General features: G+C 58.4%; 55 protein-coding genes. 37 read left to right on the top strand and 18 right to left on the bottom strand.

All coding sequences use genetic code 11. The features are described 5' to 3' along the window. The first annotated feature begins 162 nt into the window (after positions 1–162). On the top strand, positions 163–1,485 hold the full coding sequence (gene glcF / locus RRU01S_RS07935) for a glycolate oxidase subunit GlcF (protein ID WP_045229744.1): 1,323 nt from the start codon (positions 163–165) through the stop codon (positions 1,483–1,485). A 166-nt stretch (positions 1,486–1,651) separates the two neighbouring features. Here glcF and RRU01S_RS07930 read toward each other — a convergent pair whose 3' ends face one another. Next, a complete protein-coding gene (locus tag RRU01S_RS07930) occupies positions 1,652–2,374 on the bottom strand; it encodes a L,D-transpeptidase (protein WP_045229743.1) in 723 nt (240 codons plus the stop codon). Between the two features lie 189 nt (positions 2,375–2,563). Between RRU01S_RS07930 and RRU01S_RS07925 the strand changes: the two genes are divergently transcribed. Both RRU01S_RS07925 and RRU01S_RS07920 read left to right on the top strand, forming a co-directional pair. Further along, positions 2,564–3,193, top strand: a complete 630-nt coding sequence (locus RRU01S_RS07925) for a DNA-3-methyladenine glycosylase I (RefSeq protein ID WP_045229742.1) — start codon at positions 2,564–2,566, stop codon at positions 3,191–3,193. Beyond that, positions 3,190–3,633: an SH3 domain-containing protein gene (locus RRU01S_RS07920; RefSeq protein WP_108722586.1), complete on the top strand. Its 444-nt coding sequence runs from the start codon at positions 3,190–3,192 to the stop codon at positions 3,631–3,633. Before RRU01S_RS07925 ends, RRU01S_RS07920 begins: the two co-directional genes overlap by 4 nt. 8 nt (positions 3,634–3,641) lie before the next feature. On the opposite strand, the gene copM is transcribed toward RRU01S_RS07920, so the two are convergent. The 4 genes from copM to relB are packed head-to-tail and all read right to left on the bottom strand — an operon-like array spanning position 3,642 to position 5,298. Next, a complete protein-coding gene (copM, locus tag RRU01S_RS07915) occupies positions 3,642–4,016 on the bottom strand; it encodes a CopM family metallochaperone (protein WP_045229741.1) in 375 nt (124 codons plus the stop codon). Positions 4,017–4,062: 46 nt separating this feature from the next. Then, complete coding sequence (locus RRU01S_RS07910) at positions 4,063–4,827, bottom strand: hypothetical protein (RefSeq protein WP_045229740.1); 765 nt, start codon at positions 4,825–4,827, stop codon at positions 4,063–4,065. Further along, positions 4,824–5,087 (bottom strand): type II toxin-antitoxin system RelE family toxin, encoded by a 264-nt coding sequence (locus RRU01S_RS07905; protein WP_045229739.1) that lies wholly within the window; start codon positions 5,085–5,087, stop codon positions 4,824–4,826. Before RRU01S_RS07905 ends, RRU01S_RS07910 begins: the two co-directional genes overlap by 4 nt. After that, positions 5,071–5,298, bottom strand: coding sequence for a type II toxin-antitoxin system RelB family antitoxin (gene relB / locus RRU01S_RS07900; protein ID WP_045229738.1), 228 nt, complete (start codon positions 5,296–5,298; stop codon positions 5,071–5,073). Before relB ends, RRU01S_RS07905 begins: the two co-directional genes overlap by 17 nt. A gap of 156 nt (positions 5,299–5,454) precedes the next feature. Between relB and hisS the strand changes: the two genes are divergently transcribed. Genes hisS through hisG form a run of 4 tightly spaced genes read left to right on the top strand, consistent with a single transcriptional unit; the run spans position 5,455 to position 9,247 of the window. Continuing rightward, positions 5,455–7,044 (top strand): histidine--tRNA ligase, encoded by a 1,590-nt coding sequence (gene hisS / locus RRU01S_RS07895; RefSeq protein WP_045229737.1) that lies wholly within the window; start codon positions 5,455–5,457, stop codon positions 7,042–7,044. A 4-nt stretch (positions 7,045–7,048) separates the two neighbouring features. Beyond that, a complete protein-coding gene (locus tag RRU01S_RS07890; protein WP_045229736.1) occupies positions 7,049–7,417 on the top strand; it encodes a VOC family protein in 369 nt (122 codons plus the stop codon). A 16-nt stretch (positions 7,418–7,433) separates the two neighbouring features. Then, on the top strand, positions 7,434–8,555 hold the full coding sequence (locus RRU01S_RS07885) for an ATP phosphoribosyltransferase regulatory subunit (protein ID WP_045229735.1): 1,122 nt from the start codon (positions 7,434–7,436) through the stop codon (positions 8,553–8,555). Further along, positions 8,552–9,247 (top strand): ATP phosphoribosyltransferase, encoded by a 696-nt coding sequence (gene hisG, locus RRU01S_RS07880; RefSeq protein ID WP_045229734.1) that lies wholly within the window; start codon positions 8,552–8,554, stop codon positions 9,245–9,247. Before RRU01S_RS07885 ends, hisG begins: the two co-directional genes overlap by 4 nt. Positions 9,248–9,321: 74 nt before the next feature. On the opposite strand, the gene RRU01S_RS07875 is transcribed toward hisG, so the two are convergent. The 4 genes from RRU01S_RS07875 to groES form a co-directional block, all read right to left on the bottom strand. Then, entirely contained in the window at positions 9,322–9,768 is a 447-nt protein-coding gene (locus RRU01S_RS07875) for a DoxX family protein (protein ID WP_045229733.1), read from the bottom strand. A gap of 133 nt (positions 9,769–9,901) precedes the next feature. Beyond that, positions 9,902–10,651 (bottom strand): hypothetical protein, encoded by a 750-nt coding sequence (locus RRU01S_RS07870; RefSeq protein WP_131367774.1) that lies wholly within the window; start codon positions 10,649–10,651, stop codon positions 9,902–9,904. A gap of 129 nt (positions 10,652–10,780) precedes the next feature. Then, a complete protein-coding gene (gene groL, locus RRU01S_RS07865; protein ID WP_045229731.1) occupies positions 10,781–12,415 on the bottom strand; it encodes a chaperonin GroEL in 1,635 nt (544 codons plus the stop codon). Between the two features lie 64 nt (positions 12,416–12,479). Further along, positions 12,480–12,776, bottom strand: coding sequence for a co-chaperone GroES (gene groES / locus RRU01S_RS07860; protein ID WP_045229730.1), 297 nt, complete (start codon positions 12,774–12,776; stop codon positions 12,480–12,482). Positions 12,777–12,947: 171 nt separating this feature from the next. Between groES and chrA the strand changes: the two genes are divergently transcribed. Beyond that, complete coding sequence (gene chrA / locus RRU01S_RS07855) at positions 12,948–14,279, top strand: chromate efflux transporter (protein WP_045229729.1); 1,332 nt, start codon at positions 12,948–12,950, stop codon at positions 14,277–14,279. Positions 14,280–14,313: 34 nt separating this feature from the next. Here the strand turns inward: chrA and RRU01S_RS07850 are convergent, their stop codons facing one another. Then, positions 14,314–15,435 (bottom strand): acyltransferase family protein, encoded by a 1,122-nt coding sequence (locus RRU01S_RS07850; RefSeq protein WP_045229728.1) that lies wholly within the window; start codon positions 15,433–15,435, stop codon positions 14,314–14,316. Between the two features lie 212 nt (positions 15,436–15,647). Between RRU01S_RS07850 and RRU01S_RS07845 the strand changes: the two genes are divergently transcribed. The 4 genes from RRU01S_RS07845 to RRU01S_RS07830 all read left to right on the top strand — a co-directional run bounded on the left by RRU01S_RS07845 (position 15,648) and on the right by RRU01S_RS07830 (position 21,552). After that, on the top strand, positions 15,648–16,496 hold the full coding sequence (locus tag RRU01S_RS07845) for a TIGR01459 family HAD-type hydrolase (RefSeq protein WP_045229747.1): 849 nt from the start codon (positions 15,648–15,650) through the stop codon (positions 16,494–16,496). Positions 16,497–16,524: 28 nt separating this feature from the next. Then, positions 16,525–17,505, top strand: coding sequence for a bifunctional riboflavin kinase/FAD synthetase (locus RRU01S_RS07840; protein ID WP_045229727.1), 981 nt, complete (start codon positions 16,525–16,527; stop codon positions 17,503–17,505). Positions 17,506–17,777: 272 nt separating this feature from the next. Next, positions 17,778–20,699 (top strand): isoleucine--tRNA ligase, encoded by a 2,922-nt coding sequence (gene ileS, locus RRU01S_RS07835; RefSeq protein WP_045229746.1) that lies wholly within the window; start codon positions 17,778–17,780, stop codon positions 20,697–20,699. Between the two features lie 226 nt (positions 20,700–20,925). Continuing rightward, positions 20,926–21,552: a hypothetical protein gene (locus tag RRU01S_RS07830; protein WP_412674297.1), complete on the top strand. Its 627-nt coding sequence runs from the start codon at positions 20,926–20,928 to the stop codon at positions 21,550–21,552. Positions 21,553–21,733: 181 nt separating this feature from the next. Here the strand turns inward: RRU01S_RS07830 and RRU01S_RS07825 are convergent, their stop codons facing one another. Further along, positions 21,734–22,189 carry a nucleoside deaminase gene (locus RRU01S_RS07825; RefSeq protein WP_045229725.1) on the bottom strand — a complete coding sequence of 152 codons (456 nt, stop codon included), beginning with the start codon at positions 22,187–22,189 and terminating at the stop codon, positions 21,734–21,736. A 72-nt stretch (positions 22,190–22,261) separates the two neighbouring features. On the opposite strand from RRU01S_RS07825, the gene RRU01S_RS07820 reads away from it, so the two are divergent. From RRU01S_RS07820 to RRU01S_RS25790, 10 genes are all read left to right on the top strand, one after another. Further along, on the top strand, positions 22,262–24,253 hold the full coding sequence (locus RRU01S_RS07820; RefSeq protein WP_045229724.1) for a pseudouridine synthase: 1,992 nt from the start codon (positions 22,262–22,264) through the stop codon (positions 24,251–24,253). Beyond that, on the top strand, positions 24,234–24,791 hold the full coding sequence (gene rsmD, locus RRU01S_RS07815; RefSeq protein ID WP_045229723.1) for a 16S rRNA (guanine(966)-N(2))-methyltransferase RsmD: 558 nt from the start codon (positions 24,234–24,236) through the stop codon (positions 24,789–24,791). Before RRU01S_RS07820 ends, rsmD begins: the two co-directional genes overlap by 20 nt. A gap of 177 nt (positions 24,792–24,968) precedes the next feature. Then, positions 24,969–25,829, top strand: coding sequence for a patatin-like phospholipase family protein (locus RRU01S_RS07810; protein WP_045229745.1), 861 nt, complete (start codon positions 24,969–24,971; stop codon positions 25,827–25,829). A 90-nt stretch (positions 25,830–25,919) separates the two neighbouring features. Then, complete coding sequence (locus RRU01S_RS07805) at positions 25,920–27,272, top strand: TldD/PmbA family protein (RefSeq protein ID WP_045229722.1); 1,353 nt, start codon at positions 25,920–25,922, stop codon at positions 27,270–27,272. Positions 27,273–27,371: 99 nt separating this feature from the next. After that, complete coding sequence (locus tag RRU01S_RS07800; RefSeq protein ID WP_045229721.1) at positions 27,372–28,175, top strand: 3'(2'),5'-bisphosphate nucleotidase CysQ; 804 nt, start codon at positions 27,372–27,374, stop codon at positions 28,173–28,175. A 68-nt stretch (positions 28,176–28,243) separates the two neighbouring features. Beyond that, the gene (locus RRU01S_RS07795) at positions 28,244–28,480 is read left to right on the top strand and encodes a DUF4170 domain-containing protein (RefSeq protein ID WP_045229720.1); all 237 of its coding nucleotides are present in this window, start codon (positions 28,244–28,246) and stop codon (positions 28,478–28,480) included. Positions 28,481–28,810: 330 nt separating this feature from the next. After that, positions 28,811–30,130: a lipid IV(A) 3-deoxy-D-manno-octulosonic acid transferase gene (gene waaA / locus RRU01S_RS07790; RefSeq protein ID WP_045229719.1), complete on the top strand. Its 1,320-nt coding sequence runs from the start codon at positions 28,811–28,813 to the stop codon at positions 30,128–30,130. 14 nt (positions 30,131–30,144) lie between these two features. After that, the gene (locus RRU01S_RS07785; protein ID WP_244446077.1) at positions 30,145–30,858 is read left to right on the top strand and encodes an HAD family hydrolase; all 714 of its coding nucleotides are present in this window, start codon (positions 30,145–30,147) and stop codon (positions 30,856–30,858) included. 109 nt (positions 30,859–30,967) lie between these two features. Further along, positions 30,968–31,999, top strand: a complete 1,032-nt coding sequence (gene lpxK, locus RRU01S_RS07780) for a tetraacyldisaccharide 4'-kinase (RefSeq protein ID WP_045229717.1) — start codon at positions 30,968–30,970, stop codon at positions 31,997–31,999. A 115-nt stretch (positions 32,000–32,114) separates the two neighbouring features. Then, entirely contained in the window at positions 32,115–32,459 is a 345-nt protein-coding gene (locus RRU01S_RS25790; protein ID WP_045229716.1) for a hypothetical protein, read from the top strand. Positions 32,460–32,548: 89 nt separating this feature from the next. On the opposite strand, the gene RRU01S_RS07770 is transcribed toward RRU01S_RS25790, so the two are convergent. From RRU01S_RS07770 to mutL, 3 genes are all read right to left on the bottom strand, one after another. Beyond that, complete coding sequence (locus RRU01S_RS07770) at positions 32,549–33,046, bottom strand: YciE/YciF ferroxidase family protein (protein ID WP_045229715.1); 498 nt, start codon at positions 33,044–33,046, stop codon at positions 32,549–32,551. 129 nt (positions 33,047–33,175) lie between these two features. Continuing rightward, positions 33,176–33,412 carry a DUF2093 domain-containing protein gene (locus RRU01S_RS07765; RefSeq protein ID WP_045229714.1) on the bottom strand — a complete coding sequence of 79 codons (237 nt, stop codon included), beginning with the start codon at positions 33,410–33,412 and terminating at the stop codon, positions 33,176–33,178. Positions 33,413–33,487: 75 nt separating this feature from the next. After that, positions 33,488–35,305, bottom strand: coding sequence for a DNA mismatch repair endonuclease MutL (gene mutL, locus RRU01S_RS07760; protein WP_045229713.1), 1,818 nt, complete (start codon positions 35,303–35,305; stop codon positions 33,488–33,490). Between the two features lie 338 nt (positions 35,306–35,643). On the opposite strand from mutL, the gene RRU01S_RS07755 reads away from it, so the two are divergent. Both RRU01S_RS07755 and RRU01S_RS07750 read left to right on the top strand, forming a co-directional pair. After that, positions 35,644–37,308: a response regulator gene (locus RRU01S_RS07755; RefSeq protein WP_045229712.1), complete on the top strand. Its 1,665-nt coding sequence runs from the start codon at positions 35,644–35,646 to the stop codon at positions 37,306–37,308. Positions 37,309–37,446: 138 nt separating this feature from the next. Continuing rightward, entirely contained in the window at positions 37,447–38,808 is a 1,362-nt protein-coding gene (locus RRU01S_RS07750; RefSeq protein ID WP_045229711.1) for a putative bifunctional diguanylate cyclase/phosphodiesterase, read from the top strand. A gap of 17 nt (positions 38,809–38,825) precedes the next feature. Here the strand turns inward: RRU01S_RS07750 and RRU01S_RS07745 are convergent, their stop codons facing one another. The 4 genes from RRU01S_RS07745 to RRU01S_RS07730 are packed head-to-tail and all read right to left on the bottom strand — an operon-like array spanning position 38,826 to position 42,050. Further along, entirely contained in the window at positions 38,826–39,713 is an 888-nt protein-coding gene (locus RRU01S_RS07745; protein ID WP_045229710.1) for an SMP-30/gluconolactonase/LRE family protein, read from the bottom strand. Between the two features lie 2 nt (positions 39,714–39,715). Further along, on the bottom strand, positions 39,716–40,345 hold the full coding sequence (locus tag RRU01S_RS07740) for a 2-dehydro-3-deoxy-6-phosphogalactonate aldolase (RefSeq protein WP_045229709.1): 630 nt from the start codon (positions 40,343–40,345) through the stop codon (positions 39,716–39,718). A 14-nt stretch (positions 40,346–40,359) separates the two neighbouring features. Next, entirely contained in the window at positions 40,360–41,277 is a 918-nt protein-coding gene (locus RRU01S_RS07735) for a 2-dehydro-3-deoxygalactonokinase (RefSeq protein WP_045229708.1), read from the bottom strand. Beyond that, positions 41,277–42,050 carry an SDR family NAD(P)-dependent oxidoreductase gene (locus RRU01S_RS07730; RefSeq protein WP_412674294.1) on the bottom strand — a complete coding sequence of 258 codons (774 nt, stop codon included), beginning with the start codon at positions 42,048–42,050 and terminating at the stop codon, positions 41,277–41,279. Before RRU01S_RS07730 ends, RRU01S_RS07735 begins: the two co-directional genes overlap by 1 nt. Before the next feature lie 113 nt (positions 42,051–42,163). Between RRU01S_RS07730 and RRU01S_RS07725 the strand changes: the two genes are divergently transcribed. The 13 genes from RRU01S_RS07725 (at position 42,164) to RRU01S_RS07665 (ending at position 56,141) form a co-directional block, all read left to right on the top strand. After that, complete coding sequence (locus tag RRU01S_RS07725; RefSeq protein WP_234936166.1) at positions 42,164–42,964, top strand: IclR family transcriptional regulator; 801 nt, start codon at positions 42,164–42,166, stop codon at positions 42,962–42,964. Between the two features lie 170 nt (positions 42,965–43,134). Next, positions 43,135–43,875, top strand: a complete 741-nt coding sequence (locus RRU01S_RS07720; RefSeq protein WP_045229705.1) for a helix-turn-helix transcriptional regulator — start codon at positions 43,135–43,137, stop codon at positions 43,873–43,875. 77 nt (positions 43,876–43,952) lie between these two features. Further along, a complete protein-coding gene (locus RRU01S_RS07715; RefSeq protein WP_045229704.1) occupies positions 43,953–45,176 on the top strand; it encodes a CmpA/NrtA family ABC transporter substrate-binding protein in 1,224 nt (407 codons plus the stop codon). A gap of 86 nt (positions 45,177–45,262) precedes the next feature. After that, positions 45,263–46,384 carry an iron-sulfur cluster carrier protein ApbC gene (gene apbC, locus RRU01S_RS07710; RefSeq protein WP_045229703.1) on the top strand — a complete coding sequence of 374 codons (1,122 nt, stop codon included), beginning with the start codon at positions 45,263–45,265 and terminating at the stop codon, positions 46,382–46,384. Between the two features lie 396 nt (positions 46,385–46,780). Next, positions 46,781–47,758: a magnesium transporter CorA family protein gene (locus RRU01S_RS07705; protein WP_045229702.1), complete on the top strand. Its 978-nt coding sequence runs from the start codon at positions 46,781–46,783 to the stop codon at positions 47,756–47,758. A 15-nt stretch (positions 47,759–47,773) separates the two neighbouring features. Next, a complete protein-coding gene (locus RRU01S_RS07700; protein ID WP_045229701.1) occupies positions 47,774–49,690 on the top strand; it encodes a potassium transporter Kup in 1,917 nt (638 codons plus the stop codon). Positions 49,691–49,867: 177 nt separating this feature from the next. Then, positions 49,868–51,037: a cell wall hydrolase gene (locus RRU01S_RS07695; protein ID WP_045229700.1), complete on the top strand. Its 1,170-nt coding sequence runs from the start codon at positions 49,868–49,870 to the stop codon at positions 51,035–51,037. A 270-nt stretch (positions 51,038–51,307) separates the two neighbouring features. Next, on the top strand, positions 51,308–51,673 hold the full coding sequence (locus RRU01S_RS07690; RefSeq protein ID WP_045229699.1) for an AtpZ/AtpI family protein: 366 nt from the start codon (positions 51,308–51,310) through the stop codon (positions 51,671–51,673). 63 nt (positions 51,674–51,736) lie between these two features. Further along, positions 51,737–52,486 carry a F0F1 ATP synthase subunit A gene (locus tag RRU01S_RS07685; protein WP_045229698.1) on the top strand — a complete coding sequence of 250 codons (750 nt, stop codon included), beginning with the start codon at positions 51,737–51,739 and terminating at the stop codon, positions 52,484–52,486. Between the two features lie 71 nt (positions 52,487–52,557). Then, positions 52,558–52,785, top strand: coding sequence for a F0F1 ATP synthase subunit C (locus RRU01S_RS07680; protein WP_027673924.1), 228 nt, complete (start codon positions 52,558–52,560; stop codon positions 52,783–52,785). 78 nt (positions 52,786–52,863) lie between these two features. Then, positions 52,864–53,502, top strand: a complete 639-nt coding sequence (locus tag RRU01S_RS07675; RefSeq protein WP_045229697.1) for a F0F1 ATP synthase subunit B — start codon at positions 52,864–52,866, stop codon at positions 53,500–53,502. Position 53,503: 1 nt separating this feature from the next. Beyond that, on the top strand, positions 53,504–53,989 hold the full coding sequence (locus RRU01S_RS07670; protein WP_045229696.1) for a F0F1 ATP synthase subunit B: 486 nt from the start codon (positions 53,504–53,506) through the stop codon (positions 53,987–53,989). 319 nt (positions 53,990–54,308) lie between these two features. Further along, the gene (locus tag RRU01S_RS07665; protein WP_045229695.1) at positions 54,309–56,141 is read left to right on the top strand and encodes a HAMP domain-containing methyl-accepting chemotaxis protein; all 1,833 of its coding nucleotides are present in this window, start codon (positions 54,309–54,311) and stop codon (positions 56,139–56,141) included. Positions 56,142–56,181 lie beyond the last annotated feature (40 nt).

Raw genomic sequence — 56,181 nt, 5'->3', positions numbered from 1 at the left:
CCCACAAGGAGGGAGATCGACTTGCGGTGACCTCCTGCCCATCTCTGACGTCGAAGGTGAAGCGACGTTCGTGCGCCCAGCCGATCTCCCCACCTGTGGGGGAGATGCCCGGCGGGACAGAGGGGGGCGCATCCGCACCCACGCCCAACGAGGTCTCACCTGATGCAAACCTCCTTCACCCCCCAGCAACTCACCGATCCCAACGTCGCGGAATCGGAAAAAATTCTGCGCAAATGCGTGCATTGCGGGTTCTGCACGGCCACCTGTCCCACCTATGTGACGCTGGGCAACGAGCTGGATAGCCCGCGCGGGCGCATCTATCTCATCAAGGATATGCTGGAAAACGACCGCCCGGCGGATAAGCAGGTGGTGACGCATATCGACCGATGCCTGTCCTGTCTGGCCTGCACGACCACCTGTCCGTCCGGTGTCGACTATATGCATCTGGTCGATCACGCCCGCGTCCATATCGAAAAGACCTATCGCCGCCCGCTTGTGGACCGGATGATGCGCAGCCTGCTGGCCTTCGTGCTGCCGCACCCGTCGCGCTTTCGCCTGGCGCTGAAGCTTGCGCGCTTCGGCAGGCCGTTCGCGGGCCTGTTTCGCAAGTCCGCGACGCTGAAACCCTTGGCTGCCATGCTGGATCTCGCGCCTCAAACAATTCCTGCCGCTTCCGCCCTGTCAAACCCCGGTAGCTATTCGCCCAAGATCGAAAAACGCGGACGGGTGGCCATTCTGGGCGGTTGCGCGCAGCCGGTGCTCGATCCCGCCATCAATGACGCGACCATCCGGCTTTCGACCCGGCTTGGCGTTGAGGTGGTGCTGCCGCAAGGTGAGGGCTGTTGCGGCGCGCTGGTGCACCACATGGGGCGGGAGGACCAGGCACTGGTCTCTGCCCGGCGCAATGTCGATGTCTGGACGCGCGAAATCGAGACCGGCGGGCTGGATGCCATCATCATCACCGCGTCCGGTTGCGGCACTACCATCAAGGATTACGGCCATATGCTGCGGCTGGATGCGGCCTATGCGGAAAAGGCAGCGCGTGTTTCGGCCCTGGCAAAAGACATCACCGAATATCTCGCCAGCCTCGATCTGGCGCCGCTGGAGCGAAACGGTCTGACGGTCGCCTATCACTCTGCCTGTTCCATGCAGCACGGCCAGAAGATAACGGCCATTCCCAAGCTGTTGCTGAAAGCCGCAGGTTTTACCGTGCGCGATCCGGCGGAAGGACATCTCTGTTGTGGCTCGGCGGGCACTTACAATATTCTTCAGCCGGAAATATCGGCGACATTGAAGGCCCGCAAGGTCAGGAATATCGAGGCGACGAAGGCCGACATCATCGCCACCGGCAACATTGGCTGCATGACGCAGATCGCCACCGGCACGGCCCTGCCCATTCTGCACACGGTGCAACTGCTGGATTGGGCCTATGGTGGAGAAAAGCCTGCCGTGATCGAAGCGATCCATAAAAAACGGGCGGTTTGAGCCGCCCGTTTTTCAATGTCCGGTCTGCTGCTGTAAAGCGCGTCCGGCCCCCTTGACGTCCCCCGCCAAAGTCGATGGCCGGACCTTAACCTATCTTTTTCAGAGAGCAACTTTCTTCACGCCCGTTTTCTACTTTTGGGCGCAAGGAATGACTTCACCGTTGCTATCAGATCACAATCACGCGGGTGCCGACATTCACGCGCTCGTAGAGATCGGTGACATCTTCATTGCGCATGCGGATGCAACCCGAGGAATTGTTGCTGCCAATCGTCCACGGCTGGTTCGTGCCATGAATGCGATACAGTGTGGAGCCGAGATACATGGCGCGCGCGCCCATCGGGTTTTGCGGACCGCCTTCCATATAGGCGGGCAGGTAGTGTCCCTTGGCGGCCTCGCGGGTGATCATCTCTTTTGGCGGCGTCCAATCCGGCCATTCGTTCTTGCGGGTAATCTTGTGCGTACCGGCCCATTCGAAGCCCGGCTTGCCGACGCCGACGCCGTAGCGACGCGCTTTGCCATCTGCCATCACCAGATAAAGGAAACGGTTGGGCGTATCGATGACGATGGTGCCGGGCGCTTCCTTGCCATCATATCGCACCATCTGCGGCAGAAACTGCGGGGCGATGCGCAGGCGCGGGTCCCCGGTTCTGGCAGCCGCCGCCTGCGGGCGCGGTTGGGTCACCGGACGCTGAAACAGCGAAGGGGAAGCCGGACGCTGCGGATAAACGACCGGGCGAACCTGCCCGCCGCCAAGCTGCATGACCCACGGCGCGGTCAGGTCTGGGCTGACGACGACCGGCGGGCGCTCCCGGTAGCGATCATTGGCAAGGGCTGGCACGGAGATGGCGGAGAGAAAGCTCAGCGCCAGAACAACGGATTTCATCGACATCGGGTGGACTCTCTACATGACACCGGAAAATAATCATCACGTTCGCACCTTGGAGACAGCGAATGGTAAATGGCACATCATGAAAAGGCGCGATTTGGATGAAACCTTTTAATAAGGTTAGCGCGCGGTTTTGAAACAGAGTGAATCAATGGTAATCACCGCGTCACCAACCACAAAGGCATCTGCTCCATGACTGAAACCGGCCTTATGACGGGCGAAGATGGCAAGGTCCGCTGCTTCTGGCAGCAGGGACTGGAAGACTATGCCAGATACCATGATGAGGAATGGGGCCGTCCCGTCGATGACGACAGACGCCTGTTCGAAAAGATTTGCCTTGAGGGCTTCCAGTCCGGCCTGTCCTGGCTGACGGTGCTGCGAAAGCGCGAGGCCTTTCGCGCCGCATTCTGTGGTTTCGATTTCGACAAGGTCGCGGAATTCGGAGACGAGGATATAGAGCGTTGCGTGGCCGACAAGGGCATCATCCGCCATCGCGGCAAGATCGTCTCCACCATCAACAATGCCCGCCGCGCCATCGAGATGCGCGATGAATTCGGGTCGCTCGCCCGCTATTTCTGGCGTTTTGAACCGCAGCCGGATGAGCGCCCGCCGGTGTTCGATTATGCCACCCTGCGCGCCAACCCCACCACGCCCGCCTCCACGCGCCTGTCGAAAGACCTGAAGAAACGCGGCTGGACCTTTGTCGGTCCGACGACCGTCTATGCTTTCATGCAGGCCATGGGTATGGTCAACGACCACATCGAAGGTTGCCACTGCCGCCCCCGCATCGATGCTCAACGGCTGGAGTTTTCACGCCCGTGACCCGATTTTTACACATTCTTCTGGCGTCTCTTCTCATCATCTCGGCGACGGCTCCCGCCCATGCGGAAGGCCGCAATGTCGATGGTATCTGGCTTGATGATGGCGAGGCGCTGAAACAGGCGGCGCTTCCCGCCTCCGGCCCGCTGGTGCTCAACGGCTGGACGCGGCAGGGCAGGGGCGATGTCTACCGCGTCAAGGTCAAGGCGGGCGAAACGCTGAAGGTAACGCTGACCAGTCGCAGCGAATTCGTCGTCATGGCGATCTTCGATTTCGCCAAGCCCGAGGACGACGCGATTTTTTTCAGCGATGCGGGTAAGAACACGGCGGTGCTGACACCCAAGGCCGACACCGACTGGCTGATCCGCCCCATCCTCGTTCTCAGCGCATCCCGCCGCGGGCTTGGGGCGAATTATACGATTACGGTGGAGAGGCAGCCTTAAGCTACCCTTTAGTGACCTCTGGCTTTCAGCCACTCTTTCATCATAGCTATCTCGGCTTCCTGCGCCTTGATGACCTCTTCCGCCAGTTTGCGGATTTCGGGGTCTTTGCCGTATTGCAATTGCACCTTCGCCATTTCAATCGCGCCCTGATGATGCGGGATCATGCCGCGCACGAAATCCACGTCGGCATCGCCGGTATAGTCCATGGCCATATCGCCATGCATTTTCTTGCTGGCTTCCATGAAGGCTTTCGTCGAAGGGCTGTCTGCGGCTGCGGGCTTCGACATGTCGTGGCCGGCATGGCTGCCGCTATCCTGCGCAAAGGCGGGCATGATGAGCGAGACGACAATTGCGGCGGCGAGGGAAATGGTCTTCATGGTGATCGTGGGTCCTTGTTCAATCCTGCGGAATATCGAGAAAATAGGACAATCATGTCAGTTCGCTGGCAACGACCGTGTGAATGATCTGATAATCGCGGCTTTCTTCACCAAACGGCACCACCGGCCAGTCCCAGCCGCGTGCAATCTTCGGAACGCTCACGCCATGCAACAGGTCTTCCTGCTGATGTCGCGTGCCGTTTTTATCGATCACTTCGAAGGCGGTATCGGTAATGATGCAGGCCTTGCAGGGAAGACCCGACAGACCATCCAGATGCGCCTGAATGAGCTGCGGCAAGGCGTCCTGCGGCATCGCGGGATCAGGCTGCTTTTCCAGACGGTTGCGAATACCGGTGCCGATTTGCGACAGAAGATTAGCCGACACGACGAAGTCGAGATAGGGCACCAGCCGCAGAAAACCTAACGGCTCCAGCGGTTTGCCTGCCGCCAGATCGTCATAGCCCGAGAGATCGCGGTGGTTCAGAACCACGGTTCTGCTGTGACGGGCATAGAGCTTGGCGCGAAGGCTGGCGAGATGCACCAGATCGACCAGAACCACGGTATCGAAACCCGCAGCCAGTTGCTGCAACGGCACATCCCGCAACAGGCCGGAGCCCAGCACGACAGCCGTGCGGCGCTGTTTCAGCTTGCCCGCAGCAGACAAAATGAAGCGCTTGCTGTTGTCCTCGTGCTCGGCCCAGGCTTTTCCACACCGGTTGGCCCGCGCCCACAGATTGACGGAATAGCGGATATAGGGCCGAAATTCCGGCGGCGTCTTGCGGTATGTCGCGGCGTAATTGATGGCTTCGAGGATCATGGTTCAGCGATAGACTTCTTGGGCAGGTGGCCGATTTCGATGACGAGTATGGACCGCTTTTGATCTTGAATGTCGCAAATGAAACGCAAACCGCTTTCCCAATATCGCCAGTAGTTGCCGAGATTTGCGCCGATTTTGCGCGGGTCGTCCAAGGCCGCCACCTGCTCATGCAAAAACGAGCGGATGCGGTGGCGAAGACTTGGATCGATGTCTGCGACTTTCGTTCGAAAATCCGAGTGGTACTCAATTTTCCACGTCACGCCACATCTCCTCCGCGCTGATGACCTTGGACTCACCACGCTGTATCTGCCGCGTGGCCTCTTCAGCCAGATACAAATCCTCCATATCCTCGATGTGCTTTTCGATGGCCTCGCGGATATAATAGGCGGATGTGCGGCCCGTGCGCTCGGACAGCGCTTTCAGGCGCTCATAGGTGTCGTCGGGCAGGCGAATGGCGGTCTGTTTGCTCATTGGGTTCTTCTCCCGGTAGTGGAGTGGGATGCGTGTATCCCACCTACCATCTTTTCCGTGGCCACGCCAGTAAAACTGCACCGCTGCGGCCTTGCCGCACAGGGCTTCGTCCTCTATGACACCGGCTTGATTTCAAGAGATAATTGGACCGGCCCCATGAGCGAAAAAGCAAAAAAGCCTCAGAAACTGAAAGCCCGCCTGCCGCGCGGCTTCGTGGACCGCTCTAGCGCCGATATCCATGCCACCAACGAGATGATTGAGAAAATCCGTGGCGTCTACGAACTCTACGGCTTTGATCCCATCGAGACGCCGCTGTTCGAATATACCGATGCGCTTGGCAAATTCCTGCCCGATAGCGACCGCCCCAATGAAGGCGTGTTTTCGCTGACCGATGACGACGACCAGTGGATGAGCCTGCGCTACGACCTCACTGCCCCACTCGCCCGCCACGTCGCTGAGAACTTCAACGAGATACAGCTCCCCTTCCGCACCTACCGCGCTGGCTACGTCTTTCGCAACGAAAAGCCCGGCCCCGGTCGCTTCCGCCAATTTATGCAATTCGATGCTGACACGGTTGGCGCGGCAGGCGTGCAGGCTGATGCTGAAATGTGCATGATGATGGCGGATACGCTGGAAGCGCTAGGCATCAAGCGCGGCGATTATGTGATCCGCGTGAACAACCGCAAGGTTCTGGATGGCGTGATGGAAGCCATCGGTTTGGGTGGTGAGGAGAATGCAGCACGGCGGTTGAATGTGCTGCGTGCCATTGATAAGCTGGACAAGTTTGGCCCTGAAGGCGTGAAATTGTTGCTTGGACCGGGCCGTAAAGACGAGTCTGGAGACTTTACCAAAGGCGCTGGGCTTGACGAAAACCAGATTGCCACTTTGATCCAGTACCTTAGTTGGAAATCGATACAATATACGCCCGTGGCAGGATCAGATAAGCTCAAATTAGAGACGAACAACATTTCAACCAACGAAGAAATTGTCGATGGGTTCGTTCAGTCATTTCCTATCGAGAAAGGTGCCTTTTCAGAAGGCATTGATGAACTTCGGATGATCGCGAAATTGACGGCGGCGGCTGGATATGACCGCAGTCGTATCCAAATCGATCCGTCGGTTATTCGTGGCCTCGAATACTACACGGGTCCCGTCTACGAAGCCGAACTCACGTTCGATGTCACCAACGAAAAGGGCGAAAAGGTCGTCTTCGGCTCGGTCGGTGGCGGTGGTCGTTATGATGGTCTGGTGTCGCGCTTCATGGGCCAGCCGGTTCCGGCAACGGGCTTTTCCATCGGTGTCTCGCGCCTGATGACGGCGTTGAAGAACCTTGGCAAGCTCGGTCAGGTCAAGCCGCTAGCGCCCGTCCTCGTCACCGTCATGGACGGTGATGTGGAGAGCATGGGCCGCTACCAACGCTTCACGCAGGCGCTGCGCAAGGAAGGCATTCGTGCCGAGATGTATCAGGGCAACTGGAAGAAATTCGGCAACCAGCTGAAATATGCCGACCGCATGGGCGCCCCTATCGCTATCATTCAGGGTGGCGATGAACGTGCCGAGAACGTCGTGCAGATCAAGGACCTGATCGAGGGCAAGCGCCTGTCCGGTGAGATAGAAGACAATGTTGCTTGGCGTGAAGCCCGTGTCGCGCAGGAAACCGTACCGGAGGCCGATCTTGTGGCCAAGGTGAAGGAAATTCTGGCTGCGCAGGCGGAAGATCGCCAGCGGGCAGCCGGAGGCAACTGAGCCGATGAGCATCCTCGCGCTCGACCACGTGCAGCTTGCCATGCCTGCGGGCGGTGAGGAGGATGCGCGCCGATTCTACGGCTCACTCCTCGGATTGTCGGAGCGCACAAAGCCCGGCAATCTTGCCGAACGTGGCGGGTGCTGGTTTGAACACGGCACGGTGCGCGTTCATCTGGGCGTCGAAGCGGATTTCAGGTCTGCCAGAAAAGCGCATCCCGCTTTCCTGGTCGATGACCTCGCCGATATACGAAAAACACTTGAACTGGCAGGCTGCCATGTGGTTGAGGATGAGCCGTTGGAAGGCTATGACCGCTTTTACGTCTATGACCCTTTCGGCAACCGCATCGAACTGATGCAGCCGTGCGCACTGTGATGAAAAGTAGCAGCCCATGCCCCTGATCGACATGCCGGATTTTGCCGGTGAGCTTCTGGATGAATTCGATGCGCGTCGCACCAATCGCGTCAACACGCCGGTCATTCAACCCGCCGAACCGTTCCTCGATATGGCCGGAGAAGACCTGCGCCGTCGGATTTTCCTGACGGAGAGCGAAACGGGCGAAAGCCTATGCCTGCGCCCGGAATTCACCATTCCCGTCTGCCTGCGCCACATCGAAACCGCAACCGGCACGCCCAAGCGCTATTCCTATCTGGGCGAAGTGTTTCGTCAGCGCCGTGAAGGTGCAAACGAGTTTTATCAGGCTGGCATCGAAGACTTGGGCGATACCGATGTCGCCAGCGCCGATGCCCGCGCCATCAGCGATGCCATCGGCATTCTGGCGCGGCTGCTGCCCGGTCGCAAGCTGACCGTGACGCTGGGTGACCAGCAGGTGTTCGAAGCGGTCGTCGCCGCCCTCGGCTTGCCGCAAGGCTGGCAGAAGCGGCTGGTGCAGGCCTTTGGCGATACGAAGCAGTTGGAAGCACTGCTGCAAAGTCTCGTCAGCCCCAAACCCATGACGGGGCTCGACGCGCGCGTCGCTGGTCTGCTGGCAACGGGCGAGGAAAAGGTGCTCGTCGAGTATATCGATAGCGTCATGCAGGACACGGGCTATTCCACTAATGCCAGCCGCGCGCCGCAGGAGATCGCCCGCCGTCTGCGTGAAAAGCTGGCGCTCGCCGCCACGCGCCTGCCGGATGAAAGCTTTGAGCTGCTGAAGCAGTTTCTATCCTTGCAAGCCCCGCTGTCGCAGGCATCGCAGACGCTGTCCGAATTTGCCGATAAGGCAAAATTGAAACTGGATGGCGCCTTGTCCGCGTTTGACGCGCGCGTTGCAGCGCTCGCCAATGGTGGCCTTGATCTTAACGCCATCACCTATGGTGCCGCCTTCGGTCGCCCGCTGGATTACTACACCGGCCTCGTTTTCGAAGTCGGCGTGGACGGCGAGAGTGCCGTTCTGGCCGGTGGTGGGCGGTTCGATCGGCTGATGACGCTGCTCGGCGCAAAGGACAAGATACCGGCGGTCGGTTTTTCGCTCTGGCTGGATCGCATTGAAGCCGTGAGTGCCAAACCATGACCATCACCATCGCATTGCCCTCCAAGGGCCGCATGAAGGAAGATTCCTCCGCTATTCTGGAGCGCGCAGGCCTCAAGGTTGTCGCCATCGGCAATGACCGCTCCTATCGCGGTCGGGTCGAGGGGCGTGACGATATCGAGATCGCTTACCTCTCGGCCTCCGAAATTGCCCGCGAAATCGGCAATGGCACGGTCGATTTCGGCGTCACCGGCGAAGACCTCGTGCGCGAGGATTTGAGCGATGTCGAAAACCGCGTCGAATTCTGCGCCCGCCTCGGCTTCGGCCACGCCGATGTTGTCGTCGCCGTGCCCGAGATTTGGCTTGACGTGGACAGCATGGCCGATCTGGGCGATGTCGCCTCCGAATTCCGCGCCCGCCATGGCCGCAGGCTGGCGATTGCCACCAAATACTGGCGGCTGACGCAGCAGTTCTTCTCGCGCCAGCACGGCATTCAGCTTTACCGCATCGTCGAAAGCCTCGGCGCCACAGAAGGCGCACCGGCGGCGGGGCAGGCGGATATCATCGTCGATATCACCTCCACCGGCTCGACGCTCAAGGCCAACCATTTGAAAATCCTGACCGACGGCATCATTCTGCGCTCGGAAGCCTGTTTCGTGCGGGCGCGCAAGCCGGAGCATGAGGGCGATGCTGTCGTCAGCGATATCCTTTCCCGCCTGAAGTCTGCCCTCTGAGAGTTGAAATTTGATCCGAACAAAAAAAGCCGCCGGATCGCTCCAGCGGCTTTTTCTATGAATGTTAGATCAGCTTATGCGCGGGCCAGGCTGAGGCCACGGCGTGCGTCGAGCGAGTAAGCGCCAGCGCCGAAGGTGGCGAGCAGGATGTAAGCGCCAGCCAGCGTGATGTTCTTCATCAGCATGATGCCGTTCAGCGTGTTGATCCAGCCCAGCGCCGCATCAGGCCAGCCAGGAACAGCAACCGTGCCGCTGTGGAAAACAAGACCGGTGAACACGCAGAATACGGCCAGCGCCCATGCGGCGATCTTCGTCTGGAAGCCGACGAGAATGGCAAGGCCTGTGACCAACTCGAATGCGCCTGCAAGATAGGCGAGAGCGGTTGCGGCAGGCAGGCCAGCACCGGTGATCATGCCAGCCGTACCAGCAGGATCCGTCAGCTTGCCGAAGCCGGAGAGAATGAAAATGAAAGAAAGAAGAATGCGTGCGATGAGCACAAGTGCGTTCTGGCTGCTGGACATGGAAGTCTCCGAGGATGGTGCCGGATGGCATGAATTTATGCCCGACATATGCGCCAAATTGTCACCCCGGAACAGATGAACAAGTGGAGACTATTTGTTCACTATTTGAAGACAGTGAGCGATTTGGCTGGCTTTAGTCAATTGGCCGGATTTCGCCACGGATAAGCCAACTTCCAGGCCCGAGTGCCGTGATCTCGTGCGGCGCGAGGTCCTTCAGCGGCACGAAAATAGATGACTGGCCGTGTTTGATGATCATGCCATCGACTTTGTCGACAAAGCTGTACACATCGCATGGCACCGCCGCACCGGAGCGAAGTGGGACGACCTTATCATCTACACACATGCTCGTGTCGGGGGTGCGGGTAATAAGTGCTGCCAGAATGAATCCAGCAGCCAGACAAAGGGCGGAAAGTAATCCATAGCCGAGGTAGCCTTTGGCCATAAGTCTGGGCGTTAAATAAAGAACGAGTCCGACCGCCAGAAGATAGGCCACGCCTGACAATCCAATTGCGATCAGGAACGGCGAACTGAACAGAAATAAACCAAGAAAAATACCGAAAAATGGCTGCTCCAAGATCCAGCCTGGAAAATCCCATTTTTCCCGCTCTGGTTTGATGGGCGGAGCGTCGAAGAGACGACCAAAATATATTAGACTGTTGAGGATAACGATCGAATGGAAGCTGAAGACGGCGGAATGCAGCAAGGCGGATAGAAAACTGACAGTGTTTGACGGTGCCGGCACAGGCAGGCTGATGATGTCATAAACGCATGATCCTGCGGCAAACATAAACACCGCAGCGACCAAAAGAAGCAATCGTTCATAAAAGAGAGACGATGGGATTCTGGCGCGTACCGTCACTGGCTCCGCTTCTGTTTCCGACACGTTACCTCCGTCACTTTGGTTGCGTATTCTGCCGTGCACTCGTTTGACGATATAGCGGCTCCAAAATCACCACAACAAAAAAGGCGGCCCGTGAAGACCGCCTTTCCGTATTCCAGAGGGTAAGACTTCTCAGAAGTCCATACCGCCCATGCCGCCGCCTGGCATTGGAGGCATCGCAGATTCCTTCTTAGGAAGTTCTGCAATCATGGCTTCTGTCGTGATCAGCAGGGAAGCAACCGAAGCTGCGTTCTGCAGGGCTGTGCGAACAACCTTGACCGGATCGACGATACCCATGGCAATCATGTCGCCATACTCAGAGGTCTGAGCGTTGTAGCCCCAGTTCTCTTCGTTCTTCTCGAGGATCTTGCCGACAACGATGGAGGCTTCGTCACCTGCGTTTTCAGCGATCTGGCGAACCAGCGACTGAAGAGCGCGGCGAACGATGTTGATGCCAGCTTCCTGGTCGTCGTTTGCACCCTTGACGGTGATCTTCGTGGAAGAGCGCAGAAGTGCAGTACCGCCGCCTGGGACGATGCCTTCCTGAACAGCAGCGCGCGTCGCGTTGAGAGCGTCGTCGATGCGGTCCTTGCGTTCCTTCACTTCGATTTCCGTGGAGCCGCCAACGCGGATAACGGCAACGCCGCCAGCGAGCTTGGCAAGACGTTCCTGCAGCTTTTCGCGGTCGTAATCGGAAGATGTTTCTTCGATCTGAGCCTTGATCTGGGCAACGCGGCCTTCGATGTCGGTCTTCTGGCCGGAGCCGTCAACGATCGTCGTGTTTTCCTTGGAGATCGAAACCTTCTTCGCCTTGCCGAGCATGTCGAGCGTGACGTTTTCGAGCTTGATGCCGATATCTTCGGAGATAACGGTACCGCCGGTCAGGATCGCGATGTCTTCGAGCATGGCCTTGCGGCGATCGCCGAAGCCAGGAGCCTTGACAGCAGCAATCTTCAGGCCGCCACGCAGCTTGTTGACGACGAGCGTTGCAAGAGCTTCGCCTTCAACGTCTTCAGCGATGATGACAAGTGGCTTGCCGGTCTGAACGACAGCTTCGAGAACAGGCAGCATGGCCTGAAGGTTCGAAAGCTTCTTCTCGTGGAGAAGAATGTAAGCGTCTTCCAGGTCAGCAACCATCTTTTCAGGGTTGGTGACGAAGTAAGGGCTGAGGTAACCGCGGTCGAACTGCATGCCTTCAACGACTTCGAGTTCGGTTTCAGCGGTCTTGGCTTCTTCGACGGTGATAACGCCTTCGTTGCCAACCTTCTGCATGGCTTCAGCAATGTCCTTGCCGACCTGCGTGTCGCCGTTAGCAGAGATCGTGCCGACCTGTGCAACTTCTTCAGACGTGGAGATCTTCTTCGCCTTGGACTGAAGGTCCTTGACGACTTCGGACACAGCGAGGTCGATACCGCGCTTGAGGTCCATCGGGTTCATGCCGGCAGCAACTGCCTTGTTGCCTTCGCGAACGATGGCCTGTGCAAGAACGGTCGCAGTCGTGGTGCCGTCACCGGCAATGTCGTTGGTCTTCGAAGCAACTTCGCGGACCATCTGTGCGCCCATGTTTTCGAACTTGTCTTCGAGTTCGATTTCCTTGGCGACAGAAACGCCGTCCTTGGTGATGCGCGGTGCGCCGAAGGACTTGTCGATGATGACGTTACGGCCCTTAGGACCAAGCGTTACCTTCACTGCGTCTGCGAGTACGTCGACGCCCTTGAGCATCTTTTCGCGCGCTGTGCGGCCGAATTTAATTTCTTTAGCTGCCATTGTAGAAAACTCCCGGGCTCATGCCCATTGGTTGTCATGTAAGGATGGAGAAAAACCGGCTAGATCAGCCGATAACGCCCATGATGTCGGATTCCTTCATGATCAGAAGGTCTTCGCCGTCGAGCTTGACTTCAGTGCCGGACCACTTGCCGAACAGAACGCGATCGCCAGCCTTCACGTCCAAAGGAACGAGCTTGCCGCTATCGTCGCGAGCGCCGGTGCCAACAGCGACGATTTCGCCTTCCTGTGGCTTTTCCTTGGCGGTGTCAGGAATGATAATGCCGCCCTTGGTCTTTGCTTCAGACTCAACGCGACGAACAACGACGCGGTCATGCAGCGGGCGGAAAGTTGTGCTTGTCATTGTCTAATCCCTCGATCAAATGACCTGTACGGACCCATATGTCAGGTCCGCGTGATGAGTGTTAGCACTCCTCATTGGAGAGTGCTAGCGAGGCAGAGATAGGGGTGCCGCTCTAACGAGTCAAGAACGGCCTGTCGGAAATATTTCACATAAAATGGTTATCAGCGGTTCATGACAGATTTTGTAACCCCGCCACCAACTGCCAAACCATCTCTTGCCGAACTCACATCGGTCTTCGCCCGCATCGGTTGCCTCAGCTTTGGCGGACCGGCAGGCCAGATCGGCATGATGCACCGCGTTCTGGTGGATGAGAAACGCTGGGTGTCGGATGCGCGCTTCATGCACGCCCTCAATTATTGCATGTTGCTGCCGGGGCCGGAGGCGCAGCAACTGGCCACCTATATCGGCTGGCTTCTGCACGGCGTCCGCGGTGGCATCATTGCTGGAACGCTTTTCATTCTGCCGGGCTTCTTCGCCATCGTGGCGCTCGCCGCTGCCTATTGTCTGTATCAGGACACCCACTGGCTACCCGGCCTTTTGTTCGGCCTCAAAGCCTGCGTGCTGGCCATCGTCATAGAGGCCTTGATCCGGGTGGCGAAACGGGCGCTGGTCAGCCGCTTTCTGGCGGCCATCGCCGCCGCTGCCTTCATCGCGCTGTTCGTCTTTGGCCTGCCGTTTCCGCTCGTCATTTTTGCTGCCGGTCTGCTCGGCTTTTTGAGGGCGCGACGGGGAGATCAGATCGAACAGGCAGAGACTGAGGACGACGCGGAGGCCACACCCGTCACGCTCCTGTCGCGGGTGAGGGGTCTCGTGCTCGGGCTGGTGATCTGGCAGATACCGCTGGCCCTGATCTTCCTCTTCTCCGCGCCAGAGACGCTTGCGACCCTGCAAAGCTTCTTTTCGCGCATGGCGGTGGTTACCTTCGGCGGGGCCTATGCGGTGCTGGCCTATGTCGCGCAGGTGGCGGTGGAAACCCATGGTTGGCTCAGCCCCGGCGAAATGCTGGATGGTCTGGCGCTGGCCGAAGCCACGCCGGGGCCGCTGGTGCTGGTGCTGCCCTATATCGGCTTTCTCGCCGGTTTCCGCCACGCGGAGTGGCTGGACCCTATGGTCGCCGGGATTCTGGGTGCGACGGTAACCGCGTGGGCGACATTCGTGCCCAGTTTCATCTTCATTTTTCTCGGCGCACCCTATGTCGAAAAACTGCGCAATAATCGCGCTCTGTCGGCAGCTTTGTCGGCCATCACGGCGGCGGTCGTCGGTGTCATTCTCAACCTGTCCATCTGGTTCGGGCTGCACGTGCTGTTTGGCGAGGTCATCCGCCTCTCCATCGTGCCGAGCTTTGGACCCGGCATATCCTGGCCGGTCTGGACTACGCTCGATCCCTTCGCGACCGGGCTTCTGGTTCTGTCTCTGCTGATGCTGATGCGCTGGAAAGTCGGCATGGTGCCGGTGCTGGCGCTTGGCATCGCGGGCGGTGTTCTTCGCCTCTGGCTGATGTGATGTCCCGCCGCGAAAGCACGGCGGCACCATCGGTTTACTTGCCCTCGACAGCAGGCCTCATCGTCGCCTTCCCACCTGCGTTGGATGACGCGCGCTGGCTCTTCGATGTGTAGAAGGGCCGCTCCACATATTTGTGGGCAAGGTAGGAGAAGGGAATGGCGGTGGCGAAGGTCAGCGCTGCCAGCATGGCGAAATAGGTGCCCTGGCTGAACCCCTGATCATTCAGCACATACATCCAGCCATAGAGCGGGATCATGTGTAGCAAGTAGAGCGAGTAGGACACAGTGCCGAGGAACATCATGACGGGATGCTCCAGAAACATCGCGACAAAACCCTTTTTGCGACCCTTGTCGCGCACCATGATGGCGCTGGTGAAGACGAAAATCCATGCGCCGATGGCCAGATCGAAATAACCCACGATGGCCGCCAGTGGCAGGACCACGGGTGGGGACATGAAGGGCTGGTCGTCCCAGCGCATTTTCCAAAGATAATAGCTGGCAATGCCGGACGCGAAATAGATCGCGTAATTGGCGAGGATCGCCCCGTTCGGCCAATGGCGGAAATACCAGACGCCCATGACGGAGGCGACCACGAAGCCTGCGCGTACAAGATTGCTGGAATGGTGAAGGCACCAGAAGGCCAGCGGCGCGATGAGATAGAACTGGAACTCGGTGGAAATATTCCACGCCTGACCCAGAAATGCGTAGGCCCCCAGCGGCAACCAGCTATCGGGAATGATGCCGTGCAGCATCGTCATGTGGGCAAGCGTGTGCATTTCCCAGCTCTCGAAACTGCGGTCGAGAATGGCGATACGGCCTGCATTGCGCACACTGTTGAAATCGGCGGTCTGCAGCGCCTCATAAGCGACCCAGGCGAAGGCGATCGACAGAAAAAACGCGAAAATATAAACGGGATAAATGCGTTTGATGCGGCGCGTGATGTAGGTGGAATAGTCCTCTGACAACGAGGACATCATGACGAAAATCACGAAACCGCTCATGATGCAGAAGATTTGCACCCGGATTTTCTCGTTGATCAGGGGTTTCAGCACACCCATGCTGTCCGGATCGATACCAGCCGCAGGCAGCAGGTGAACCAGAACAACCCATGCGGCCAAAAGACCGCGAAGACCCTCGAGTTGGTCAATTCTCTTCATCGATGGCTCCTCGGTTGAGCAGGCCAGCCCCAGCGCTTTAAAACACGTCAGGCGTGTGATCGCAATATGTTGCAGTGCAATAAGGCGAGTTTTCGTTTTTACGCCGTGGGCGCTGAGACACCTTTTTGCTTGTAATCGGCGTGCCGGTTTGCCATGTCACGCCCAAGCATTTTTTGGAAAATCTGGCATTTTTGAAAGTCTGGAAGCACCTCATGGCCCACCGCATTTCCACCCTTGGCGAAATCACAGATCGGTTCGACGTCGTTCTGTCCGATGTCTGGGGCGTGTTGCACAATGGCGTCAGCGCCTTTCCCGACGCGTCGATTGCGCTGGAAGCGGCGCGCAAGGCGGGCAAGACGGTGGTGCTCATCACCAATTCCCCACGCCCGGCACCTGGCGTCATTTCGCAGCTTCGGGCGCTCGGCATTCCCGATACGGCCTATGACCGCATCATCACCTCGGGCGATGTCACGCGTGAACTGATTTCGCAGGGTCCGAAACAGGTCTTCCTGCTGGGGCCGGAACGCGACATGCCGCTTCTGGAAGGCCTCGACATCGACGTGGTGCCTGAGACTGAGGCGACCGCCGTCGTCTGCACCGGCTTTTTCGATGACGAAACGGAAACGCCGGAAGATTATACGGATATGCTCAAGGGCTTCATCGCTCGCTCTGTGCCGATGATCTGCGCCAACCCCGATCTGGTGGTGGAACGTGGCGAGCGCATCATTCCCTGCGCCGGTGCCATGGCCGCCTATTACGAGCAGCTGGGTGGCGAAGTCCGCATCGCTGGCAAGCCGCATGCACCCATTTATGAAGCCTGCCTTGCTGCGGCCAAAGAGGTGCGCGGCGACTTTACGAAAGACCGGGTGCTGGCCATCGGCGATGGTATGCCAACGGATGTGAAGGGTGCCATCAACGCAGGCCTTCAGCTTCTCTATGTCAGCGGTGGCATTCATGCAGCCGAATACACGCTGAATGGCGAAACCGACGAGTCGCTGATGAATGCCTATCTGAAAGGCCAGAACGCAGCCCCCGGCTGGTGGATGCCGCGTCTTGCCTAACTGTGTGGCATCGGAATAGAGTCTGCCCATGACCGTGTTTCATCGCAATGAAAAGAAGGAACCGCTGCCCGAAAACCTGAAGGGCGGCGTCATCGCCATTGGCAATTTTGACGGTGTCCATCGTGGCCACCGCGCGGTGCTGGACCGTGCGCTGGAGCTTGCCGCGTCGCGCAATGTCCCGGCTCTGGTGCTGACATTCGAGCCGCATCCGCGCACCGTGTTTCGCCCCGAAACGCCCGTCTTCCGGCTGACACCCGCTTCCGTCAAGGCGCGGGTATTGGAAGCGGAAGGGTTCAACTCCGTCATCGAATATCCCTTCGACCGGGATTTTTCGCAGCGCTCGGCGGAAGATTTCGTCAAGTCCATTCTGGTCGACTGGCTGAGTGCAAGTGCCGTCGTCACCGGCGTCGATTTTCACTTCGGCAAGGGACGCGAAGGTGGCCCGGCCTATCTGATGGCCGCCGGAAAAAGGCACGGCTTCGATGTGATGCTGATCGATTCCTTCCGCGATGAAGGAGCGGAAGTCGTCTCCTCCAGCCGCATCCGGGACTTGCTGGCGCAAGGCGATGTTGCCGGTGCCGCTGGCCTGCTGGGATATCGTTACACCGTCGAAGCGGAAGTCATCGGCGGGCAGAAACTTGGCCGCACGCTGGGCTATCCCACCGCCAACATGGCGCTGCCACCGGAAACAGAACTGAAGCCAGGTATTTACGCGGTGCGTTTTCGCAGGGCGGATGGGAGCTTGTATGATGGCGTCGCCAGCTTCGGCTATCGCCCGACGGTGACGGAGGATGGCGCTGCCCTTCTCGAAACCTTCCTGTTCGATTTTTCCGGCGATCTCTATGGCGAGATTTGCTCTGTTTCCTTCTTCGGCCATCTGCGCGACGAGCTGAAATTCGACGGCCTCGAGCCGCTTGTCGCCCAGATCAAGCGGGATGACGAGGAAGCGAGGGCGTTGCTCTCAGGTGTGACGCCGCTGGGAGAGCTGGACGCGAGACTCTCCTTTTGATGCTCGGCCAGCGGTTTTGTCGGCCAGTGAGGGCATATTCGTGCCCTTAACCTCTTCCTTTTTACCGGAAAAACACATAAACATTGCGCATGTACCAATTTCGGTTGACGTTCATTTCCCGAATTATTGGCCCGGCCTTTCGCGCGCAGTAAGCAGCCGAAAGGTCCGGGATTTCGGCGCTTGCCTTGAGCGCCTTCCGCTTTTGCCCTCTTGCACTCAAGACGGCGCGACCTCTCAGCTTGAATGAGGGGGCGCCGCATAACGGTATGATCATGAACGACACCGCACAGACGATCGACTACTCCACCACGCTGTACCTGCCGCAGACGGATTTTCCGATGCGCGCCGGTCTGCCGCAAAAAGAGCCCGAAACCGTTGCCCGCTGGCAGCAGATGGGCCTCTACAAGAAGCTGCGCGCTTCCGCCGCTGGCCGCGAAAAATTCGTGCTGCATGATGGCCCTCCCTATGCCAACGGCAACATCCATATCGGCCACGCGCTGAACAAGATCCTCAAAGACGTCATCACCCGCTCGTTCCAGATGCGCGGGTTTGACAGCAACTACGTCCCCGGCTGGGATTGCCACGGCCTTCCCATCGAGTGGAAGATCGAGGAGGCCTACCGCGCCAAGGGCAAGAACAAGGACGAGGTTCCGATCAACGAATTCCGTCAGGAATGCCGTGAGTTCGCCGCTGGCTGGATCGCAAAGCAGTCTGAGGAATTCAAGCGTCTGGGCATCGAGGGCGACTTCGAAAACCCCTACACGACGATGAACTTCCATTCGGAAGCGCGCATCGCTGGCGAACTCCTGAAGATCGCCAAGAGCGGCCAGCTTTATCGCGGATCGAAGCCGGTCATGTGGTCGGTTGTCGAGCGCACGGCTTTGGCTGAGGCCGAGGTCGAGTATGCGGATGTCGAGAGCGACATGATCTGGGTGAAGTTCCCTGTCCTAATGGTTCAAGTTCAGCCAGGTTCTGGGAAATCCGATCTTTTAAATGCTCATGTCGTCATCTGGACCACAACGCCTTGGACCATCCCCGGCAACCGGGCGATCTCGTTTTCCTCGCGCTTCCCTTACGGATTATTCGAAGTGGAAACCGCAGAGAACGACTTCGGCCCACAGCCCGGCGAAAAGCTGATCTTTGCAACGAAGCTGGCCGACGAAGCCGCGAAGAAGGCAAAGCTGACATTGGAGCTGGTTCGTCCTGTGGCTGCGGCAGAACTCGGCGCGGTGATCTGCGCTCATCCGCTCGCTGAACTTGGTTACGACTTCGAGGTCCCACTTCTCGATGGCGATCATGTCACCGATGATGCGGGTACCGGCTTCGTCCACACAGCGCCAAGCCATGGTCGTGAAGACTTTGATGCATGGACGTCAAAGGTTCGCGAGCTTGAAGATCGTGGGATATCCACTAAAATCCCGTTCCCTGTTGGCGATGACGGTTTCTACACTGAAGACGCCCCCGGTTTCGGCCCCTCTGCCGAAGGCGGCGCTGCCCGCGTTATGGATGATAACGGCAAGAAGGGTGATGCCAACGAGCGTATCATCAAGGCGCTGATCGCGGCCAACAACCTGTTTGCCCGTGGCCGCTTGAAGCACAGCTATCCTCATAGCTGGCGCTCCAAGAAGCCGGTCATCTTCCGCAACACGCCGCAGTGGTTCGTCTATATGGACAAGGAGTTGGGCGATGGCACCACGCTGCGCTCGCGCTCGCTTTCAGCTATCGATGACACCCGTTTCGTGCCAGCCGCTGGCCAGAACCGCTTGCGCGCCATGATCGAGAACCGCCCGGACTGGGTTCTCTCGCGTCAGCGCGCCTGGGGCGTGCCGATCGCTGTCTTCGCGGATGAGCATGGCGAAGTGCTGCTGGATGACGCCGTCAATGCCCGCATCATCGAAGCCTTCGAGGCCGAAGGTGCCGATGCGTGGTTTGCCGATGGCGCACGCGAGCGCTTCCTTGGCAACCGTGCCGGTGAACCATGGGTGCAGGTGCGCGATATCCTCGACGTCTGGTTCGACTCGGGCTGCACGCACACCTTCACGCTGGAAGACCGGCCAGATATGAAGTGGCCTGCCGATGTCTATCTCGAAGGCTCCGACCAGCATCGTGGCTGGTTCCATTCGTCGCTGCTGGAAAGCTGCGCGACCCGTGGTCGTGCGCCTTACAACGCCGTCGTCACCCATGGTTTCACCATGGACGAACAGGGCCGCAAGCAGTCCAAGTCTCTCGGCAACGTCGTGGCACCGCAGGACGTGATGAAAGAGTCAGGCGCGGATATCCTGCGACTGTGGGTCATGACCACGGATTACTGGGAAGACCAGCGTCTGGGCAAGGCCATCATCCAGACCAACATCGATGCCTATCGCAAGCTGCGCAACACCATCCGCTGGATGCTGGGTACGCTGGCGCATGATACCGGCGATGACATTGCCTATGCCGATCTGCCGGAATTGGAACAGCTGATGCTGCACCGTCTGTCGGAGCTGGATAAGGTCGTGCGTGACGGTTACGATGCCTTCGATTTCAAGAAGATCACCCGCGCGCTGATCGATTTCGCCAATGTCGAGCTGTCGGCCTTCTACTTCGATATCCGCAAGGATGCGCTCTATTGCGACGCACCGTCGTCGTTGAAGCGCCGTGCATCTCTGTCGGTCATCGCAAAGCTGTTCGATTGCCTCGTGACATGGCTGGCTCCGATGCTGCCGTTTACCACGGAAGAGGCATGGCTTTCGCGTTACCCTGATGCGGAATCGGTGCATCTCGTTCAGTTCCCGGAGGTTCCTGCGGAATGGAAGAACGAGGCACTGGAATCTAAGTGGGATAAAATCCGCAAGGTTCGCACGGTGGTGACAGGCGCGCTGGAAGTGGAGCGCCGCGAAAAGCGCATAGGTTCGTCGCTGGAAGCGGCTCCCGTCGTGCACATTGCCGATGCCGAGTTGATGGCGGCACTGGATGGTCAGGATTTTGCGGAAATCTGCATCACCTCGGCCATCTCCGTTGTGTCGGGTGAAGGCCCGGCAGATGGCTTCCGTCTGAACGAAGTGCAGAAGGTTTCCGTCGAGCAGAAGCTTGCCGAAGGCCGCAAATGTGCCCGCTCCTGGCGCATCACCACCGATGTAGGCTCCGACCCAGCCTTCCCGGATGTCTCGGCGCGCGATGCGGCAGCACTTCATGAATTGGGCGTCGCTGTTTAAGAAAAGTACCGGGTGAATTGCACTTTAGCCGTTCATCCGGTAAACCTGCCTGAAATTGGCCGGATTTTAGCATCAATGCGGGCTAACGGTCGCGGGACGGCTACAGCATCAGCCCGGAAATCGACATCGATTTTCGGAATGCACGATGCCTTGAATTGGTATAAGAGCGCTCTGTAAGCGCCCGTATGGGCGCACGGCGCTTTGGGGCGGAAGGGTTTCCATGAGCATGACGCAGAGATTTCGCATCCACGGCACCATTTTTGGCGCGGTATCTGTTTGCCTTGCGCTCAGCGCCTGCACCAGCCCGACCTATGGCACGGGCAAGACGTCCGCCGAACAGCTGGTCGATGACCTTGGCAATGCCACGTCCATCACCGGCGACCAGAGCAAGCGCAATCTGAAATACAATCCGCGTCCCGGCCTCGTCGTTCCCGCCCAGGCCCGTGCCGACCAGCTGGCCCAGCCACAAAAGAGCCTCGCCAACCGCGAAACGAACCCGCAATGGCCAGAGACGCCGGAAGAAGCCCGCGAGCGTCTGCGCAAGGAAGCCGACGAAAACCGCGACAACCCGAATTACCGTTCGCCATTGCTGGCCGGTAACGGCACCAATGGTCAGATGACCGAAACCCAGAAGTGGGAAGCCTTCCGCAAGGCCAAGGCCGATGCGCAGGGCGGCACGGTTGTGAACAGCAACCAGCGCAAATTCCTCACCGACCCGCCGGTCGAATACCGCAACGTGCCGCAGGATCAGCTCGCTGATCTCGGTGAGCCGGAAGCGAAGAAGGAAAAAGAGCGCAAGAAGAATGCCGCCATGGCCGGCACCGGCAAGAACTGGTGGAACCCGTTCCAGTAACGGTTGATTGACGGCGGCGATTACTTATCGCTGAACGCGATTGGCTTGTAGGATCGCAAGCCCCAACCTCCGTCATCCTCGGGCTTGACCCGAGGATCTGACGAACCCCAACATCCAACGTGGGCAGACCCTCGGGACAAGCCCGAGGGTGACGTCACATTTGGGGTCAGCGACCACAGCCTCACTCGCCACGCTTCCCTTGAAAAAAACCGCGTAAAATCTCCGCACTCTCCACCTCCGCCATCCCCGAATAAACCTCCGGCGCATGGTGGCAGGTGGGCTGGTTGAAGAACCGCACCCCGCTCTCGACTGCACCGCCCTTCACATCGTTTGCGCCGTAATAGAGCCTGCGAATGCGGGCAAAGGATATGGCAGCCGCACACATCGTGCAGGGCTCCAGCGTCACATAGAGGTCGGCTCCCACCAAGCGTTCTTGCCCCAGTGCCTCGCAGGCCGTGCGGATGACAGCAATTTCGGCATGTGCCGTCACGTCGTTCATCTCGCGGGTGCGATTGCCCGAACGCGCAATCACACGGCCGTCCAGCACCAGCACGGCACCAATCGGCACCTCGTTTCGTGCGGCTGCGGCCTGCGCTTCGGCAAGCGCCAAGTCCATGAAATGCGTCGTTTCCGCCATTGTTCTTGCAATTTCCTCTTAACCAGTGCCGCGCGACCTGATAGGACACGGCAAACAACAGGCAAACAACAAATGACATTCAAAGACAAGCCGAAGCGCGCTGGCGGCAAAACATTCGACCGTGACAGGAAGCCGACATCTTCGGCCAAGCCTGATGCGGCGCGCGAAAAGAAGCCATTTGCCGCAAAGACCGAGACCGTGGCGACGGAAACGGCAGCGACGAAACCCGAGCGCATTTCCAAGATCATGGCGCGCGCAGGCGTGGCCTCGCGCCGCGATGTCGAGCGTATGATCATGGAAGGCCGCGTTTCGCTGAACGGCGTCAAGCTGGAAAGCCCGGCGGTCAACGCCACCCTGGATGACAAGATCGAGGTCGATGGCGAACCGATCCGTGGCGCCGAACGCACACGGCTTTGGCTCTATCACAAGCCATCCGGTCTGGTGACGACGAATTCCGATCCCGAGGGTCGCCCAACCGTTTTCGACAATCTGCCGAAGGAGCTTCCCCGCGTTCTGTCCATTGGGCGTCTGGATATCAACACCGAAGGCCTGCTGCTGCTGACCAATGACGGCGGCCTGTCGCGCGTTCTGGAATTGCCGACCACCGGCTGGCTGCGCCGTTACCGCGTGCGCGCCTATGGTGAAGTGGATCAGGCCGCTCTCGACAAGCTGAAGGACGGTATTGCCGTCGATGGCGTGCTCTACGGCGCCATCGAGGCAACGCTCGACCGCACCCAGGGCCACAATGTCTGGATCACCATGGGCATTCGCGAGGGAAAGAACCGCGAAATCAAGAATGTGCTGGGTGCCATCGGCCTTGAGGTCAACCGCCTTATCCGTATTTCCTATGGTCCGTTCCAGCTGGGTGACCTGCCGGAAAGCCAAGTCGTGGAAGTGCGCGGCCGCATGCTGCGCGATCAGCTTGGCCCACGCCTCATCGAGGCCGCCGGTGCGAACTTCGATGCGCCGATCTACGATGCCGTCACCGACGACGACGAAGCCCCTGCCCAGCGTCCTGTGAAGTCCGAATGGACCAAGCGCGGCGATGCGGAGCAGAACCCACGCGGTGGCAATTTCGCTGAAAAGCGCGACAATCCCCGCGACCGTGCGCAGGGCAAGCCAGACGCGAAACGTCCCGGCAAACCCTTCGCCAAGGGCCGTGATGACGAGCGTGACGACGACCGTCCCAAGCGTCCGCAGATGGGCAGCAACCGCACCGCCAATGTTTGGATGGCACCGGGTGCACGGCCAACGCGCGATGGCAAGGAGCGTAAGTCCGTCCGCGCCGAAGCCGAAAGCGTCTTCAAGCCATCGGCAGAGGCCGATGCCCGTCGCGCCATCGTCAGACACAGGGATGTGGATGGCGAATGGATCCGCGCCGACAAGCCTGCGCAGGACGAAAGCCGTGGACGCGGCAGAGGCGAACGCGGCGAAAAATCCTTCGGCGACCGTCCAGCTCGCGGTGGGGATCGTGGCGAGAAATCCTTTGGAGATCGCAAGCCGCGTGACGCAGGCGATCGTGGTGATCGCCCCCGTGGCGATCGCCCCTTCAGTGCCCGCCCGGATCGTGGTGACCGCCCGGCCCGCAGCGGTGAACGCAGCGAACGCCCTTACGGCGACCGCAAGCCACGCGATAATGCCGAGCGCAGCGACCGTCCTCGCGGCGCACGTTCGTTCGGAGATCGTCCCGCCCGTGCCGAAAAACCATTTGGCGACCGTCCCGCCCGCAGCGAGCGTCCGTTCAGCGACCGCAAGCCACGCGAAGAGGGTGATCGTCCCCGTGGCGAACGCCCGTTCGGCGATAAGCCGCGCGGTGCAAAACCCTTTGGTGACAAGCCCCGCGAAGGCCGTCCGTCCGGCGGCAAGCCCGGTGGCTTCGGTGGAAAACCAGCATTCGGCAAGCCGCGTGGCGAGCGTTCCGAAGGCGGTTTTTCGGGCAAAGGGCCGGGTGCTGGTAAAGGCCCGGATCGCGAGGGACCCGGCAACGGTCCCGGTGGCAAAGGGCCAGGTGGCAAACCTTCTGGGGCTAAGGGAATGACGCGTAATGCGGATCGTCGGCGGTGAGTTTCGCGGCAGGTCACTTGCCGCTCCGAAATCGAATACAATCAGGCCCACAATCGACCGTACGCGTGAAAGCCTCTTCAACATCCTGAGCCATGCCTATCCGGAAAGCCTGGATGGCACGCGCATCCTCGATGTTTTCGCGGGCACCGGCGCGGTCGGGCTGGAAGCTCTCTCGCGTGGTTGCCGCGTGGCGCTGTTTGTGGAAAACGGCGTCGAGGGCAGGGGGCTGTTGTGGGAAAACATCGATGCTCTCGGCCTGCATGGCCGCGCGCGCATTCTGCGCCGTGATGCCACAAAGCTTGGCAGCGTCAACAACATCGAACCCTTCGACGTGCTGTTCGCAGACCCGCCTTATGCACAGGGGCAAGGCGAAAAGGCGTTTGTGGCGGCCCATCTGGGTGGCTGGCTGGTGCCGGGTGCTCTGGCCATTCTCGAAGAACGGGCCGATGTTCTCGTCACCGTCGATCCGGCGTTCAAGCTGCTGGAAAGCCGTACCTTCGGGGACTCCATCATGCATTTCTACCGTTACGAGCCTTAAGCGGCATTTTGATCACGATGACGCGCGACCATGCGTTGCGCGTCACTCTCCTGTCGTCTTTGTGTCATAGAGCGGGACAGCACATGACATGAAGGAGAGGCCGCACCCGTGGCTGACAAGAAAAAGAAACTCTCTGGCAAGAAGCGCAAACGCAAAGACTTAGCGAGAGACAATCCTATCACCGAAGTCCGTGATCCGACCTTCGCGCTCGCCCTGGGTGGCGGTGGCGCACGCGGCATCTGCCACATCAACATCGTTGAAGCCCTGGATGAGCTGGGCATTCGCCCAACGGCTATCGCAGGATCCTCTATCGGCTCCATCATCGGCGCTGGAATGGCCGCTGGTATGAGCGGCCGTGATATCAGGGAATACACGCTGGAGCTCATGGGCAAGAAGGGCAGCGTCGCCAACAAGCTCTGGAGCCTCGGCCCCGCCTCCATGCGCCACGCCGTCTTCGGCTTTCGCCTCGGACAGTTCAATCTCGAACTCGTTCTCGATGCCCTCCTGCCATCGGCGATGCCCAAGACCTTCGACCGGCTGAAAATCCCGATGAAGGTCACCGCGACGGATTATTACGCGCAGTCCGAAGTCATCGTAGAAGATGGCGATCTCAGGCAAGCGCTTGCGGCGTCCTCGGCCATTCCCGCCCTGTTCATGCCCATCCGCATGAATGACCGCATCATGATCGATGGTGGCATTTTCAATCCCGTGCCTTACGACCATCTGCTGGACAAAGCGGATATCGTGATTGCGGTGGATGTGGTCGGCGGGCCGGAAGGCGATGGCACGACGATGCCGAGCCGTTTTGAGAGCCTGTTCGGTGCCAGCCAGTTGATGATGCAGTCGGTGATATCGTTGAAGCTGCGCATGCATCCGCCGCATATTTTCCTGCGCCCGCCGGTCAACCGCTTCAAGGTGCTGGATTTCCGCAAGGCGCATGAAATCCTGGCCGAATCCCAGGTCAGCAAGGATGATCTCAAGCGCCAGATCGAGATGCAGGTGGAGCTTTATCATCGCGGCCACGGTGTGGACGTATAGGCATTTCGCTCAATTACCGGTGAAATGCCGCTTTGGCCTTGCTGCAGCACAGATGCCGCAATAAATGGAGGTCAACGAAAGGCTTAGCCCATGTCCTCAGATATCGATTCCTTCAAGCTTCTCGAGCGTGCCAGCGAACTGGTCGATCTGGCCCGCCGCGCAGGCGCGGATGAGGCGGATGCCGTCATCGTGCGGTCCCGCTCGCAATCCGTTGGCGTGCGGCTGGGCAAGGTGGAAAGCACGGAGTCCTCCGAGAGCGATGATTTCTCGCTGCGCGTCTTCGTCGGCAAACGTGTCGCCAGTGTTTCGGCCAATCCCGGTTTCGACCTGAAGACGCTCGCCGAACGCGCCGTTGCGATGGCCAAGGTGTCGCCGGAAGACCCCTATGCCTGCCTCGCGGACAGTGGTCGGCTGGCAAATTCCTATGATGACCTGCAACTGTTCGATCCGACAGAAGTCTCTGCCGATCAGTTGCGCGAAGCAGCGCTCGCGGCAGAAGAAGCGGCACTTGCCGTTCCCGGCGTCAGCAATTCTTCGGGTGCCGGCGCCTCCAGCGGCATGGGCGGCCTGGTGCTGGTCACCTCGCACGGTTTTTCCGGCAGCTATATGGGCAGCCGCTTCGGCCGCTCGGTTAGCGTCATCGCCGGTGAAGGCACCAAGATGGAGCGCGACTACGACTATGACAGCCGCCTCTATTTCGCTGATCTTGACAATCCCGAAGACATCGGGCGGCGCGCGGGCGAAAAAGCGGTCAAACGCATCAATCCCCGCCAGGTCGATACCGGCAGCAATATCACCGTCGTGTTCGATCCGCGCATCGCTCGCGGCTTCGTCAGCGGCATTGCCGGGGCCCTCAATGGCGCATCGGTTGCCCGCAAAACCAGCTTCCTGCGTGACAAGATGGGCCAGCAGGTGCTGAAAAAAGGCCTCGTGATCACCGACGATCCACAGATTGTGCGCGGCCCGTCGTCGCGTCCCTTCGATGGAGAAGGCGTGCGCGGCGAAAAGCTTGTGATGATCGAGGACGGCGTGCTGAAGCACTGGTTCCTGTCGACATCCACGGCCCGCGAAATCGGGCTCGGACTGGAAACCAATGGTCGCGGCGTGCGTGGTGGAACGTCTGTCTCTCCGGCCTCCACCAATCTGGCGCTGGAGCCGGGCGATATCTCGCCACAGGATTTGATCGCCCAGGTCGGTACCGGCTTCTATGTCACCGAACTGATCGGCCATGGTGCCAATCTTCTGACGGGCGAATATAGCTGTGGTGCAAGCGGGTTCTGGATCGAGAATGGCGAAAAAGCCTTCCCGGTGTCGGAGGTCACGATTGCCTCCAACCTCAAGGACATGTTCATGCTGATAACCCCTGCAAACGACATTGACCGCAAATATGGCGTGGCCGCCCCGACGCTCGCGATTGAAGGCATGACCATAGCGGGACGCTGATGGCATCAATCAACGGTTGCTTTGGTGCCCGCACCATGCGCATGTTCGGGGACTGAAAACCGGCCTTCAGAAAAGGCCCGCGAAACGAACGACGATAGAATGACCGATACAAAAGGGGCAGACTGGCGCTCCGATCTCGACCTCATTGCGGATGCTGCCCGGCAAGCTGGCCGCGTTGCGCTCCAGTTTTTCCGCAAGGACCCGGAAGTCTGGTGGAAAAGCGGCCATTCGCCGGTGAGCGCAGCCGACTATGCCGCCAACGAGGTGCTGGCCACGATGCTGCAAAAGGCCCGCCCGCATTACGGCTGGCTTTCGGAAGAAACCGACGACAATGAGGACCGGCTGTCGAAGGAAACCCTCTTCGTGGTCGACCCGATCGATGGCACACGGGCCTTCATCAACGGCAAGGACACCTGGTGTGTCAGCGTGGCCGTCGTCCATCAAGGCAGGCCGGTCGCCGCGGTGCTCGTCGCACCCGCATTCGATGAGGAATTCACCGCATCGCTTGGTGCGCCTGCCATGAAAAACGGCAAGGCCCTATCGACTTCGTCCAGCATCGATGGTCAGATTCAGTTGGCTGCGCCGGAAGATGTGATCGCGCGGCTGCCGCAAAATCTCAAATCACGCATTCACCGCATTGCACACGTGCCGTCTCTGGCCTACCGGCTGGCCATGGTGTCGGATGGTCGCATCGACGGCACGCTGGTCAAGGCCGACGCCCATGACTGGGATCTGGCTGCTGCCGATCTCATTCTTGAGCAGGCCGGTGGCAAGCTGGTTGATCTCGATGGAAACCCGCTGATCTATAACCGTGCCAGTGTCCGCCATCCGGAACTGTGTGCTGCGGCAAACCATATTCTGCCAGATCTGTTGGCACCCTTGAACCTGTCGGCCAGAGGTTGATTTTCACTTTAAAATCCCGCAGATGAAAACCTCTCGGGACAATAGAGCATTAGAAAGAAGAGAAGAAAATGACTGTAGCGGGCAACCAGAAACAGCTTCTGCATCTCGTATTCGGCGGCGAGCTGGAAAATCTTCAGGACGTACAATTTCGTGATTTGAAGGCGTTGGATATCGTCGGCATCTATCCAGACTATGCAACGGCACTGACGGCGTGGAAGTCAAAGGCCCAGCAGACTGTGGATAACGCCCACATGCGTTATTTTATAGTGCATATGCACAGGCTTCTCGATCCGCAAAGCAAATAATCGCTGCTTTCCAACTGTGTTTGTACTATATCGGACAGATGGAAATATCAGCGAGTCTCGGTGGCAGAGACAGCGATCTTGAGGGCGCAGCGGAATTTTCGCTGGCCCGTGTCTGCTCTGAAACAAACATCTCTGCTCTGAAACAAAAAAAGACGCATTTTTGTAACAATACGCTTCCAGGCATCGACATGAAACGTCGCAGGCGGCCCGGAAGCGACCATGCCGAACCAACAAGACGGAACCCGTTGACCTCTTGCGTTTTGCGAACGCAGAGCTTCGGCGGAGATCACAGGGGAAAGCTTTGCGCGAAATGATCGAAGGCAGCATGTCATGAACAGCCGAATCGCACGTTTCGCCCTTTCGGGTTACAGAATTGCCGGTGCCGCAGCCTATCCCTTCGCCCGACCTTACCTCATGTACCGTTCCGCCAAAGGCAAGGAAGACAAGACCCGCCGCATGGAGCGTTTCGGTTATCCGAGCAAAGATCGCCCACGCGGCCCTCTGGTCTGGTTTCATGCCGCAAGCGTAGGCGAGACCCTTGCGCTGGTTCCGCTCATCCGCGAGATCAGAAAACGCGACATTCACGTTCTTTTGACCACGGGCACCGTGACCTCGGCAGAGCTCAGCCAAACGCGTCTGGGTGATGACGTCATCCACCAATATGTGCCGCTCGACGTCAAATTCTCCGTCTGCCGTTTTCTGACATACTGGTCGCCGGATGCGGCAATCACAGCCGAGTCCGAGATATGGCCTGTCACCATGATGGAGCTCGAGCGCCGTCACATCCCGCAGATACGCGTCAATGCGCGGCTTTCGGACCGGTCCTTCGGGCGCTGGCACAGCCGCTCTGATTTTGCCGAGGCGCTGTTCAGCAAGCTGGCCTTGGTCGTTGCCCAGTCTGATGTGGACGCAGAACGTTTTCGCGACTTAGGCTCATGGCCGGTCGTTGTGTCGGGCAATCTCAAGGGCGATACGGACCCGCCACCGTGCGATGCCACGGCGCTCGATACCTATCGCCGCCAGATCGGCAATCGCAAGACGTGGTCTGCCATCTCGACATTCGATGGCGAAGAAAAAGCCGCCGCGACCGTGCACAACGCCATCAAGTCCCGCAATGGCCAGCTTACCATCATCGTGCCGCGCCACCCTGAAAGAGCCGATGAGATCGAAACCATGCTGAAAGGCATGAACCTCACCGTCGCGCGCAGAAGCCGCAACGACGTCATCACACCGGAGACCGATATTTTCCTGGGCGATAGCATCGGCGAAATGGGCCTGTACCTGCGGTTGACGGAGCTTGCCTTTGTTGGGCGCTCGCTAACTGCGGAAGGCGGCCAGAATCCTTTGGAACCAGCCATGCTCGGTTGCGCCGTCTTGTCCGGCGCCCATGTGCAGAACTTCCGCGAAGCCTATCAGAAGCTGTTGCGTTCGGGTGGCGGGCGCATCATCCGTGATATCGAGATGCTGGCGAAAGCGGTGCACTACCTGCTCGTCAATGACAATGAGCGCTACAAGATGATCGATGCGGGCGGCAAGGTCATTCAGGATATGCGCGGCGCACTGTCGTCCACCATCAAAGCGCTGGAACCCTATATCAACCCGTTGACGGTCACAGCGAAACTCCAGCCGCGCAGCGCCGCAGTCGGTTAATCATGGATGCAACCGTGACAGCGCGGTCGGCCGCTGCAATCGCCGCCATTCTGTTCGACAAGGACGGAACGCTGATCGGCTATGATGCCAGCTGGGGTCCGGTCAACCGCGAACTTGCCGCGATTGCGTCCCAGGGCAATGCTGAGCTGGCCGACAAACTTCTCCTAGCCTGTGGTATGGACCCCGTCACCGGCCATGTTGCGCCGGACAGTCTTCTCGCCGCTGGCAACACTGCGCAAATCGCCGAAGGTCTGGTGGCGGCTGGCTCACCGTGCGATGTGGCGGAACTCACCAGACGCCTCGATCAGCTGTTTACCGACGCCGCCGGACAATCCGTTGCGGTGACAGATCTCAAGGCCTTCTTCGCACGATTGAAGGGCAGGGGCTTCAAGCTGGGCATCGCGTCGAGCGATAACGAAGCCTCCATCCGCGAACTCGCCAGACGCTTCGGCTTCGAGACCGATCTCGATTTCGTCGCCGGTTACGACAGCGGCCACGGCACAAAACCACAGCCGGGTATGGTGCTGGGTTTCTGCAAGACCATCGGGTTAGCCCCGGAACATGTGGCGGTGGTTGGTGATAACAATCACGATCTGCATATGGGCCGAAACGCAGGCGCTGGCCTGCGCATCGCCGTTCTCACCGGCACCGGCTCGAAAGAGAGCCTGTCAGCGGATTGCGACTATTGTTTCGATGATATTACGGGCTTGGAAACTCTCCTGCCGTAACGCGCCACAGTTTAAGCGTTTTCCCTGAAACCGCGTCCTTTGCAAAATCCTTACCTTTCTGGCAGATAGCTGCTGCGACCAAATAGGGAACGCGGGAGTTTTAAGGCTCATGGTTTCGGAAGCACCGCCATTCTGGTGGGAAAAATCCGGTTGGCAGGCGTGGGCGCTGGCGCCGTTTTCGTTCGTCTATGGCAAGGTGGCCGGGCGCACGATGAAGAAGGCCAAGCGGGCATCTGTTCCCGTTCCCGTCATCTGCATCGGCAACTTCACCGTCGGCGGTGCGGGCAAGACGCCAACCGCGATTGCCATTGCTAAAGCAGCCGTCGCCAAAGGGCTAAAGCCCGGCTTTCTCAGCCGTGGGTATGGCGGCACGCTGGATGTGACCACACTGGTTGACGCCCACCACCACCGCTCTGCCGCCGTGGGTGATGAACCCTTGCTGCTGGCACGCGAGGCAACCACCGTCATTTCCAGAAAACGCGTCGAGGGTGCAAAGCGTCTGGTCGACGAAGGCGTCGATCTCATCATCATGGATGACGGGTTTCAGAGCGCACGGTTGACGCTGGATTATGCCCTCGTCGTCATCGATACCCAGCGCGGCATCGGCAATGGCCACCTTGTTCCGGGTGGTCCAGTGCGCGCACCGCTGGACGAGCAGATGCGTCAGCTCACGGCCATTTTGAAAGTCGGTGATGGTCAGGCGGCGGATGCGATCGTGCGCACGGCGGCACGTGCCGGCAAACCCATTTTCGTTTCCTCCATAAGGCCCCGACCCCAGCCGGATTTCGTGGGCAAACGCGTGCTCGCCTATGCCGGCATAGCCGATCCCAACAAGTTCTACCGTACGGTCGAGGCGCTGGGCGCAGAGGTCGTTGCAAAAAGCGCTTTCCCGGATCATCATCATTTCAGTGACGAGGAAATGCGAGACCTGGTGGACGTCTCGCGCAAGAGCGATCTGCTGCTCGTGACCACGGCCAAGGATGCGGTTCGCCTGAACGGTCACCACGGAACTGCGTCCGAATTGCTCGCCCGCAGCCTCGTCATCGAAATCGATATGGTCTTTGACGATCCCAACGCTGCGTATGCGATTATCGATGCTGCCATGGAGAATTGCCGCCGCAGACGGCTCCAGAAAATCTAGCCTACAACCCTGTATCGTTTAATCTCGCGCGCAACACGGAACAATCTGACGTTTGGCGAGCTTTCATTAGAAGACGAGCATCAGACGTGTTCGCCAACGATTTCAGGAGGAATTTATGCCGCAGAGCCCAGAAAAGAAGGTCTTCACTCCGCAGGAAAGCCGACAGGGTTTGAAGGGAAGCCCGGTGCTGATCATCTTGGTCATCAGCCTGCTGCTGGCAGGTGCGGTCTGGATCGTCGCAGAAACGTGGGGCGAGAGCACCGCGCCAGCGACGACCGAGACACAACCGGCCCCTGGCCCGTCGACACCGAATGCGCCTGCCGATCCGGGCGCGCAGGGGACGCGGTCTTTCGATAACAACACACCAGCGGGTGCAGCACCCGCAACCGGCGGCACGGATAGCAACCCCAATCCTGGCCAGGCAGCCCAGCCTGCGCAACCGGCACAGCCTGCACCATAAGACGGAAACGAAAAAACCGGGCATTGCCCGGTTTTTTTGTGTTGCTGAACTGAACCGGGCATGTTGCCCGGCTCATATCAGTGTATGGCTTACGCAGCCTTTTGGGCTGCTGCGTTCACGGATTTGCTGGCAAGTGTGGTCAGTGCTTCGTCCGTCTTGGACTCTTCCTGCAATGTCGCATCCAGAAGTGGAACGACTTTGTCGTAGCCAAGCTTCTGCGCCCAGGCCTTCAACGTGCCGTAACGGGTAATTTCGTAATGCTCGACCGCCTGCGCGGACGAGATCAGGCCAGCGTCGAGCGCCTGCGTGCCCTTGTAATCTTCGATGATTTCTTCGCCTTCGGCAATAATGCCCTGGATCGCTTCACAGGTCTTGCCCTGCGCGCGCTTGCCGATCAGCTCGAAAACCTCCTGGAGACGTTCGATCTGTCCCTGGGTTTCTTCCTTGTGCTGCTCGAATGCAGCCTTCAGCTTCGGGTCTGTCGCAGCGCGTGCCATTTTCGGCAACGCTTTGAGAACCTGCCGCTCGGCATAATAGATGTCTTTCAGTGTGTCATAGAAAAGGTCGTCGAGTGTCTTCTCGGCCATTGTCAGCTCCCATTGAAAACGTGCGGGTTGGTAGTGCACGGGTCTCTAACAGGGAGGGGCACCCATAGTTCCTGATGGGTTGTGCGCAATGTTAATTATACTTTAGAAATATATTTTTTGTGTGTGAAATCAGGTATTTCGCCGTTGGTTGGGCAGGGCGCCCGCACGTTTTTCGGCTTCCAGAGACGCAGCCGCATCGGCATAGGGCTCCTGGCGCGCCACGCTCCAGTAACGCAGTTCGTCCAGCGGAATGAATTTGCCGGTCATTGCGCAGACGACATGAGAGCCGGTCTGCACGATGCGCATATCGCCGTCGAGATATTCGACTTTCGCCTCGCGAGCGCTGCCGCCTTCAAATCTGTTCATCTGTCCTGTCTCCGTGATTGCAGCCTTTTTAGCGATGGCTTTGAAAGAATGCCAGTCCGCTCAAGGTCGATAATCTCAACTTCTGCCAAAAAGCTTTTCGATATCCGCAAGCTTGAGCTCGATATAGGTGGGGCGGCCATGGTTGCACTGGCCTGAACCCGGCGTGTTTTCCATCTGCCGCAGCAAGGCGTTCATCTCCTCCGGCCGCATGCGACGGCCTGCGCGCACCGAGCCATGGCAGGCCATGGTCGCTGCGACATATTCCAGCTTACTCGCCAGACTGCCTGCCGTGTGCCATTCCGCAATCTCGTCGGCCAATTGCCGCACCAACCCTTGCACGTTCACCTCGCCCAGCATGGCAGGGGTTTCGCGCACCGCCACCGCACCCGGCCCGAAGCGCTCGATGGACAGTCCCATACTGTCGAAATCGGCAGCATGCTCCATCAGCCGGTCGCAGTCTTCTTCCGGCAAGTCGATGATCTCAGGAATGAGCAAGACCTGCGATGCCGGTCGCTTGGAATGCAGGGCTTTGCGGATTTCCTCAAAGACCAGCCGCTCATGGGCCGCATGCTGGTCAACGATCACCAGCCCATCTTCTGTCTGCGCCACGATATAGTTGGCGTGCACCTGCGCCCGTGCCGCTCCCAGCGGATAACGCGCCGGCTCGGAAACCTGCGCGGCAGTATCGGACGCATCATAGCGGTCGGCCCGCGCCGTCGGCATGGTGATATCGGCAAAGCGGGATTGGTCGGTTTCGTGCAGTGCCATGCCGCTTGCGCCGGACAGCGGACGTGACGGCGAGTTGGCAGGCGACCACGCCTGCGACGCAAACGGCCTGACAGTCGAAGGGCTGTAGCCGGGGCGAAACGCATTCATCATCTGCGCCGCACCTGTCGTGGTAGCACGGTCCCCCTCGCGGGTGAGCGCTTGACGCACGGCACCGACGATCAGCCCGCGAACAAGGCCGGGATCGCGAAAACGCACATCGGATTTGGCCGGATGCACGTTCACATCGACAAGCGCCGGGTCGAGTTGAAGCGACAAAACCGCAATCGGATAGCGGCCATGCGGTATGGTCTCTGCATAGGCACCGCGAATGGCAGAGAGCAGCAGCTTGTCCTGTACGGGGCGCCCGTTCACGAACATATATTGATGGGCAGAGTTGCCCCTGTTGAAGGTCGGCAAACCGGCAAAGCCCGTCAACGTCACGTCTTCGCGCTCGGCGTCGATCTCGATGGCGTTGTCCTTGAAGTCCGCCCCCAGGATTTGCGCCATGCGGGCCAGATGATCGTCGCCCGTTGCCGGAAATTCCAGCGTCGAACGGTCGGTGCCGGATAGTACGAAGCGGATATGCGGAAAGGCAATCGCCATGCGCTTGACGATTTCGGTGATCGCCCCGGCCTCGGCCTTCTCGGTCTTCAGGAATTTCAGGCGCGCGGGTGTGGCGAAAAACAGGTCGCGCACCTCGACGATCGTGCCGGTATTGGACGGTGCGGGCCGCACCGGTGACAGTTTGCCACCGGCAACGGAAATGATGGCACCTTCCGCCGCGCCCTGCTGGCGGCTGGTAATCGTCAATTTGGCGACCGAGCCGATGGAGGGCAGGGCCTCGCCCCGAAAACCGAGGGTGCGGATATCGTCCAGTGTAGCTGAAATCTTGGAGGTGCAATGCCTGCGGATCGCCAGTTCCAGATCGGCAGGCGACATGCCACAGCCATTGTCGGAGATGCGTACCAACCCTTTGCCGCCACCCGCCGTGGCGATCTCGATGCGCGTGGCTCCGGCGTCGATGGCGTTTTCGATCAGTTCCTTCGCCGCGCTGGACGGGCGCTCGATGACCTCGCCTGCTGCGATCTGGTTGATGAGTGTTTCGGACAATTGCTTGATGGACATGACGCCATTTTCGGGGATTCGCGGGGTTTGTGAAAGGAAAATCGGTGCGCGTTGTCCAGATGTGCGCGTTGTCCCACCTATTCTTTCTCGGCATACAGCGTTAAGCGCGTCTTAAGGTAAACCTTTTAGTGTCTCATCAACTTGAAATGAGTGCAGCACCACATCCTTTCGACCTGTTCGAAAGGGATGCGACGGAACGCAGGGCCCCGTTCGCATAGACTGGAAATCTGCTTCAAGCCGTCGGCCCGCATGTCCCATATATTCAGCCATTTCGGTGCGGCCCCTGGCCGGTTTTTGAAAGTGAAATTCGCCGTGAGACGTGCGTGTGAGGTTTTACGATGAGTGGGGAGGCGTCGGTTCGCGCAGATATTCACACTGCCATGCTCGACGCCATTTGCGACGCGATTTCGTCTGCCTTGATCATTTACGACCGCGATGACCATATCGTCTTTGCCAGCCGCAGAATTCTTAGTTATTTCGCCCTGTGCGAAACAAAGGTCGCCGTCGGAACCCGCCTTCGCGATTTTCTGGCAGCGCTCTACGATTGCCAGAAATTATCCGAAACCAACCCGCCAGTGCATTGTAGCGAGCGGGAAGACTGGATTGCCGATCGATTGGCATCCCACTGGAAAGAACGTTCCGAATGCGTGGAGCAGGCTGCCGGCGACAGGTGGCTGCGCTTCATGAAACGACGCATGCCCTCGGGCATGGGTATCTGCGTCATCTCGGACATTTCCGAACAGAAGAAGCGTGAGGATCAGTGGCGCTCCGATATCGAACGGGTGCAACTGACCGAAGAAATTCTGGATACGCTGCCGCTGTCGATTTTCGTCAAGGATTTCAACACCACCTACGTGGCCGTGAACAAGGCTGGCTGCACGCTGCTGGAAACCTCGGCGGATCTCATTCTCGGGCGCACCGTCTCTGATATCCACTCCGATCCGCTGGCGTCCCGCATCGATGCGATGGATCGCCACGTCTTTGAAACGGGTTTGCCCGGCATCTTGCCGGAACGGGTCACGCGCCTCAGCGGCGAGGAGGTGCTCGTCATCACCCGCAAGCAAAGGGTGGGCAAGCCCGGCCGATATTTCCTTGTCACCACCATGGACGACGTGACGACCTTTGCCACCGCCGGAATGGATGGCGCGAAGGTCATTCCCGGTCTCGAACATATGACGTTTACGCCGTCTTCCTACATGGACGACGAGTTTCATCAGGCATCCCAAATCCTTAAAGGTCGCACCGTTCTTCTGGTCACGCCCAATGCCGAGCTTGGCGAAGCTGCCCGTAAGAAAATGGAAGCCGTCGGCGTCGATTGCGCGGTCGCACTGAACCAGACCGAGCAGAAAGCCTTCATGGAGTTTGCCGCATCGGTCCATGTCCGCATCGACCTCGTCATCGTTGACGTGCAACTGGATATGGCATGCCTCGACCTGCCGCAGACCTATGGTGTGGATGCGATGACGATCGATGATTTCCAGCTGGGAAGTTCGATCATCAACCAGACCACGCGCCATTTCCGTTTCCGCGGTCACGTCGCCAATGCAGCCCCTGTCGATGGAAACTGGGAAATATCGCCGCCCGCCACGCCTGCGCTTGTCAAACGAACCGGCGTTGATGTTCTGGTGGTCGAAGACAACAACATCAACCAGATCGTGTTTTCGCAAATCCTCGAAGGTCTGGGTCTGACCTACAAGATTGCAGCAACAGGCAAAGACGCCATCCGCGCCTTCGATGAGGAAAAACCGTCCTTCGTGTTGATGGATACGACCTTGCCCGACTTCGATGGTTTTGAAGCAGCTCGCAGATTGCGCAAGATGACGGCCAATGACCGTACCCGGATACCGATCATCGGTGTCGTGTCGCTGGCTTTTGAAGGTGACCGTCAAGCCTGTATTGATGCGGGCATGGACGACATGCTGCTGAAACCCATCAGTCCCGACATGGTGGACGTGTTGTTCAAGCGTTATCTTCCGCAGCAAGTCGGTAGTATTCGCGGTTGATCTTGGTAAATAAGCATCACGAAAGTAAGATAATGCTAAATTCTGTGGCTATTTTACTCAGTTCAGCGATAGTGTCCTTGGAGAATCAGTTTTCCTGAAGTCCGCAATTCCCAACAATCCATCGTCCAGGATGTGCGAATGAAGTCGCCTGACCCCAATGCGCCGCAAGTCAGCCAGAACGAATTGCAGGCCATGGCTTACAGCGATCCGCTCACGGGCCTGGGCAATCGCTATCGGCTGCGCGACAAGGTGCGCATGCTCGCGGCTGAACGGTCCAGCGACCCGGCGCCGTTTACTATTGGCGTTGCCAATATCGACGGCTTCAAGCCCATCAACGATCTGTTCGGTGTCGCTGCCGGAGACGAAATCCTCTGTCAGGTCGCTCATCGCTTGAAGGCCTGCGTGCCGGATGGCGCCATCGTCACCCGTCACGAAGGGGATGAGTTCGCCTTCGTGCTGCCACTGGTGTTCGAGCGGGTCGGTGCCGAGCGTGTCGGACAGATGATCAAGGATGTGCTGTCGGCCCCCTATGATCTCGGTGACCGCAATGTGCGACTGTCGTCTTCGTTCGGCTTTGCCGTCTATCCCTTCGCAGGAGACGACTTCGAGGATTTGCTGAAAAGTGCCGAAACCGCCCTCTACCGTTCCAAGCGTCGCGGGCGCGGCCAGATCACAGTCTATTCACGCGAGATCGCGCAGGAGATGAAGCGCGCCACGCAGCTGGAGCAGGCGCTTCGAAACGCCATCATTGCCGATTCTGTCGATGTCCACTTTCAGCCGATCGTGCGTTTGAGCGATGGCATTGCCGTGGGTTTCGAGGCTCTGGCCCGTTGGAACGATCCCGATCTCGGTTTCGTCTCGCCGGCCACCTTCGTCCCTCTGGCCGAAGAGCGCGGCTTTATCGATGCTCTCTCGGAGACGCTGCTGCGCAAGGCGGCGGAAGCCGCTTTGTCGTGGCCACGCGAGTTGTTCCTGTCGTTTAATTTGTCGTCGGCACAGTTGATGGACCCGGGCACGGCAGAAAACATTCTTTCCATTTTGCGGCGTGTCGGTCTCGATCCGCGCCGGTTGGAACTGGAAATCACCGAAACTGCGGTCATGACATCGGCCGAGACCGCCCAGCGCATTATCAGCGAGTTGAAGCAGTCGGGCGTGCGCATTTCGCTCGACGATTTCGGCACAGGCCAGTCCAGTCTCGGAAGACTGCGTGATTTCTCTTTCGACAAGGTCAAGATAGACCGCGCCTTCGTGTCCCGCATCAGCACGGATCGGCCGTCGGAGCATATCATCAAGGCGATCGTTGCCATGTGCGACGGGCTGGATCTGGAAGTTGTTGCAGAAGGTATCGAGGATAAGACCGAGGCCGAAAAGCTGCGCGGTTTTGGTTGCGCCATGGGGCAGGGCTATTTCTATGGCCGCCCGGTGGATGCCGCTGCCACCCACCGCTACCTTCAGGAAAACTACCGCGAACTGGCACCTGTGGGCCGCGACTTCGGGTAGTCTTGTAAGGTCTGAATTCAGACCTTGTAAGCGCTGTCAAAAACGCCGTTGACCTCTATCCCCAGATCGACAGTGGTGCCGTAAAGCGGATTGGCCTTGACCGTTTCTGCATCCAAACCTTCGCAGGCGGATGTCACAGCCAGTCGATTGGCAGATGCGCCGAAAAAGGCGGGGCATGTGCTTTGCGTCGCAGGCACTTCATAGCGGGCCAAATGCGTGCCATCGGACGAATAGCAATCCACCGCACCCATTCCCCAGCATGCGTTCCAGATATTGCCATCCGCATCGCAAACCGAGCCATCGCTGCCGCCTTTCTGGCCGACGCGATCGATCAGCACCTTGGCCGTGCCAGTCGGAAGCCCCGTTGCCGGGTCTAGCGGCACGGACATCACCTGGTTGACCTTCGTGTCCACGTAATATCCCGTGGCCCCATCGGGTGAAAAGCAGATGGAATTGGAAATGCTGATGTCCGTAAACAGCGTCGTCACCACGCCTTTGGCAACGTGATATATGCTTCCGGCCTTCTCCTCGGCCTTCTTGCCCATGGTGCCGATCCACAGCGCACCGCTCTGGTGCACGCGGCCGTCATTGGAGCGGTTGCCCGGCTTGCTGGGCTCGAAATCGGCGTGCAGAAACAGGTCGCCGGTTGCCCGGTCGCGAATGAACAGGCCTTCTTCGGACGCCAGCAATTGACGCTTCTCGTCGATCCGCGCCACCACGCTTGCCATGAAGGGTAGGGCGTGAACGGTTTTCGTGCCGGTCGCGGGGTCGTATTCGTGCAACTCCTTGCCCAGAATGTTGAGCCAGCAGAGCTTATTGGTGATCGGATCGAAGCTCGGGCCTTCGCCCAGCAGCATCTGGGTGTGGTCCAGCACGGTGCCGGAAAACGGATGAATGTCAGCCATGCTTACGCTCCTATCGCAATATCATAGGCCTTGACGGTCAAAACAGCGCGTTCCTGTACCTCTGCCGTCGTCATGCCCGGCTTGTAGAGGCTGGTGCCAAGGCCAAATGCCGTCACGCCGATGCTGGTATAATCGCTGAAATTCTTGTCGGACACACCGCCCACCGCTGCAACCAGCGTATCCTTCGGCAGGATGGCGCGGATGGCGTTGATGCCGGATGGTCCGAGAACGCTGGCGGGGAAGAATTTCAGGCCCGTTGCGCCTGCTTTCAGGGCCAGAAGTGCTTCTGTCGGCGTCAAAACGCCGGGCATGGTCACCATGCCTTTTTCCCGCGCGGCGGTAATGACCTCGACATCGACGTTCGGGCTCACCATCAGCTTGCCACCGGCAGCATCGAGATTGGCGACATCCTCGACGGTCAACACCGTGCCAGCGCCGATCAGCGCATCCGCTGGTGCAAGCTTGGCGGCGATCTCGATCGAGCGGAAGGCATCCGGCGAATTGAGCGGTATTTCGATGGCCCGCAGGCCGCTTTCCAGCAGGCCGGTCACGACGGCTTCGGTCTCCTCCGGGCGGATGCCGCGAAGGATCGCGACGAGTGGGTATTTCATGTCGGGGAATGGAATGCGCATGTCTGGTATTCTCCTCATGGCCAAATGGCGTTGGCGGCTGCCACAAGCCCGCGGCGAACGGCGTCATCGGCGTCTATAATTACGTAGTCGATAGATAGGGCGGCAAAAGCTGCCTTGTAGAGTTCGCCCAGCGCACCGGATGCGATGAGGATGACCTTGGCGTCCTTGCGCGCGCTGGAATGCGCGCCTGCGATCTCAAGGCCGATCATGGTGCCGGACAGCTTGGCTTTCGCATCTGTCGCGGAAAGGCCGTGCAGCAACTGGCCGGATCGCACCGTAAACAGCCGGTTCGTCGCCATTTGCGGGTTGTTGTAGCTTTCGGCAACGGCACTCTGGAAGGCGGGAAGGTCGCCGGTGAAGGCTTCCGCACTCTCCACCGCATGCGACAGGATGGAATGTTTCGAGATCACGTCGAACAGTTCGCCGGTCATGAAGGTGGAAAAGCCCGTGACCTTCAGATTGCTGACGCTGACCCATTTGGAATGGGTGCCCGGCATGCAGACGAGCTGTTCTCCTGTGCTGTAATCAGCCGATAGCGCACCGAGAAGCTGGGTTTCTTCACCACGCATGACATCGGGCGTGTCCTGCAACCGTTGCGCCAGCCCCGGAAGGATGCGGATATCGGCCGCTTCGCCGGGCACACGAACGGCGCCCTTCAGCACATCTGCTAGATCAGCTGGAACGTCCACATAGCCCGCCTCGACCCAGCCCTGACGCGCACCCGCCATGCCGCAGATTACCACGGGCAGGTCAGTAGGTGCGGAAAGGGCCGAAAGATGCGAGGCCAGAACATCGGGAAAGCCGGTTCGCATGGCGGTGGTCATGCCTTCGCCGCTGCGCCGTTCGCCCATGATATCGCCGGACTTGCTCATCAGCCAAAGCCGGAAACTGGTCGTCCCCCAGTCCACGGCAACATATGCGGCATCAGCCATTATAAAAGACCTCCATCGATAATCATGGTTTGGGCCGTCATGGCAGCAGATGCCGATGAGGCCAGAAAAAGACAGGGGCCGACAATATCCTCAGCGACCAAAACGCGCTTGAGGCATTGTCGTGCAACGGTCTGCGAAATCGATGCATCCGTCAGCCACAATTCCCTCTGCCGCTCGGTCACGATCATGCCGGGCAGGATGGCGTTGACGCGGATATTTTCAGGCCCCAATCGTCCGGCAAGGCTCTTCGTCAGCCCGACAATCCCGGCCTTGGCCGTAGCATAAGCGGGCAACTCGCCCATGTTCAGCAGATAGGAAATGGACGAGAAGTTGATGATCGACGCACCGTCCGCCTGACGCAGATAGGGAAGTGCCGCCTGCGTCACGAAGAAAACAGGCTTCAGGTTCACCGCATGGTTGGCGTCCCAGTATTCGCTGGTGACAGTGTCGATATCGTGCCGGTCATCCCGTGCCGCATTGTTGATCAGCACCTTGATGCCACCGATCGCATTGACCGCCGTTTCCACGGCCTTCGCCAATTGCGATTGGTCACGCAGATCGGCTTTGACGAAGGTCACGGAGTGACGGCCCGTGCCCGACAATCTTTCGACGAGCGCCTCGCTGGCTGCCTGATCGATATCGATGAAGGCGACCTTGGCACCGCGCTCGGCAAAGGCTGCAACAAGGCACGCACCGATACCGGAGCCGCCGCCGGTAATCAGCACGCCCTGATCCTGAAATTCGGAAAGCTGTGTCAGGACCTCTGTCGACATGGCATCCATTGCGCATTGCAAGTTCCATTATTTGGAACTATGTTTCATTTAACGGAATAGTGCCTCTGACCTCGTCTCAAAGTCAAGTGTGTCAGATGCGCGCGGAGAATAGCATGGCTCCCCATGATGTGAAGAAGACTGAAGACAGCACCACAGGAACGCTCGGCAAGGCCATATCGTTGCTGGAGCTGGTCGTCATGTCGCCACAGCCGCTTCGTTTTACCGATATTCTCGAACGCTCCGGTCATCCGCGTGGCACGCTTCACCGCCAATTGGTGCATCTTTTGGAAGAAGGCTTGCTGGAGCAAAACCAGGACCAGACCTACCGCGCCGGTGTGCGTCTCCTGACCTTCGCCGCGCAGGCTTGGAGCACCAACGATCTGCGATCCATCGCCGCACCCCATCTTCGTGTCCTGCATGAGAAAACCCAGGAATCGGTGCACCTCGGCATATTGCGCGGTGCCGAGATAACCTATCTCGACAAGATCGATGGCAAACATGCGGTGCGCATGCATTCACAGATCGGCCGCATCTCACCCGCTTATTGCACCGGTGTCGGCAAGGCAGCGCTCTCGCTTTTGTCAGAAACGGACCTCGATGAGGTCGTCAGCACCATCGTCTTTCGCCCGTTTACCGAAAATACCGTTACCACCGCCATGCAGTTGAAACGGCAGGTTGCTGAAATTCGGGATCGTGGCTTTGGCTTTGATCTGGAAGAGCATGAAAGCGGCATTCAATGCATCGCGGTCCCCATCCATGCTGCCAATCAAAGGTTTCACGCCGCCATTTCGGTCACAGGACCAGCCTATCGCCTGACGCGTCAGTGTCTGGAAGGTTGGTCTTCTCTTGTGCGAGACGCAGCGCAGAATATTTCGAACGATATAGTGGTGCGGCTTTCACCGGCGTGTATTTAAATCGGAAACGCAGCGGAGACAGGGGATGGAGCCTGTATAGTGATGAATTGTGAACGTCATTAATGGCAACTTTTGTTTGCAAAAAATTCATAAGTGGATATTTATTGGTCCCGGGATTTGCGCGTGCTCGATCTCTTTCATTTAGCTGAAACTGTAAAGAACCCTATTCAATGCCGAAGCCAGATATTTCCAGTTCCGCACCTTTGGGGGCGGAATGCGCGCAGGACGTTGCTGAACTCAAAACCCAGTTCGATATCTTCCGCTTTTTGAAGACGGTTACGGAATCCTTCGCGATGAAGGCCTTCATGGTCGTCAATATTCCCACCAACACTGCGCTGGAACTGTCGCATTACACCATCATCACCAACTGGCCGGCAGAGCTTCTGCACCAATACGATCATGAGGGAATGCTGACCCGCAGCAATGTCCTGCGCAACCTGAAACATTCCAGCGTTCCCTTCTGGGTCAACAGGGATTTCGTTCTGCGCGGCCAGGACGAAGCGTCTATGAAGAGCATCATGGCACTCTTCGACCGCTTCCAAATGGTCAATTCCATCTGGTGTCCGGTTCAGGATGCCACGGGCCAGCGCGGCGCCATCTCCTTTAGCGGCAGCAGGTCGGGCTTTTCGCCAAGCGAGACGGCCGAGATCGCATTCATCTCCGCGCATGTGTTCAGCCGCCTTGCCTATATCCGCAGCCTGGACGCCCGCATTCCAGATACGTTGACCGATCGCGAGATCGACTGTCTGAACTGGACAGCCGCTGGAAAGACCAGTGTGGAGATTGCCGAAATCCTCACGCTATCGGAGCATACCGTCAACCATTATCTGAACCGTGCAACCAAAAAGCTCAATACTGTCAATCGCACACAGGCGGTGGCCAAAGCATTACGCGTCGGCCTGATAAAGTAGAACTATTTTCCATTTTTCGATTGTTATCTTCATCAACGTAAGCAATTCTCAAGTCGCTTGCGGCAGAGGAGATTCGTTTGTCGGCGTCGAAGAGCTTCAAGGCTGGGTTTTCTCCGACAATTGATTGTGCGACGCTCGTTGTCGCTGTTGAAAAAGGGTTTGCTGCCGATGACGGCCTCACCCTCGACCTGATGAAAATGAACAGTCCCGGCGATTTGCTGGTGGAATGGGAAAGAGGCGATCTGCACGGCCTTCACCTGTCCGCGTCATTGCCCGTCGCTGCTGCTCTGGGTCTGCCTGATCTTCCCGCCGGTCTCATCGCACCGTTTGTCCTTGCCACCGGCGGCGCGACGTTTGCCGTGTCTGAGAGCTTGCATGACAAGCTGGTGCAGGAGGGGATGAAAATACCCGATCCCGGAACCGTCGCCCGTGCTTTGGCCCGCGTCGCGTCATCTCGCCAGTCGGCAGGCCTTGATCGGCTGGTTCTGGCGGTCGAACACCATTTGTCCGTATCGACATTCGAATTGCGGTATCTGCTGGCAAGCGCGCGCCTGCCTGCCGATTGCAAGATCACCTTTTTGGAAGCACCGCCTGCCGCGATGCCATCCCTGCTTGAAAGCGGAGAGATCGATGGCTTTTATGTCGGGGAACCCTATGGCACCGTCGCCGTCCTGCAGGGCGCAGCGCGCATCGTCACCACCAAATCGCATATCTGGCAAAACGCCCCGGAAAAGGTTCTGGCCGTTTCGCAGGATTGGTCGGATGCCTATCCCGCAACGCTGGAAGGCCTTCTTCGCGCACTCTATCGTGCCGGGGAGTGGTGCTCGAGCACCGCCAATATTGAAGAGCTTGCGACCATTCTCTCTGATCCGAAATATCTCGATACCGACAGCGAGTTCATTTTACCGGCTTTGACCGGCTATATTCCCCACTCTCCTACGCGCCTGCTGGAATGCAGCGGGTTCTTTTCCACCAGCGGCAAGGCTGCCAATTTTCCCTGGCAAAGCCATGCCTTGTGGTTTTTCAGCCAGATGCTGCGCTGGAAGGATTGCCCGCCGGAATTCGCCAGCGATCCCAAAGTCTATGATGCCGCCAGCGAAGCCTTTCGCCCGGATATTTTCCGCAAGGCCATGCGGCCCATCTTTGCGCCGGTTCCCTCGGCCAACCTGAAGATCGAGGGCACATTGAAGGTCCCGGTCTATGTCGGCGCGTCCCGTTCGGGCCTCGTCTTGGGGCCGGATGCTTTTTTCGATGGCAGCATCTTCGATCCGGAGAAATTCGACACCAGCGATGAAAACTGACGATTGGGCAGCACCTGCGCTTTATCGTTGGCGAAACCCGTGCGCTTGGTTATGGAAGACCGGCGTATGGGACAATGGATAGTGACATGACACAGGTCGACAAGAAGCAGATCGAGCAGGCACTGGAAAGCGTGGCTTATCCCGGTGGCGATAAAAGCATCGTCGCGCTTGGCATGGTCTCGGAAATCTTCATTGCCGACGCCAAGGCTTACTTTTCCATCACGGTTCCGGCTGATCAGGCCGATGCGATGGAGCCGCTGCGGCTTGCTGCGGAAAAGGCAGCGCTCGGCGTATCCGGCATCAAGGCGGCGATGGTCACGCTGACGGCGGATCGCAAACCGGGCGCGAACCCGCCACAACCTGTCGCGCGGTCTCAGCCGAAGGCAGCACCGCAGCCGCGCACCAAGACCGGCGTGCCCGGCATCGGCGCCATCATCGCTGTCGCATCGGGCAAGGGTGGCGTCGGCAAATCCACCACCGCCGTCAATCTGGCGCTGGGCCTTCAGACGCTTGGCCTGCGCGTCGGCATTCTGGATGCCGATATTTACGGGCCGTCCATACCGCGCCTTTTGAAGATTTCCGGTCGCCCGCAGCAGGGCGAGGGTCGTGTCATCATGCCCATGGAAAATTATGGCCTCAAGGTCATGTCCATGGGTTTTCTGGTCGATGAAGAAGCCGCCATGATCTGGCGCGGGCCGATGGTGCAATCCGCCCTGATGCAGATGCTGCGGGAAGTCGCCTGGGGCGATCTCGATATTCTGGTGCTGGATATGCCACCCGGCACGGGCGACGCGCAATTGACCATTGCCCAGCAGGTGCCGCTCGCGGGCGCCGTCATTGTCTCTACACCGCAGGATATGGCGCTGATCGATGCGCGCAAGGGCATCACCATGTTCCGCAAGGTCGAGGTGCCGCTTCTGGGCGTGGTCGAAAACATGAGCTATTTTATCGCCCCCGATACCGGTGCGCGCTACGATATTTTCGGCCATGGTGGCGCGCGTGCGGAAGCAGAGCGCATCGGCGTTCCCTTCTTAGGCGAGGTGCCGCTGACCATTTCCATCCGGGAACTGTCGGATGCCGGGACCCCTGTCGTTGTGGCGGAACCGGATGGTCCGCAGGCGCAGATTTACCGCAATATTGCACAGAAAGTATGGACGGAAATCGGGGCAGGTCGTCAGAGACCAGCACCGAAGATCGTGTTCGACTAGCCTCTATCGATGCACCCTGCGCATAGCACTCGGTCTTTCGCATCGGTTGACAGTTTCGCGCCTGCGTAGAGAAAGCGCAGAATTTCCCGTATTTTAACCACCATTGGCATCTGCCCGTTAATATCTGTACGTTTAAACTATTGAAGTTGCTAAATTTTTTTTCGTGGATTCCCATCGACATCGCAGACGCCGCCCATCTCTCAACAGACCAACATCATAAACCCGCCCGGCACTGGACTTGCCGCGCTTGGAAATTAACCCTTGATTATTGAGGCCATTCAGAGCATAGCCCTGCGCCGTTTGATCCCTCGTCCATCCCGGACGTTTGCGGAAGCCACACATGATGTGTTAGAGCAGCGTATCGACCCTCGTCGGTATGCTGACCGGAGAAACTGATTGATCAAAGCCTATCGCTCGAATTGCGAGGCAATCAGCCTGTCGGCGGACCATGGGGTCACGCAGATTTCGGACGATATTGTCTGGATCGATCTTGTGAACCCCAGCCGCGACGAGGAAATCAAGGTCGAAACTCTGCTGGGTGTCGAGCTTCCCACGCGTGAAGATTTGAAGGACATCGAGCCCTCCAGCCGTCTCTACATGGAAGACGGCAACGTCTTCATGACCGGCTCGTTGGTCTGGAATGCGGATTCAAAAGATCCCCGGCTGACCGATGTCGCCTTCATTCTGGCGGGAAAACGGCTCGTAACCATCCGTTACGCGGAACCCAAATCCTTCAACCTGTTCATCGCCGCGATCACCCGCGTGCCGCATGATATGCGCAGTGGCACCGCCTTGCTGTTGAAGCTTCTGGAAACCATCGTCGATCGCACAGCGGAAATTCTGGAAAATTCCGTTGTCCGCATCGATGACGTGGCGGCGGGCATTTTCGGCGACAAGGCGCGCAGCAAACGCAAGGCGCCGCGCTATCTGGAAGACAAGCTGGCGGACATCTCCGCCTATCACCGTCTGATATCGAAGGTGCGCGACAGCCTCGCCTCGATTGCACGTCTTCAGTCGTTTCTGCAAGCAACACCCAATGTCCAGCAGGACAAGGAAGCCAAGGAAACGGGGCGCTCCATCGGGCGGGATATCAAGTCCCTTTCGGAGCATGCCTCTTTCATCTCGGGCAATCTCACCTTCCTGCTGGATGCGTCGCTGGGCATTATCAATGTCGAGCAGAACGCCATCATCAAGATTTTCTCCATCGCGTCGGTCGTTTTTCTGCCCCCGACGCTCGTGGCATCCATTTACGGAATGAACTTTAACGTCATGCCGGAGTTGCAGTGGTCCTACGGATATCCACTCGCTGTCTTCATCATGCTCATCTCGGCCATCATTCCGTTCATCTTTTTCCGCTGGAAGGGCTGGCTTTAACCGGTCAGAATCACAATGTCTCATGCCATGGACAAGGAATGCATCGAAAAGCCCGAACCGCACGATCTCAGTCGGAAAGGCTTTTTTGCTGCCATGTTGGGTTCGGTCGGCGTCGTCTACGGCGATATCGGAACGAGCCCGCTCTACGCCTTTCGCGAAGCGCTGAAGCCCATCTCCCATGATGGCCTGACAGAAGCGGAGGTCATCGGCCTCATTTCGTTGATGATCTGGTCGCTCACCATTATCGTCACCATCAAATACATCTGTTTTCTGCTGCGTGCAGACAATGATGGCGAAGGCGGCACGCTGTCGCTTCTGGCACTTTTGATGAAGAAGGCGGGTAACAAACGCGGTGTGCTGGTCATGCTGGGCTTGATCGGCGCGGCGCTATTTCTCGGCGATGCCATGATCACGCCGGCACTATCAGTTCTATCGGCGGTGGAAGGCCTCAAACTCGTCACCCCGCGCATGGATGACTTCATCATTCCCATTTCGGTCGGAATTCTGGTGGGTCTCTTCGCCATCCAGTCTCACGGAACGGAATTCGTTGCCAAGTTCTTCGGACCGATTACGGCTGTCTGGTTTCTTGTCATGGGCTTCGTCGGGCTGATCCATATTTCCGATGATTACAGCATTCTCTATTCCTTCAACCCTTACCATGCTGTCGAGTTTCTGCTGGCCGAAGGCTTTTACGGCATCGTCGTTCTGGGTGCCGTGTTCCTGACGATCACCGGGGCGGAAGCGCTCTATGCGGATTTGGGGCATTTCGGGCGCAGACCCATTCAGTGGGCGTGGTTCGTGCTGGTTTTCCCGGCTTTGACGCTCAATTATCTCGGTCAGGGCGCACTGGTTCTTAAAGATCAGTCCGCCATGTCCAACCCGTTTTACTTGATGTTCCCGCAATGGGCGCTGCTGCCTGCCGTCATTCTGGCAACGGCTGCCACCATCATTGCCAGCCAGGCGGTCATCACCGGCGCGTTCTCGCTCGTGCGTCAGGCCATCAACCTTGGCTATCTTCCGCGCATGGAAATCCTGTTCACGTCGGAAACCAACACCGGTCAGATTTATCTTCCGTCGGTCAATACAATCTTGTTGTTGGGTGTCGTTGCACTGGTCCTGACCTTCAGGAGTTCCGACGCGCTGGCAACGGCCTACGGCATCTCGGTGACAGGCGCCATGGTCGTCACCAGCCTGTTGTTCTTCCAGTTTGCCCGCAGCCACTGGAAGTGGTCCCGTACCGTTGCCGCCCTGGTGATCTTCCCGTTCATCTCGCTGGAACTCATCTTCCTTGGCGCAAACCTGCTGAAAATCCATGATGGCGGCTATGTGCCGGTGCTCTTGGCCATCGCCTTCACCATCATCATGACGACATGGCAGCGCGGTTCGAAAATCCTCTTCGCCAAGACCCGTCGCACGGATGTGCCGTTGAAGGCCTTCGTCGCGTCGGTCGAAAAGGAAAGCTCGCATGCGCCGGTCCGCATTCCCGGCACGGCCATCTTCCTGACCGGCGATCCGGAAACCGCACCTGCGGCCCTGCTGCACAATCTGAAGCACAACCACGTCCTGCACGACAAGAACGTCATCCTGACCATCCGCACGGAAGACACCCCGCGTGTTCATCCCGACAAGCGATACACGATCACCAAGGTCAGCGATCGCTTCGTCGTCGTCGAACTGCATTTCGGTTTCATGGAAACGCAGAACGTCACGCAGGCCCTGGGCTATCTGAGACGCACGGGCTACAAGTTCGATATCATGTCGACATCGTTCTATCTGGGTCGGCGCAAACTCGTGCCGGATCCGAAGTCCGGCATGCCGGGTTGGCAGAACCGCCTGTTCATCGGTCTTGCTGAAACGGCGGCAGACCCTTCCGATTACTTCCGCCTTCCGGCCAACCGCGTGGTGGAACTCGGCTCACACGTCGTGATCTGATCTCACAGACCTTTCCCGTTCTGCGCAGCGCCATCCTTCTTCAGAAGGGTGGCGCTTTCGCATGGTCACACGTTAACGTGAAGCCTGCGGGGCGAGCGCCGTTAACCAAGCATCAAGGTTAATGAGAGATTATCCGGTCATAACAACTGTTTGCGTCTGTGTGCCGGAGTGCGGGTTTTGCGTTCGAAAAATGTATCGCGTCGCGGGTTCTTCTTTTCGTTTGAAAAATGGACATCGCCTGTCATCTTCGGCCTTGCCGCCTGGCTGGTCTTTCCATCTCTCGCCGCACGCGCCGATCTCGCCTCGCTGCTGGCCGGTCTCGACGCCGGAAGCGAGCAGTGGCGCATGGTCTTGACCAATTCTCCGGCAGGGTCTGTCCACAATGCGTCGCTCGCCTTCAACAACGCGGATGCGGCACCTGTGCTGAGCGGGTCCGGGATGATCACTGCCGACGGTCGCAAGGTGGCTTTCGTCACCGGCAAGAACGGTAAGGAAACCACGCCCGATAGCGACCGCGTCAACCGCGCGGGCAAAAAGGGCCGGGTCGTTTCCTCCGAAATCATGCAGCCGCCGAAAGCCTTCACTGCAGGTTCCGTTCTCAACCGCACCAGCATGCTGGACACCAAGCCCCTGCAAGGCACGGACCGCACGGCCTTCGTCAAGTGGAAGAAGAGCAAGGATATCGAGCTCGCATCCTTCTATTTCCGTCGCGACGACAAGAAGGCCGAAAAGAACGTTTCGCCAATGGTGGCCGAGTTGATCACCAACCGCACCGCCGATGTTCTGGCGACCGCCTATGCCCCAGCCGAGCCAGACTTCGCCCGGGAATCGCCCTTCGATGCCATCCTGAAAAAGCCCGATGCGGGCCGCTTCATTCCCAAGATCGCCTCGGACGACCACGCCTGGGCGGCAACGCCGTTGCCAGCTGAGGTCTTTTCCGCAGCAGAACAGCAATGCCTCGCATCCGGCATCTATTTCGAAGCACGCGGCGAATCGGTCAAGGGTCAGGCAGCCGTCGCGCAGGTCATTCTCAACCGGGTTCGCAACCCCTCCTATCCGAAAACCATCTGCGGCGTCGTCTATCAGAACAAGGATTGGCGCAATCGCTGCCAGTTTTCCTTTGCCTGCGACAATATAAAGGACCGCATCAACTCCGAACGTCACTGGAAGATGGCGCGCGAAGTGGCCATGGCGACCTCGGCTGGCAAGATTTGGCTGTCGGAAGTCGGATCGGCCACCCACTACCATGCCGTCTATGTGCGCCCGGCCTGGGGCAAATCCATGAAAAAGGTCGGCAGAATCGGCCTGCACGTCTTCTACCGTACCTATGGCGGCGGTTGGAGCTGATATAACTGGCTTTTTACCGGGATAACGTCATGAAAATTGCCGATTCCGGACGCCATTGAGGCCGCAAATTCCAGAATATAAAGCAAGCCATTGTTTTTGATGGATAAATTTGTATTCCGTGAAGCGCTGTCAGTGCCTTGACTAGAGAAGTCCCTAAAACTATGTTGCGCGCGACTTCAGAGCGGGCTGGAACAGGCTCAAAGCCCTGCCGTTTACAACTCCAAAGAGTTCTGGCAATGCCAGTGTGGAGACAAAGGGTGGGATTTGATAATGACCGGCAACCGTAACGATAGTCTGGAAGAGCGCCGCAAACGTCTTGCCAACGAGTTGGCAAAGGTGAGGGCGGAGGACGACGCGGAGGCGCGGACGGAACAGAACGCAGCTGAGACCCGCAAGGGTTTCGCAATGGCGATCAAGCTTTCCTCCGAGTTCATTGCCGCCGTCATCGTCGGCGCGATGCTGGGTTATCTTCTGGACCATTTTGCTGGCACGTCGCCGTGGGGGATGATCGTTCTTCTTCTTCTCGGGTTCTGTGCAGGCGTGTTGAACGTTCTGCGTTCCGCCGGAGTGGTGGCCAAGCCACCGCTTCTCGAAGGCGGACTGGGGAAAGACAAGGGTGGAGAGCAGGGCGACTGATCGCTCCTTTCCATAGACAGTTAAGTGCGCGTCACGCGCGGCAACAGGTAAAGAGGGCAGCCGGTGGCAAACGATCCGACGCATCAGTTCATTGTACAGCCGATCATCCCGATTGAGATCGGTGGCGTGGATTTTTCGTTCACCAACGCGTCTCTGTTCATGGTTGCCACTGTCGCTGCCGCATCCGGTTTTCTTTATTTTGCAACGTCGAACCGCGGTCTCATCCCGACCCGCATGCAGTCCGTTGCTGAAATGTCCTACGAATTCATCGCCTCCATGCTGCGCGAAGGCGCGGGCAAGAAGGGCATGGTGTTCTTCCCGTTCGTGTTTTCGCTGTTCATGTTCGTGCTGACGGCAAACCTTTTGGGCATGTTCCCGTATTTCTTCACCGTCACCAGCCAGATCATCGTCACCTTTGCACTGTCGTGCCTCGTCATCGGAACGGTCGTCGTTTACGGTTTTTACAAGCACGGTCTGAAATTCCTGGGCATTTTTGCGCCAGCCGGCGTGCCTGCGGTTCTTCTGCCGCTGGTGTCGTCCATTGAAATCATCTCCTTCCTGTCGCGTCCGATCAGCCTTTCCGTTCGTCTTTTTGCGAACATGCTGGCCGGTCACATCACGCTGAAGGTCTTTTCGGGCTTCGTCGCTTCCATGGGTGCGCTTGGCGCACTTGGTATTGGTGGCGCAATCCTGCCCCTCATCATGACGGTCGCAATGACCGGTCTGGAATTTCTCGTCGCCTTCCTGCAGGCATACGTCTTCGCGGTACTGACTTGCATGTACCTGAACGACGCCGTGCATGGCGGTCACTGAGAAGTAAAGTCGCTGGCCCCGGAAACCGGGTGTCAAAAATAGCCGCAACAACCCATTCTAAGGAGCTTAACATGGAAGCGGAAGCAGCAAAGTACATCGGCGCAGGTCTCGCATGCCTCGGCATGGCTGGCACGTCCCTCGCTCTCGGCCGTATCTTCGGCGATTTCTTGTCGGGCGCACTGCGCAACCCGTCTGCCGCTGACAGCCAGTTCGGCCGTCTGGTATTCGGCTTTGCCGTTACGGAAGCTTTGGGCATCTTCTCGCTGCTCGTCGCTCTCCTTCTCCTGTTCGCTGTTTAATATCGGCATCAGGTCTGGATCACGGCTCGCACAGGCGTGCCGTGATCCTTCGCATTTGCACGACCCCTGGAGGTGAGCATGTTCGTGACCGAGGCTTTGGCCCAGTCAGCACCGGCGACAAGTGAAACGAATACCGGAACTCCGGCTGTCGGTCAGACCGCTCCGGATGCAACGCATACGGAAACCGGAGTGGCACAGGATGCCGGTCACGGGTCCCCTGTGTTTCCGCCGTTCGATCAGTCCACTTACGCATCCCAGCTTCTTTGGCTGGCCATTACGTTCGGCCTTTTCTACGTGCTCATGAAGAAGGTCATCGTGCCGCGCGTTGGCGGCATTCTCGAAGACCGTCACGGCCGTATCGCACAGGACCTCGATGAAGCATCCCGGCTGAAGGCCGAGGCAGATGCCGCCATCGAAACCTATGAAAAAGAATTGAGCGCCGCTCGCGCCAAGGCCGGCTCCATTGCCGCTGCCGCCCGCGACGCTGCGAAAGTCAAGGCAGATGCAGATCGCGCCGCAATCGAAGCTGATTTGGCGCAGAAGCTGACAGCGGCGGAAGCCCGCATCGACAGCATCAAGCAGCAGGCCTTTGCCGATGTCGGCACCATTGCCGAGGAAACCGCGACCGCGATCGTCGATCAGCTGATCGGCCTCAAGGTCAAGGACACGGATGCTAAGGCTGCAGTGGCTGCCGCATCCGTCGTGAAGGGAGCTTGAAATGGCGTTCGATGCAACATTTTTCGCCCTTGTCGGCCTTATCCTCTTCTTCGTCCTGATTGCCTATCTCAAGGTTCCAGGCATGTTGGCAAGCTCGCTCGATGAGCGCGCCGGCAACATCAAGGAAGAGCTGGCGGAAGCCAAGCGCCTGCGTGAAGAAGCCCAGCACCTTCTGGCTGAATATCAGCGCAAGCGTAAGGAAGCGGAAGCCGATGCAGCCAATATCATTGCTGCTGCGGAACGCGAAGCCGCTGCCATGACGGCCGAAGCCAAGGTGAAGACGGAAGAATTCGTCGCGCGTCGCAATGCGCTCGCGGAACAGAAAATCAAGCAGGCCGAAACAGACGCCATCGGAGCGGTGCGCTCTGCTGCCGTCGATCTTGCCATTGCAGCATCTGAAAAAATCCTTGCCGAAAAGACCACGGCAGCTGCAAAGGCAAAGCTTTTCAATACGGCCGTGAGCGACGTCAAGACGCGCCTGAATTAACCGGATTGCAAAGCGCGCAAGCGCTGCCACTCTCCAGAGCCTTATGACCCCGCTGAGCAATCGGCGGGGTTTTTGTTTGTTCTATACATGTGGACTGAGGCAGACTTGGTCGCAGGATCTTAGACATTGATAAGCGCTAATTGAGACAAGTAAAATTTAACAAAATATCAACAATGATAGTCCAATATATACATCACGTTTAGCCGTGAAATATATCTGCAAGAGTATGCCGTCGCGTTATTGATCTATTCGCTACGAAGTGTTGAAGGAATAGAGACTGCACGACACGTGATTGCATTTTTCACTTTGAGGGACTGTCATGAAAATATCCATAGGTGTCGTTCTTGCTGGTCTTTCGGGGGTAATGCTGCTCGTTGCAGGGGTGCAGGGAAGTTTCTCAATTTCGTCTCTCACCCAGATCAGAAGCGGGATCGATACGATTGTGGGTGATCGTGTGCCCTCCTTCATCCTGTTGGGAACGATCAATGGTGAAGTCGGCAATATTCGCAATGCGCAAAGCTCGATCGTAACGGACTCGCCGGAAAGTTGGCCGAAATACGAAGCGCAGCTGCAGACAGCGCGCGCGTCGCTGGCGTCAAGTTTCCGTGAGTATCAGACAAATCTGATCGACGAGGCAGACAAGAAGCATTTCGCTGTCTTCGACGAAAAATGGAAGCTGTCCGAGGCACGCTGGAACGACGTCAAGGCCTTGTTGACAGCGGGTAAAATTGAAGAGGCACGCGCAAGCTTTGTGGGTGATGCATTGGCATCCTATGACGAGGCCAAAGTCGAGCTGCAGGCCGCTGTCGAGGATATGGAGGCAGATGTTCAGGGAGAGGGTGATGCCACCACGCAGATTGCGGAATCCGCTGCGACACTCAACTACATCTCGCTCGGCATCGCTCTTGCCATCGGTGTGGCAGCTGCCCTGTTCGGCAATGTTCATCTGGCCAGACCGCTTGGGCGGATGACGGGTGTCATGCGGCGCCTGTCGGATGGCGATACGGATATCACCATTCCTGCACGCGGCAGAAAAGACGAGATTGGTGCGATGGCCGAAGCCGTGGAGATATTCCGTCAGGCAGCCATCGAAAACCAACGCCTCGAAGCTGAGGCGGAAACAAACCGAAAGCAAGCCGAGATCGAGCGTCTTGCCACGCAGCAAAAGGCCGAAGCGGACGCGGAGGAAAGATTGCGGATTGCGACATCTGGCCTGGCGGATGGTTTGCGTCGCCTGGCGTCCGGCGATCTCGCCTTCCAGATCAACGATGTCTTTGCGCCAGACTTTGAACAGCTCCGTCACGACTTCAATCGCTCGCTCAAGCAATTGGGCGCAACCCTGTCGGATATCTCTCATTCCATCGACGCGATGAACAATGGTACCCGCGAAATCGCTGAAGGATCGGTCGATCTGTCCAAACGAACCGAACAGCAGGCCGCGACCTTGGAAGAGACGGCCGCAGCCCTCGACCAGATCACCGTCAATGTCGCCAACTCCACAAAACGTGTGCAGGAAGCACGCGGTGCGGCCAGCGAAGCCAACCGCGCAGCCAAGGTATCGGGCGACGTTGTCGCGACGGCGGTCGATGCCATGCACCGCATCGAGCAATCGTCAGGCCAGATTTCCAACATCATCGTCGTCATCGATGAAATCGCTTTCCAGACCAATCTTCTGGCGCTGAACGCCGGTGTCGAAGCTGCCCGCGCGGGTGAGGCCGGCAAAGGCTTTGCCGTGGTTGCCCAAGAAGTGCGGGAACTGGCTCAGCGGTCGGCAAAGGCTGCCAAGGAAATCAAGGAACTGATCGGCAAATCATCGGTGGAAGTCGAAAATGGCGTCAATCTCGTGCGCCAGACCGGCGATGCGTTGAAAACCATCGGCAGCCATGTGACCGTCATGAACGAGCATATGGGCGCGATTGCCTCGTCGGCTCAAGAACAGGCGACGGGTCTGGCCGAACTCAACACGGCGGTCAACCAGATGGACCAGACGACCCAGCAGAATGCTGCGATGGTGGAAGAGACGACATCGGCGACATCGTCGCTGGCCAGCGAAAGCGAAAAGCTGCGCACCCTGCTCCAGCAGTTCCAGCTGAGCCCGCGTGGATCGCAGGGTCGCGGGCAGGATAGCTACGAGATGAGGCGCGCTGGCTGATCAACCAAGCGTTCACTCCACCAGCATGGGCCGGAAACTC

It is taken from the genome of Agrobacterium rubi TR3 = NBRC 13261 (assembly GCF_000739935.1).
In the GTDB taxonomy this organism is placed as follows: domain Bacteria; phylum Pseudomonadota; class Alphaproteobacteria; order Rhizobiales; family Rhizobiaceae; genus Agrobacterium; species Agrobacterium rubi.
Note: the sequence above shows the minus strand (reverse complement) of the source record. Positions and strands in the feature narration are given on the sequence as shown.

What these genes read in the sequence shown, in the direction of transcription:
- glcF (WP_045229744.1), top strand. Translation starts at nt 163, where the DNA reads ATGCAAACCTCCTTCACCCCCCAGCAACTCACCGATCCCAACGTCGCG.
- RRU01S_RS07930 (WP_045229743.1), bottom strand. Translation starts at nt 2,374, where the DNA reads ATGTCGATGAAATCCGTTGTTCTGGCGCTGAGCTTTCTCTCCGCCATC.
- RRU01S_RS07925 (WP_045229742.1), top strand. Translation starts at nt 2,564, where the DNA reads ATGACTGAAACCGGCCTTATGACGGGCGAAGATGGCAAGGTCCGCTGC.
- RRU01S_RS07910 (WP_045229740.1), bottom strand. Translation starts at nt 4,827, where the DNA reads ATGATCCTCGAAGCCATCAATTACGCCGCGACATACCGCAAGACGCCG.
- relB (WP_045229738.1), bottom strand. Translation starts at nt 5,298, where the DNA reads ATGAGCAAACAGACCGCCATTCGCCTGCCCGACGACACCTATGAGCGC.
- hisS (WP_045229737.1), top strand. Translation starts at nt 5,455, where the DNA reads ATGAGCGAAAAAGCAAAAAAGCCTCAGAAACTGAAAGCCCGCCTGCCG.
- RRU01S_RS07890 (WP_045229736.1), top strand. Translation starts at nt 7,049, where the DNA reads ATGAGCATCCTCGCGCTCGACCACGTGCAGCTTGCCATGCCTGCGGGC.
- RRU01S_RS07885 (WP_045229735.1), top strand. Translation starts at nt 7,434, where the DNA reads ATGCCCCTGATCGACATGCCGGATTTTGCCGGTGAGCTTCTGGATGAA.
- hisG (WP_045229734.1), top strand. Translation starts at nt 8,552, where the DNA reads ATGACCATCACCATCGCATTGCCCTCCAAGGGCCGCATGAAGGAAGAT.
- RRU01S_RS07875 (WP_045229733.1), bottom strand. Translation starts at nt 9,768, where the DNA reads ATGTCCAGCAGCCAGAACGCACTTGTGCTCATCGCACGCATTCTTCTT.
- groL (WP_045229731.1), bottom strand. Translation starts at nt 12,415, where the DNA reads ATGGCAGCTAAAGAAATTAAATTCGGCCGCACAGCGCGCGAAAAGATG.
- groES (WP_045229730.1), bottom strand. Translation starts at nt 12,776, where the DNA reads ATGACAAGCACAACTTTCCGCCCGCTGCATGACCGCGTCGTTGTTCGT.
- chrA (WP_045229729.1), top strand. Translation starts at nt 12,948, where the DNA reads ATGACAGATTTTGTAACCCCGCCACCAACTGCCAAACCATCTCTTGCC.
- RRU01S_RS07850 (WP_045229728.1), bottom strand. Translation starts at nt 15,435, where the DNA reads ATGAAGAGAATTGACCAACTCGAGGGTCTTCGCGGTCTTTTGGCCGCA.
- RRU01S_RS07845 (WP_045229747.1), top strand. Translation starts at nt 15,648, where the DNA reads ATGGCCCACCGCATTTCCACCCTTGGCGAAATCACAGATCGGTTCGAC.
- RRU01S_RS07840 (WP_045229727.1), top strand. Translation starts at nt 16,525, where the DNA reads ATGACCGTGTTTCATCGCAATGAAAAGAAGGAACCGCTGCCCGAAAAC.
- ileS (WP_045229746.1), top strand. Translation starts at nt 17,778, where the DNA reads ATGAACGACACCGCACAGACGATCGACTACTCCACCACGCTGTACCTG.
- RRU01S_RS07830 (WP_412674297.1), top strand. Translation starts at nt 20,926, where the DNA reads ATGACGCAGAGATTTCGCATCCACGGCACCATTTTTGGCGCGGTATCT.
- RRU01S_RS07825 (WP_045229725.1), bottom strand. Translation starts at nt 22,189, where the DNA reads ATGGCGGAAACGACGCATTTCATGGACTTGGCGCTTGCCGAAGCGCAG.
- RRU01S_RS07820 (WP_045229724.1), top strand. Translation starts at nt 22,262, where the DNA reads ATGACATTCAAAGACAAGCCGAAGCGCGCTGGCGGCAAAACATTCGAC.
- rsmD (WP_045229723.1), top strand. Translation starts at nt 24,234, where the DNA reads ATGCGGATCGTCGGCGGTGAGTTTCGCGGCAGGTCACTTGCCGCTCCG.
- RRU01S_RS07805 (WP_045229722.1), top strand. Translation starts at nt 25,920, where the DNA reads ATGTCCTCAGATATCGATTCCTTCAAGCTTCTCGAGCGTGCCAGCGAA.
- RRU01S_RS07800 (WP_045229721.1), top strand. Translation starts at nt 27,372, where the DNA reads ATGACCGATACAAAAGGGGCAGACTGGCGCTCCGATCTCGACCTCATT.
- RRU01S_RS07795 (WP_045229720.1), top strand. Translation starts at nt 28,244, where the DNA reads ATGACTGTAGCGGGCAACCAGAAACAGCTTCTGCATCTCGTATTCGGC.
- waaA (WP_045229719.1), top strand. Translation starts at nt 28,811, where the DNA reads ATGAACAGCCGAATCGCACGTTTCGCCCTTTCGGGTTACAGAATTGCC.
- lpxK (WP_045229717.1), top strand. Translation starts at nt 30,968, where the DNA reads ATGGTTTCGGAAGCACCGCCATTCTGGTGGGAAAAATCCGGTTGGCAG.
- RRU01S_RS25790 (WP_045229716.1), top strand. Translation starts at nt 32,115, where the DNA reads ATGCCGCAGAGCCCAGAAAAGAAGGTCTTCACTCCGCAGGAAAGCCGA.
- RRU01S_RS07770 (WP_045229715.1), bottom strand. Translation starts at nt 33,046, where the DNA reads ATGGCCGAGAAGACACTCGACGACCTTTTCTATGACACACTGAAAGAC.
- RRU01S_RS07765 (WP_045229714.1), bottom strand. Translation starts at nt 33,412, where the DNA reads ATGAACAGATTTGAAGGCGGCAGCGCTCGCGAGGCGAAAGTCGAATAT.
- mutL (WP_045229713.1), bottom strand. Translation starts at nt 35,305, where the DNA reads ATGTCCATCAAGCAATTGTCCGAAACACTCATCAACCAGATCGCAGCA.
- RRU01S_RS07755 (WP_045229712.1), top strand. Translation starts at nt 35,644, where the DNA reads ATGAGTGGGGAGGCGTCGGTTCGCGCAGATATTCACACTGCCATGCTC.
- RRU01S_RS07750 (WP_045229711.1), top strand. Translation starts at nt 37,447, where the DNA reads ATGAAGTCGCCTGACCCCAATGCGCCGCAAGTCAGCCAGAACGAATTG.
- RRU01S_RS07745 (WP_045229710.1), bottom strand. Translation starts at nt 39,713, where the DNA reads ATGGCTGACATTCATCCGTTTTCCGGCACCGTGCTGGACCACACCCAG.
- RRU01S_RS07740 (WP_045229709.1), bottom strand. Translation starts at nt 40,345, where the DNA reads ATGCGCATTCCATTCCCCGACATGAAATACCCACTCGTCGCGATCCTT.
- RRU01S_RS07735 (WP_045229708.1), bottom strand. Translation starts at nt 41,277, where the DNA reads ATGGCTGATGCCGCATATGTTGCCGTGGACTGGGGGACGACCAGTTTC.
- RRU01S_RS07730 (WP_412674294.1), bottom strand. Translation starts at nt 42,050, where the DNA reads ATGTCGACAGAGGTCCTGACACAGCTTTCCGAATTTCAGGATCAGGGC.
- RRU01S_RS07725 (WP_234936166.1), top strand. Translation starts at nt 42,164, where the DNA reads ATGGCTCCCCATGATGTGAAGAAGACTGAAGACAGCACCACAGGAACG.
- RRU01S_RS07720 (WP_045229705.1), top strand. Translation starts at nt 43,135, where the DNA reads ATGCCGAAGCCAGATATTTCCAGTTCCGCACCTTTGGGGGCGGAATGC.
- apbC (WP_045229703.1), top strand. Translation starts at nt 45,263, where the DNA reads ATGACACAGGTCGACAAGAAGCAGATCGAGCAGGCACTGGAAAGCGTG.
- RRU01S_RS07700 (WP_045229701.1), top strand. Translation starts at nt 47,774, where the DNA reads ATGTCTCATGCCATGGACAAGGAATGCATCGAAAAGCCCGAACCGCAC.
- RRU01S_RS07690 (WP_045229699.1), top strand. Translation starts at nt 51,308, where the DNA reads ATGACCGGCAACCGTAACGATAGTCTGGAAGAGCGCCGCAAACGTCTT.
- RRU01S_RS07680 (WP_027673924.1), top strand. Translation starts at nt 52,558, where the DNA reads ATGGAAGCGGAAGCAGCAAAGTACATCGGCGCAGGTCTCGCATGCCTC.
- RRU01S_RS07675 (WP_045229697.1), top strand. Translation starts at nt 52,864, where the DNA reads ATGTTCGTGACCGAGGCTTTGGCCCAGTCAGCACCGGCGACAAGTGAA.
- RRU01S_RS07670 (WP_045229696.1), top strand. Translation starts at nt 53,504, where the DNA reads ATGGCGTTCGATGCAACATTTTTCGCCCTTGTCGGCCTTATCCTCTTC.
- RRU01S_RS07665 (WP_045229695.1), top strand. Translation starts at nt 54,309, where the DNA reads ATGAAAATATCCATAGGTGTCGTTCTTGCTGGTCTTTCGGGGGTAATG.